The following is a 54,754-nucleotide window of genomic DNA, read 5'->3' as shown; positions in this document are numbered from 1 at the left end:
TAGCGCACAAAGATTGATTAAACAACATCAGCAACGATGAGACGCGAAGTGTCGCGTCTCTACACCGTTCACGAAACGGCAGTAGGCCCTAAACCAGAACCAAACCTAATACTTTCACAACTTCTCTATTGCCATGCCACTTCATGAAGTGTTAGACAAAAAACTCAGTAAAGTTTACGAGCCTAAGTCTCGTATCGATGATGTTTTCAAGGGCTACGACATCACCTTCCTGACCAACGAGCACGGTGAGCCCGTCACCTTGTTTTTCGGCAAGCGCCGCCCCGACGGCACCATTTCCGGCGAGCGGTACACCCGTACCATCAAGCGGGTGCCCGGAAGCCTGGAAGTCAAATCCAGCCATTGGGACAACCAGGGCAAGATTATGAACCGCTAGTTTTCAGCCAGTTCACCTCAATAAAACAGCCTGCCCCATGCTTGGGGCAGGCTGTTTTATTGGTAATGGCAAGAACGATAAGGACAACGTAGTGTAGCAGCCACACCAACCAGCTACGGAGCCATCAACTGCCCGATGAAGAGAATCACATTCGATGACTTCTCCCGGATCAGGAACACGAAGGGCCGGTCGGCGGTGATACTCGATGGGAGGGAAGTAGTGATGATGCCCACCGAAGTTGCAGCGGCCGCTTCGGTGCCTTCTTCGTTTACGTCGAGGTAGGTTTTATGCAGCACTTTGCTGATTTGCAATCCGCTCTTGGTGCCTTGTATCATCTGGCTGAAGTTGGCTTGATCGGAAAAAGCGATGCCCATGCCAAGCTGCGTCAAGGCTTCCTTCAGCTCCTTCTTATACTCCATCTTGAACTTAGGCAAACGCAGCTCTAAGCTGCTCGTGTGAGCACCAGCCAACCAGGTGCTCAGGTTCGCGCTGTTCAGCTCCGGCGTGATGTCGGCTACGGTTTTCGAGGCAGCTGGCAAAATCAGCGTCATACTGAACTGCTGGTTGCCGTACGGCAAGTCGATTACCTGCTTGGTGGCGTCGGCGTAATAGGCGTACTGACCGTTTTTCAGGGTCATGAAGTCCGTGGAAACGGAGGTGCCGTCTTCTTTATGGAAGTCGGCGCGGCGGGTGAGCTGCTTGTCGAACTGATAGGTCCAGGTGCCTTTGAAATAAATGGCATTCACCAGATACATAACGTCGTCGGCGTTTGTGCTCTCGATAAGACTTTCAATCTTGCCGTTGGTTTTGTTCTTCACCCAATTGTTGATAACGTCTTTAGAGCCCGTCGAGCTGAAATCCAGGCCTTTCACCATCGCATCGAAGTAGGTGACATTCTTCGACACAAAAGGCGCCTGTAGCTGATATTGCTGACCGTGCCAGATGGAATTGGCGGTGGTAAACTTCACGTTCTTGTCGATGTTGGGTAACAGCTCGGCAAGCATCTTGAACGACTCGTTGATTTCGGTGTCGGTTTGGGGTGCGAAGCCTAGGGTCTCCTTGATGGCTTGTTTGGTGGTGCCGTCGGTGCCGTTGTAGGTCATGGTGATGGCCGACGAAATACTCAGTGGCGAGATAAACAGGTTAGTGGCCGCTTCCTTGGCCCGGAGCGTGGAGAAGGCGCGGAAGGCAAAGTCGTTGGAACTGGCTACCGTTTTCACTTCGGCGGCCGTTAAGGGCCGCAGGTTCGGGGTATTGTCGCCGCCGGGCGCCGCGGCATCTTTCTGGCAGGCAGAAAGCAATAAAGCGGCTCCGGCCACTCCTAGCCAGGCAGCTCGGGTAAGTATTTGTTGCATTACATGAAACGTAAGGGTGAATGAATACAGAATACCGCTTGCTCAGTACAGTGCCCAGAGGTGGCCTGCACAAGTAGAAGAGCCAGCAGCGGGGACGGAGGTTGCATGCGGGTTCTCAGATGTATTCGTTGCCTGGTCCTGCCAAAACGGCGGCCCCCGCACTCCGGTCCGATGGTTGCCGTAAGCAGAGCTTATGTCTTGGATATCATCTGTTTTAAGTAAAGTTTCCGCCAAAGCGCCCCGTCCCGATGGCAAGCCGGCGCTTACCGTGCGCGAACGATTTTCGGCGCTCAGAAACCTGCCCGAATTCCTGCGCCTCATCTGGCAGACCAGCCCCACCCTAACTCTAAGCAACGTGGGCTTGCGCCTGCTTCGGGCCGCGTTGCCGGTGGCTATGCTTTATGTGGGCCAGCTTATTCTCGATACCGTGGTGCAGCTTAGTCGCCAGCCCGCCGCCGAGCGGCTCCTGACGCCCGTTCTCACCCTGGTAGCGCTGGAATTCGGCTTAGCTATCCTCTCCGATGCCCTCGGCCGCGGCGTGGCCCTGCTCGACTCTTTGCTCGGCGACCTGTTTGCCAACCGCACCTCGGTGCGCCTTATGCAACACGCCGCCGAACTAGACCTCGATCAGTTCGAGGACAGCACGTTCTACGACAAGCTGGAGCGGGCCCGCCGCCAAACCTTGTCACGCACCGTGCTTATGGCCCAGGTGCTCAGCCAGGCCCAGGATGCCATTACCATGGCTTTTCTGTCGGTGGGGCTGGTGGCCTTCAACCCCTGGCTGCTGCTGCTGTTGCTGATTGCCGTGATTCCGGCCTTCCTGGGCGAGTCGCACTTCAACGAGCGCAGCTACTCGCTGGTCCACGGCTGGACGCCCGAGCGGCGCGAGCTGGACTATCTGCGCCAAACCGGTGCTTCCGACGAAACGGCCAAGGAAGTGAAGATTTTCGGTTTGTCGGAGTTTCTGATTGAGCGGTTCAAGCTGCTCTCCAATGAGTTCTACCAGAAGAACAAGGACCTCGTCATCCGGCGGGCCAGTTGGGGTACGTTCTTTGCGGGCGTGGGCGCGGCCGGTTACTACGCGGCCTACGTCTATATCATCAGCCAGGCCGTGCGCGGCCAGATTTCCATTGGCCAGCTAACCTTTCTGGCGGGTTCGTTTGGGCGGATGCGGGGCTTGCTGGAAGGCATCCTGAGCCGCTTCAGCAGCGTGGCCGACGGAGCCCTGTACCTCCAGGATTTCTTCGACTTCTTCCACCTCAAGCCCCAGATTGTGCGGCCCACTGCCACGCAGTTCGTGCGCCCGTTTCCGCAACCAATCCAAGAAGGCTTCATATTCGAGAATGTGGGTTTCAAGTACCGTAACGCCGAGAAATGGGCCCTGCGCCATCTTGACTTCGAGTTAAAGGCCGGCGAAAAGCTGGCACTGGTAGGCGAAAACGGCGCCGGCAAAACCACGCTCGTCAAGCTACTCTCGCGCCTCTACGACCCCACCGAAGGCCGCATCCTGCTCGACGGCCACGACCTGCGCGAATACGATCCTGCCGAGCTACGCCGGGAAATCGGCGTGATTTTCCAGGACTTCGTGCGCTTCCAACTGCCGGCCGGCCAGAACCTGGCCGTAGGCCGCATCGAGGAAAAAGAAAACCGCCCCCGCATCGAGCTAGCCGCCGCCCAGAGCCTCGCCGACTCCGTCATTGCCAAGCTGCCCCAGGGCTACGACCAAATGATAGGCCGCCGCTTCAACGGCGGCGTAGACCTAAGCGGCGGCGAATGGCAGAAAATTGCGCTAGGCCGCGCCTACATGCGCGACGCCCAGCTGCTCATCCTCGATGAGCCCACCGCCGCCCTCGACGCCCGCGCCGAGTACGAAGTGTTCCAACGCTTCAACGAACTCACCCGCGGCAAAACCGCCGTGCTTATCTCGCACCGTTTCAGCACCGTCCGCATGGCCGACCGGATTCTGGTAATTGAGCACGGCAAGAGCGTGGAAATAGGGAGTCACGAAGAGCTGCTGGCCCGTGGCGGGCGCTACGCCGAGCTGTTTCAGCTGCAAGCCGCCGGGTACCGGTAGCAGGCAAGGGCAACGCGGGAAAATAATATCTTAAAACCTGAGCGCTCCATATTTCCCGCGCTGCCCTTAGCTTGCAGTGTCAGTTACCTCTGGTATATATCGTGTGCCCTGCGTTATGAAGAATATAGTGTGTCTGCTGCTGATGGGCGTGGGTCTGTGGGCTTTTAGGTTGGCTGCCGCAGACCCCGTCGAAACGAAAGTATATGTCATTTCTATAACGGGAGCGGAGGTGCACGAGAAGCCATCGTGCCAATCCAAAGTGCTACGGAAAATTCCGATTGGCGCGGCCGTGAATGCGCAGCAAACCATCGCCTCGAAAGAGGTGAAGCAGGTCGGCGCTGGCTTCGCACTTCAGGGCGACTGGATAAAGGTGACAGCCCCAGCGTATACCGGGTACGTCTTCAGTTCCGACGTAACGAAGCACAAGCCGAAAATCGAGAGCCGCGACGGATTGACTTTCGTGGATTTGCTAGGAACCAAAAAAAGTGCCCGCACAGAAAACGAAAAAGTAGCAGCCGCCAACAAGAACAGCGCCCCTGAGTATGCCGTCCATGAAACTACGGAGTACGCAAGCGGCACGTATACCATGACGACCCATGACGGCTGTTTCGATCATGTGTACTCGTTCAGGCGCCTTACGCTGCCCGAGGTGTATCACCATATGATAAGCAGCTACTCCGGATATTCCAGCTTCAACCCCAAGAAGTTAATGCAGCCCAAGCTGATATCCAGGAAAGGTAATGTGTACACGTTCACCTGCGGGTTTGGAGACAGCGACGCCGCGCAGGATTTAAAGCTCACGGTCAAGGATAATGGGGTTATTACCATCTCTTCCAACGACTGCACCTGAGCGCACGCAGCCGCCCGGACATAGCGGCATTCATTAGCAGGTAATAAATGCTTGAGTACACTTTCACTGAATCTTTATCTCCCGTTGGCGCAGGCACCGAAGCTGTTGTGCGCCTGCTGGCAGCAACGCTGGAAAGCCCCGTTGATGAACTAAACGCAGACCTGAATTATCAGCAGACCCGCCAGCCGGTGCAGGCGTGGCTAACCCTGGCCGGTGGGCAGCTGATAGGCTGTAAGCTCGGCTATGAGCGTAAGCCAGGACAATACTACAGCTGGTTGGGCGGCGTGCAGCCCGACTTTCGCGGCCAGGGTATTGCAGGGGAACTGATGCGCCAGCAACATGCGTGGTGCCAGCAGCAAGGCTACCAGCGCATCCGGACCCAGACCTACAACCGCTGGCGCCCCATGCTGCTCCTGAACCTGCGGGCCGGCTTTGATATTGTGGGCACAGTGCAGGGCCCGCGCGGCTTGATTATCGTGCTTGAAAAAGAACTGGCCGCCTAGCCAGACTGCTTGTTTTTGCCACCAGCAACATCGCAGCTTACGGGCGGTTGTATAGCAGAAAACCGGGTGCGGCTCCGCCGGATTAGCAACTTGGAAATCCGGGTTTCAGTGGCTGGCAGCGGCCTTTCTATCCCCTAGTAGGTTCGTTTTGTTGTTGATAAAAGTGCGATTAAAACGAGGTAGCCAAGTTGTAGGAGCGACGATAAAATTGTGGGGTTTGCCGGAAAGGGCTGGTTGAGGCACAAGAAATTTTGCCTTTTTAGGTCTGAACATCAGCATCTAACCTTTAAATAGTTTCGTAACTTGATGCCTGTGATTCCCCTCATATCTGCCACGTTATGAAATTGTTTTCTACTCTTTTTGTGGGCTCTAGCTTAGCCTTGGCCTTATCGGGTTGTTTTGCCGCCCGCGAAGCGCGCGTCGAATCCGATTACAGCTACGCCGGCGCGTTCCGTCGCTACCGCACCTATGAGTTCGTGACCGGTGAAGGATTGGCTGCTGATACCAGTAAACTGGGCGAAGTACTGCGCGACGCCATCCGAACGCGCATGAAAGTGCAGGGCTACCGGCCCAACAAGCGCCGGCCCGATTTGCTGGTCAACTTTCGGGTGTACGAAGGCGACATGCGCTTCCGGGGCTACGCCCAGGAAGATATATCCCGCTGGGTAAACGAAGAAAGGATAGAGGACGATGAGACGCCTGCCGAGCAGCGCACCGGTTACCAGCCCGTGCGGATGCTGCTCGCCGAAGGCACCCTGCTCATCACCCTGATCGACAATAAAACCAACCGGGCCGTCTGGAATGGCTATGCCTCCGGCGTGACCGTGCCGACTGGGGTTCAGGGCGAAGTGGTACTGCGCCGCTCCGTGCGCTCGATATTCGACCAGTACCGGGTGTTCACCGCCGGCTACCTGGAGGGCGGCAATCGAGAGCAAACAGAAGAATAACCTGTTCACAATAGCAAGCCCGGCTTCGTTGCCTTCGAGCATTTTATTGCTTTGAAGCAGTGAAGCCGGGCTTGGCATTTACAATGTTTACTACAAGAGCCCGTTAGCGCCGGCTCGACGGAATCCGAAATTGCAGACCGATGCTCGGCACGATGGTCAGGCCACTGAGGCTGGCGCTTTTGTTGTTGAGCAGCTGGTAGGTGCCGTAATTCTGGTAGTAGATACCAACTGAGGGAATAACATAGGCGTAGCGGTAGCCGATTTTCGCATTCACAAAGCCCCCGAAAGAAGGAAAGTTGGTTTTCTGCTCTAGCAGCGCCGGCACCTTTGCGCTGCCGTTGAAAACCTTGCTGGGCTCGAAGCCATAGCGCAAAAACGTGTGGGTGTACACCACGCCGTAGGAAACAGCCCCAATTTCTTCTTCGGCCCCAAACGAATGACTAAATACCAGCGGCACAATAATATCGTGCCGGGTGGCCCGGAAACCCAGAACATCATTGATGTTGTCGAGGAACGGTAAGCTTGGCAGGCTGGCGCGCTGCGTGGCAAACTGCAAACCGATGCTGGCGTAAGTAGCGCCGGCCGGGCCGCCCGGACGCTCTACGGTGCCGGTGGGCCCCAGGAACTGGTAAGCGGCATCGAATACATGCGAGCCAAACGCGTATTTATAGCCAACATCAAGCCGGTCGAGCGCGCCGTAGCGCACATATAGGTCGGAAGAGGGGCGTACCGGGTCGAGCACGTAGGCCAGGGCCGCCACTTGCAGCCGGTCGATGGTGCCGGAGTAACCCACCGTATCCTTGTTCACGGTTGCCGCCGCTGCCGATTTCAAGGCTGAGCCAGTTTTACTGATGGTTTCGGTGGCTACGTTGAAGGCCAGGTTGCCGCCCACCCGGAACTCGCCTTTGGGCGTGACCTTGCCCGTACTTACAATGGTGCGTGGGGCGGTGCAAGATTCAACCAGCAAACTAGCGGCGGCCAGAACCAGAAGGGCCGGCCGGCTGAAGTGAAAAAACGAAATCATAGGGCGAAGCGCAAAAGGCAAGAAAAAGCGGTACGAGTAAAGTTTTACCAAAACCGGGCCGAAAGTACTCAAAGCCGGCCCACAACTTAGTGTCGGCTGCCGGATTGCTTTATTTTGAATGGTTGCGTGGTGGAGGTTGAGTTTCGTGCTGAAGTTGTTATTTCACACCTCAACTATTAAGTAGTCACCAATCAGCATCCAACCAATGAACATCCTATACGGAGTGCCGGGGGAGGGCATGGGGCACGCCACGCGCAGCAAAGTGGTTATTCAACACTTGTTAGAAGCCGGGCACGAGGTGTTCGTGGTGAGTAGCTCGCGGGCGTATCAGCTGCTGGAGCGCACGTTTCCGGGGCGGGTGCACGAAATACGTGGGTTTCACCTGGCCTACAAGAGCCTGACCGTGTCGAAGTCCCGCACGGCGGCTCTTACGTTGCGCACGGCTCCGGAAAACCTGCTCGTCAACTTCCGCAAGTACCGGGAGATGCTGCGCGGCCTGGATTTCGACGTTGTGGTATCCGACTTCGAATCGTTCAGTTACCTTTTTGCCCGGCTGAAGCGCCTGCCCATCGTCAGCGTCGACAACATGCAGATCATCAGCCGGGCGCGGCTGGATGTGGCGGTGCCAGCCGCTGAGCGCGACAATCAGGAGCTAGCGCGCCAAATAGTGCGGGCCAAGCTGCCGCGCAGCCAGCACTACTTCGTGACCACCTTTTTCCCACTGCCCGTCATCAAGCCCAATACCACGCTGGTGCCGCCCATTATTCGCCCCGAAATTCTGGCTGCGCAGCCCACCACCGGCGCGCATGTGTTGGTGTATCAGTCGGCTACCACGCAAAGCAACTTGGTGCCGCTGCTGCAAGGCCTGCCCAACCAGGAGTTTCGGGTGTATGGCTTCAACAAAGAGGAAAGCCACGGCAACGTGCAGCTGAAAGCGTTCAGCGAGCAAGGCTTCATCAACGATTTGGCCAGCGCCCGCGCCGTGGTAACCAACGGGGGCTTCTCGCTGATCAGCGAGGCTGTTTATTTGCGCAAGCCCATCTGCGCCATCCCCATTCCTGCCCAATTCGAACAGTTTCTCAACGCCGCCGAAGTCGATAAGCTCGGCTACGGCCGCCACTTCGAAAGCCTGACTGCCGATAACATCAAGGCGTTTTTGTACGACTTAAGCGGCTTTGAAACGGCCCTGGCCGGCTACAGCCAAAGCGGCAACTACGAGTTGTTTCAGCAGCTAGCCGGCGTTTTGAATGGCTTGAGGAAGCAGTGAGGTACCGTTTCTTGTGCCGAAAGGTTAAGAGAGGACTTGCGCCGGAACCGATTCTCGCTCTGCTTGAGCTGGTTTCCACTTGTAAAACCAGCTCATACTGCCGTTGCAATGCTAATCGTTCTGCAGAGGCGCAGCCAAAGCATCTCGCGTGCTGACACAGGAGTGGTATTCCAACCTCAGCACGCGAGATGCTGCGGCTGCGCCTCTGCATGACGGTTGCTTTGGCAACGTGAGCTTGTCTCAAACTATGTTTATAAGACCAACATGATACATGGGCCTAAAACTGCTTAAGAAGCAGCTTTAGGCCCTTGTATAGTCACAAGTAGTATCAGAACTACTTGGCGGCGGTTTGTTCCAGGAGTAGGTAGCGGGCGCGGTTTTGCTCGGGTTCGGCGCGGGTAGTCACGTCGATATGCATCACTTGAACGCCGTTGCTGCCATTGGCGGCGGGCCAGGTTGGTAAGCCGGTGCCGTTGGGGTTGCTGGTCTTGATGAAGTTGGCGAAGTAGCTCTGCATGGTTTCCGACACCTTTTGGTCGTCCGGGGTCCAGGCGTACACCTTGTTGGTAGCCAAGTTGCCCATGGCGTACTCGATTTCGGCGGAGTGGACGGCGCCACGGGCCGGTGGGGCTTTGGGGGCGGCCGGGTCGGCGGGTTTCACTACGCCGCCAGCCAGGCCAGCGGTGGCGTTGCCCATTTCGGGCGTCATGGCCGGGCGGGGCCGAGCGTAGAGGTAGCGGTAAACCGGCTTGCCACCAGTTTTGCCATGCACGTCGGCCCATCGCCAGGTACCGTAGGCAATAAACCGGTCGCTGGCGAGGTCGGTGGCAGCTTGCTCGGCTTCGGCTTCGGTAGTGGCCGGGTAGGCCTTCAGCACGTCGTTGGCGCGGGCACCGTAGAGCTTTTGAACGGCCTGCGCGAAGGTTTCGGGAGTAGGTTTTTCTTTGCCCAGGACGGCACCCGCGTTCATCTCCTGCGAGTTCCAGCCCACCAGCAACGGTACGTGCGCCTGCTCGCCCGCAGTAAAGATTTCAACCGGAGACTTCGGGAAGAAATAGCCATCGACGACGGTGGAAAAACGTTTGGCGTCAGGCTTGCCAGTAGCTTCCAGCAGCTGCGTGGCCGGCATTGCTCGGAGCGCCGCTAACGAACTAGCCCCAACAGTCGAGGCAAAAGCCACTCCGTTTTGCTCGGCCTGCGCCAGCGGCATAGGCGGCGTCAACGACAACAACGAGCCACTTTCCCCGATGGCGCCGGCAATCAGGGCCTTCGACAAGGGAGAGGCCATTTGGGCACTAACCGAATAAGACCCCGCCGATTCGCCCGCAATGGTTACCTTTTTTGGGTCGCCGCCGAAGGCCGCAATATTCTGCTGTACCCACCGCAGGGCCGCGCTCTGGTCGAGCAAGCCGTAGTTGCCGGAGGCGTGCTGCGGCGACTCTTTGGTAAGCTCGGGGTGGGCCATAAAGCCGAAAACGCCGAGCCGGTAGTTCACCGTTATGGCTACTATGCCGCGCCGGGCCATGCTTTCGCCGTCGTAGCGCGGCTCGGAGCCGTCGCCGGCCACGAAGCCGCCGCCGTAGAAATACACCAGCACCGGCAGGCGCTCCTTGCCCGTTTTAGCGGGCGTCCAGACGTTCAGGTAGAGGCAGTCTTCGCTCACGCCGTTGGAGCGAAAGTTCATGTCGCCGAACAGCGGCAGCTGCATGGCACGGGGACCAAACTGCTTGGCCTGGCGCACTGCCGTCCAGTTTTTCACTGGCTGCGGCGCTTTCCACCGTAGCTCTCCAACGGGCGGAGCCGCGTACGGCACTCCTTTGAACATGCGAATGCCATTCGGGGCCGTAGTGCCTTCAAGTGGTCCATTGGCGGTTTGCACGCGGTCGGCAGTGGAAGATGCGGCCGCCGGTTTTGAAGTTTGGGCCATAGCCATTGGCGCCAGCTGCAAGGCGAGAAAAGAAACGATAAGTAGTGTTTTCATAAGCAGTGAATAGCTGAAGCTGTGTGGAATGCAGCGCGGAACGGAAGTGGCCGGATTTCCGTGCTGTGGTGCAAAGAAGGGTGGTTTGGGAGTACAGACGCAATTTTCTGCGTCTTGTTGTCTTGGTAAGAGCGTCGGCTTCTGTTTGCCCTTTGCGGGGCGCAGCTACGTTATTTCCGAGCCGACTTCATTTCCTCAAATTTCTCTTGCGGCGCGAGCAACTTACGGCTTTTCTCTGCTGCTTCTTTAGGCACCTTGAAAGAAGCGGTCTGTTTGATAGCGGAAGAGGAGCTGCCGGCCTTGAGCTGGTAGGTGCCGGCATCGGTAACCCATGCCGAGGTGGCCGTGTCGAACGAAGCTAAATCGGCGGCAGCTAGCGTGAATGTGAGGGTCTGGGACTGGCCAGGCTGCAAGAGGTTGGTTTTGGCAAAAGCTTTCAACTCACTTTCCGGCTTATCGAGCTTGCCTGCTGGGGCTCCCACGTAGAGCTGCACCACTTCCTTGCCGGCCACCGCACCGTTGTTGGTTACGCTGATGGTGGCTGTCATTTTATCGGTTAAGGAAGTGGTACTTAGCTTCAGCGGCCCGAACGAAAAGCTAGTATACGACAAGCCGTAGCCAAACTCATAAGCGGGCTTCACCTTGAAGGAGTTGTAGTAGCGGTAGCCGACGTAGATGCCTTCCTCATAAGTGTTTTCCGACGGGCGGCCCATCATAGGGTTGCCCCCGGCTCCTGCTGCTGCCAGCTCTTTGCCGGGGAAGCTGCTGGCATAAGGTACATCCTGGTAGGCCACTGGAAAGGTAGTGGCCAGCTTGCCCGAGGGCGGTACGCTGCCGCTCAGAATATCGGCCACGGCGTGGCCCCCTTCCTGCCCGGGCTGCCAGGCCAGCAGAATGGCATCGGCTTGCCCGCGCCAGCTGGCTACTTCCGTCACGCCGCCTACGTTGAGCACTACCACTACTTTTTTGCCTTTAGCGTGGAAGGCCGTGGAAATTTGCTTGAGCAGGGCTTGCTCGGTGGCCGTAAGAGTGAAGTCGTTTTCCACTTTCCGGTCGCCGCCTTCGCCTGCACTGCGCCCGATGGTAAACAGGGCCACATCGGCCTGCTCGGCCTGCTGTTGCAGCACGGTCGCCTCAACCGGCATTTCCGCAATTACAGGTGCCGGATCGAGCAAGCCTTTAGTTTTGGGTAGTTTCGCTTTCTCAACCTGCAAGTACTTCCTGTAAAGCGCACTCAGGGGCGCTGCTACCGTAAAGCCCGCGCTGGTTAGGCCCTGCGTTATCGACACCACGTAGGCCTTGTTTACGTCGCCGCTGCCGGTGCCGCCCGCTACCAGGTTGTAGGAAGTGTTGCCGAACGCGGCCACTTTCTGACCTTTGGCCAAGGGGAGCGTTTTCGTTTTGTTTTCCAGCAGTACCATGCCCTCGGCGGCCGCGGCGCGGGCAACGGCCGCGTGTTGCTTCAGGTTGGGCTTGCTAGTGTACTTGAGGCCTTTGAAGGTGGGCGACAGCAGCACCAGGTTCAAGACCCGGGTGGCGTTGGCATCCAGCTCCTGTGAGGTCAGGGAGTTATCTTTCAGGGCGGCTAGTATGGCCTGCGTTTGGGCCAGGGTGCCGGGCATCAGCAGGTCGTTGCCGGCTTTGAGCTGCGCCACCGGGTTCTTGCCGCCGTACCAGTCACTCATCACCAGCCCCTTGAAACCCCACTCCTGACGCAAAAGCGCATTAAGCAGGTCGGGGCTTTGGGAGGTGTAGGTGCCATTTACCAGGTTGTACGACGTCATGACCGTCCAGGGCTGCGCTTCCTTCACTGCTATCTGAAAGCCCTTCAGGTAAATTTCCCGCAGGGCCCGCTCGCTCACTTTCGAGTTGAGCTGCATTCGGTTGAACTCCTGGTTGTTGACCGCAAAATGCTTAATAGACGTGCCCACCCCGTTGGATTCCACCCCGTTCACCAGCGCCGCGGCAATGTGGCCCGTTACCACGGGGTCTTCGGAGTAGTACTCGAAGTTGCGGCCTCCCAACGGATTGCGGTGAATGTTCATGCCCGGTGCCAGCAGCACATCAATACCAAAGTCGCGGACTTCCTCGCCAAACGCCACGCCTACTTTCCGCACCAGCGCCACATCCCAGCTAGAGGCCAGCAGAGTAGCCACCGGAAACGCCGTGGCGTAGTAGGTTTTGGTGCTGTCGCCGCCCCGAATCGGGTCGATCCGCACGCCGGCCGGGCCATCCGACAAGGTCAGGGACGGGATGCCTAGGCGGGGAATGGCGTGGGTGCGACCTGCCGCGCCCGGTACCTTTTCCGGCACTTCCCGGTCGCCGGGGTTGCCGGGCGGCAGCATGCCCGGCGGGAAGCCGGAAGGGTAAAAGCCCATGCCCACCACCAGCAGGACCTTTTCTTCGGGAGTAAGAGCCGCCACTACTTCTTTCAAAGTAGCCTTGCCTAGCTGGGGCGCGCCGGCCGTCTGGGCCGCTGCCGCGAAACTACCGCTCAGCAGCAAGCACACTGCGGCGGGCTTGCCAAGATAAGCGGTTCGGGCAGCCAGGGCTGCGAAAGAAAATGGGTGTGTTTTCATAGGTGGGAATTGGGACAATGAGGGAGCAAAAATTAAATTGACAGTAGGTGCTGCCAGGGGATAACCGCATTACTGTTAACACATACGCCGGGAAAAGCAACGTCCGTGGCCGGTCGTCACCTTTCGGCGGCGTGTGTCAGCTGTATTAAAAAAGTGAAATCGAGACTTACAAATTCAATGTACCACTCGCGTAGCAAGTACGGCTAAAGCATCAAATTCGCTGGCTCCATCTTCTCTAGTAACCCTGATTCTGCACCAGATTAGGATTGACGTTGATTTCCGACTGCGGAATGGGCAGCACGATGTTGAAAGGCTTAACCCCTTTCGCAATCAGAGCAGGAGAAGTTAAGAGTTTGCCCGTGCGCTTCAGATCATACCACCGCTCGTCCTCGAAGGCTAACTCGTACCGACGCTCCCGAATAACGGCATCTTTGAAATTAGGCGTAGCGGCGGTCAGATCTTTAGAGGATGCCGTAGTGATCGGCAGCCCGAAGGCCCGGCGCCGCACCCGGTTGATGGCATCCAGCCCTTCAGTGGTTGGGCCGACAGCTTCTGCCAGCATCAGGTACACATCAGCCAGGCGCAAGACGGGAATATTCAACCCCGAGTCCCACACGTTGGTGTTGACCGTGCCGATAAAAAACTTCTTTACGTTGAAGCCGAACGGGGAGCCAGGCAGCGACGCAGGCTGCTCGGGAGCTACCGTGAAGCCGGCAGGAATAGGATACTTGTCGCCGGGCACAAACACGGTTACTGTTTTCCGCAGGTCGCCGGCCTCGTAGCCGTCCACAAATTCCTTTTCCGGAATATTGAATCCGTACCCTCCCCCGGACACCACGTAGGGGTAAGCGGAAGTAGGACCACCAAAGAACCGGGCGCCCCAGAACTCGTTGACAATGGAACCCGGGCCGTCGGTAGAGTACGTGTTCAGGCCAGACTTGAACTGCACTTCGAAAATAGACTCCTGCCCGTTCTCGTTTTCGATCTTGAAGTTGTCGCCATAGTTAGGCCACAGCGTTTTGCCGGAGCCCGCAATAACCAGCCGGGCTTGCTCGGCCGCTTTGGTCATGTCGCCCTGCGTCAGATACACTTTGGCCAGCAAGGCGGTAGCAGCCCATTTGGTAGCCCGGCCTGTGTTGTCACCGGTGTAGGAAGCCGGCAGCTTGGTGATGGCGTCGGTCAGGTCTTTGACGATCTGGGCGTACACTTCGGCGGCCGGCGAGCGGGTGATGTTGGCTACTTCCGCGGGGCTTTGCGCCGGCGTGAGCACCAGTGGCACGTCGCCGTAGCCGCGCACCAAGTAGAAGTAATACAGCGCCCGCAGGAACTCGGCTTCACCCAGGTAGCGGCTTTTCACGGCCTCATCCATCTGAATGGCTGGCACGCGGGTCAGCACCTGGTTGGCCTGGCCGATACCCAAATAAGCCCGTTGCCAATGCGCCGTGATTACCGGGTTGGTGGTTGGAATAGAGAACACATCGAGCTGTTGAAACTCGATGCCATCGGCACCGCCGCCGCCAAGCGAAGAGTTGTCCGACATTACGTCGCCAATTCCCCACAGGGCCGAATTGAACATACCGCTCTGGTTTAGCTGCGAGTACACGGCATTGGTGGCTTGCAGCGCGTCGGTGGCCGTTTGGTAGAAGTTCTCCGTCGGTACGGCGTCGCGGGGCTGGAGGTCCAGGTAATCTTTTGTGCAGCCCGCTGTTAAAGCCAGCATCAGTAAAGCTGCACCAGCGGTTTTCTTATGTGTCATGATGGTAGTCGTTGTAAGAGGTAGGGCTTGCGGCAACTCGCAGGAACTGCCACCGCATCCAAATTTTTTTAGAACCCGATATTGACGCCAGCCAAGAAGGAGCGGGCCTGCGGGTAAATGCCCCGGTCGATGCCTAAGCTACCGCCTTGGTTGCCAAGTTCAGGGTCGAAGCCCTTGTAGTTGGTGACGGTAATCAGGTTTTGGCTGGTTACATAGAACCGGACGCGTTGCGCATGCAGAATTCCGAGCACAGATTTAGGCAGCGTCTACCCCAGCGTAATCAGCTTTACGCGCATGTACGACCCGTCTTCAACGTAGTGACTGGAAATGCGTAGGTTCTGGTTGGGGCCGTTAGCTACTGCCCGCGGAATATAATTGCTTGTGCCCGGCCCCGTCCACCGCTCCAGCGCCAGGGTGCTCGCGTTGGCCGAGGTGTAGAGTCCGCCTTCGGTGTAGTAGCGGTTCAGGTTATAGACATCGTTGCCCTGCGAGCCTTGCAGGAACACGTTCAAATCAAAGCCTTTAAACGAGAAGGTATTGTTCAGTCCGTACGTGAAATCCGGGTTAGGATTACCAATGTAGGTTTGGTCGGCGGAGGTGATGGCTCCGTCGCCGTTCAAATCCCGGAACTTGATGTCGCCGGGGGCCGTACCCGAGGTCTGATAAACGCCCGAGCTGGCACCCGCATTCAAGGCATCCAGCTCTCCTTTGGTTTGGATGAGGCCATCGGCTACGTAACCGTAAAACGAGCCAAACGGCACGCCGGCGGCGTAGCGTACCAAGCTGCTACCGCCCCGGGTGGTCTGTCCGAAGTAGGGCCGACCAGTGCCGAGCGAGGTGAGCTTGTTGCGGTAAGTAGTGAAGTTGAACGTGGTGCTCCAAGTGAAGCCGCTGCCTTCGCTCACAAAATTGTTGGTAGTTATCGAGAGGTCCAGGCCGCGGTTGCGCGATGCGGCGGCGTTGGTGTTCACCGCGTCGCCGGTACCGCCGACGTAGAGGGCGGGCACGGGTGCAATCAGGTCGGGCGAGCTGCGGGTATAGAGGTCGAGGGTGGCCGCCACGCGATTTTGGAACAACCCTAAGTCAATACCCACGTTGGTTTGCTCGTTGTTTTCCCATTGCAGATCAGGATTGGGCAGGCGGGTAGGCGCCGCGCCGGTTGCAATGTTCTGGGTGCCCGTACCGAACACATATTGCGTGCTCGTGCTGGAATTGACCGTGGCCAGGTACTGGAAGGTGCCCGCGTTGATGGGGTTGCCCACGCGGCCGTAGCCCACCCGTAGCTTCAGGTTACTAACGCTGCTGACGTCCTTAAGAAAGCCTTCTTCGGAAATGCGCCAGCCCGCCGATACGCCGGGAAAGAAGCCGATATTGTTTTCCCGGCTGAAAGCCGAGGTGCCGTCGAAGCGGGCCGTAGCCGAGAAAAGGTACTTGCCGGCAAACTCGTAGTTCACCCGCGAAAAGTAGCTTAACAACCGGCTCTGGCTGTTGCCACCGAAGTTGGTTTGCCCCGCGGTTGGCCCCCGGGCGATAATTTGCAGGTCGTTGCGGCTGTAAGCCAGGTGGTTGGCGCCCAGGTAGTTGCCTTCAAATTGCTGCGCCGACTGCCCAGCCAGCAGCGTTACTTGATGGTGGTAACGCCCGAGTTTCTGGTGGATGAATACTGCTGGCGCGACGTCAGCGACATTCCCACCCTGCTCTTCGACCACCAGGAAATCATTGAAACGGCATTGCTCACGCTACGCGGCCAGATTTACCAGCAGCCCATCGGCTACAACCTACTGCCCGAAAAATTCACGCTGCCCGAAATCCACGCCCTCTACGAAACCATCCTCGGCCGCCCGGTCGACCGCCGCAACTTCCGCAAGAAGCTGCTGACGCTAGGCTTGATCCGGCAGCTTGCCGAGTTGAAAAAATCGGCCCGCACCGGTCGCCCTTCCTCTATGAATTCGACACGGAAACTTATCATAAGGCCCTGGAGGAAGGCGCCACTCTAGGGTTTTGAAGTCGGTAGCCTCCAAGCAGTAAGTCAGCTTTTTGCCTTCCGAATGACGTTGCGGGTGAAGTCCGACAAGACCAGCGTGCCGCTAATGGCCGCCCGCTCCAGGAGCAGCGTGTCCCAGTGCTCGGTGCCTTCCCAGAAAACCTGTTTCATGGCTTGCAATGCCGCCGGTGCGTAGGCCGCCAGCTTTACGGCAAAAGCCTGCACCGCCGCATCCAATGCCTCCTGATCCTCGGACAGCTCGGCGTACAGGCCTTTCGCATGGGCCCAGGCGGCCGGGCGAAACTCGGTGGCATCTAAGGCCAGCTGCTGATACGCGGCCGTGCCAATCTTCCGCTCCACTACCGGGCCAACCACAAACGGACCGATGCCCACTGCCAACTCGCTGAGCTTGATAGCTGCCTGCGTGGTGGCAAAGCAATAATCGGTGGCCGCCGCCACGCCCACGCCACCGCCTACCGCCTTGCCCTGCACGCGCCCGATGATGATTTTAGACGACGTGCGGCAGGCATTTATCACTTTCGCGAAGCCGGAAAAGAATTCCAGTCCCTGCTCTTTGGTTGCGATGGTTTGCAGCTCATCGAAGCTGGCGCCGGCGCAAAAGGTCCGGTTGCCTTCGCTCTTGAGGACGATAACCTTGGTTTGCTCGTCTTGCCCGAACCGCCGGATGGTATCAGCCAAATCCGTCAGTACCCGGCTCGGCAGGGAGTTATGGGAAGGGTGGAAGAAGGTGATGGTGGTGATGCCGTGCGCGTCGGTGGCGGCAGTTACGGTGCCGGCAGTTAGGTTGTTCATGTGGTATTTCACGCAGTGTATCGCAGTGGTTTCCGCAGTGTTTCGCAGTGAACGGCCACCGCGAAACACTGCGTGAAACTACGCTTGGTTTTTCTTCTTCACCATCGTCAGAATCGTGGCTATGGCTACGGTTTCGCCGGTTTCATCGGTCACGTCGACCAGCCAGCGCACGATGCCTTTGGCTACGTCGGTTTCGTCGCGCTTTTCCTGGTCTACTTTCTCTTTCACCGTGAGCTTCACGCCAATGGTAGTGCCGGGGTACACGGGCTTGGTGAAGCGGCACTCCTCGAGTCCGTAGTTGAGTAGCACGGGCCCTTTGCGCGGGTCCACGAACATGCCGGCCGCCTTGCTCAGGATGTAGTAGCCGTGGGCTACGCGGCCCGTGAACAGCGTGCCTTCCAGCGAGGTAGCGTCGACGTGGGCGTAGAAATTGTCGCCTGATACGTTGGCGAAATTGCTAATGTCAGCCTCCGTGACGGTGTGCTTATGGGTAACGTAGGTTTCACCGATTTCCAGCTCCTCGAAATAGTGCTGGAACGGGTGCTTGTCTTTCTCTATCTGCCGGGCATTCTGCTGGTACACTTCCGTGATGGCCGTAATCATGCTTGGCGAGCCTTGAATGGCTACCCGCTGCATGAAGTGCTCGACGCCGCGCATCCCGCCCATTTCCTGCCCGCCGCCCGCCCGGCCGGGGCCGCCGTGAATAAGCAAGGGCAGGGGGGAGCCATGGCCGGTACTTTCCTTGGCTACTTCCTGGTTGAGCACCAGAATCCGGCCGTGGTGGGTGGCCGCACCGAGCACAAATTCTTGCGCCGTGCGCGGGTCAGCGGTGGCAACCGAGCACACCAAGGAGCCTTTACCAAGGTTGGCCAGCGCCACGGCTTCGTCTACATCGTGGTAGGGCATCAGGGTCGCTACCGGCCCGAAGGCTTCCACCTCGTGGGTATCGGTGAAGCGGAACGGGTCGGAGTTGAGCAGCACAATCGGCGACATAAACGCGCCTACTTTGCAGTCGCCCCCGATTACCTGCACGTTGTCTAGGTCGCCGTACACGATGGGGGTGTTTTTGGCGAGCTGCAACACTTGCTGCCGTACTTTCTGCACCTGCGCCATGCCCGCCAGCGCCCCCATGCGGACTCCTTCGGCCAATGGGTGCCCCACGGTGGTTTGGGCCAGGGCTTTGCCCAAGGCAATCTGCACGTCTTCCAGCAGGGTTGCGGGCACGATGATGCGGCGGATGGCCGTGCATTTCTGCCCGGCTTTGGCGGTCATTTCCTTGCGTACTTCCTTGATAAACAAGTCGAATTCCACGGTGCCCGGCACCGCATCCGGACCCAGCACGGCCGAGTTCAGCGAATCGGCTTCCATGTTGAACGGCACGGCTTCGGCCAGAATGCGCGGGTGTGCCTTCAGCTTGCGGCCCGTTTCCGCCGACCCCGTGAACGTGACGACATCCTGGTACGTGACATGGTCGAGAATCCCTTGGCCCGAGCCGCACACCAATTGCAAAGCACCTTCGGGCAGAATCTTGGAAGCAATGATTTCGCGCACTACGGCTTCGGTGAGGTAAGCCGTGGGCACGGCCGGCTTCACAATGGCCGGCATACCGGCCAGTAAATTCACGGCAATCTTCTCCAGCATGCCCCAGATGGGGAAGTTGTAGGCGTTGATGTGCACGGCGACGCCTTCCTTCGGCACCATAATATGATGCCCAATGAAGTTGCCGCCCTTCGACAAGGCAATCGGGTCGCCATCAACGTAAAACGGCTTATCCGGGAACTTGCGGCGCAAAGAGGCATTAGCGAACAGGTTGCCAATGCCGCCTTCAATGTCGATCCAGGAATCGGCGCGGGTGGCGCCGCTGCGGTAGCTGAGGGTATAGAAGTCTTCCTTTTTGCTGTCGAGGTGCAGGGCCAGGGCTTTAATCATACGGCCTCGCTCGTGGAAAGTCATCTTGCGCAGCGCCTTGTTGCCCTTGGTGCGGGCGTAGTGCATCATTTCGGCGTAGTCGAGGCCGTCGCTGCTGGCCGTCGCAATTACGTCGCCGGTGCTTGCATCGTACAGCTCTTGCTGCTGGCCCGTACCGGCAACCCAGCGGCCGAGGGCGTAATTTTCTAGTGCGGGAGTCATAGGTGGAATGTAGAACTGAGACGTAAAAGCCTAGCTTTAGATAGACTTAATTATTCTGGAACGATGTAGAGACGCCACACTTGGCGTCTCGGCGTTGCTGAGGTTGTTTAGATGATGCGTATCCGGTTGTTCAACGCCGAGACGCGAACCGAAGGTCGGCGCAGCCAAGTGTCGCGTCTCTACCTCGTTCATTCACTGATCAACCTTTATGACCTTCTTTTAGGCTCTACATAAAGAAGTGTTGCCGTTCCCGGACCATGCGGCGCAGCAGGGGGCTGGCGCGGTACCGGTCTTCGTGGTACTCGGCGTAGAGATGGTCGAGCGTGTCGAGTACATCGGCGATGCCTAGCTCGTCGGCCCAGGCCAGCAAACCCTTGGGGTAGTTGACGCCCTTGGTCATGGCTAGCTCCAGGTCGTCGCGGGAAGCGACGTTCAGGGCCAGCGCGTCGGCGGCTTCGTTGATGAGCAGGGCCAGCACGCGGCTAACAATCACGTTGCCCAGGGCTTCGTCGCGGTTGGGCACGGGCGGCACAGCTTCGGGGGCGTAGCTGTAGAAGCCGCGGCCCGTTTTGCGGCCGTAGTAGCCGGCTTCGAACAGCCGTTTTTGCGTGAACGAGGGCTTGTAGCGCGGGTCGTAGAAGAAGGCCGTGAACACCGATTCCGTGACCCGGTAGTTGACGTCGTGGCCGATGAAGTCCATGAGGGCAAACGGGCCCATGCGGAAGCCGCCGAGCTCGGTCAGGGCCCAGTCGATGGTGGCAATGTCAGCGAAGCCTTCTTCCAGAATACGGATGGCCTCGCCGTAAAACGGCCGCGCTACCCGGTTCACAATGAAGCCCGGCGTGTCTTTGGCCAGCACCGGCAGCTTGCCCCAGCTCTCAACCAAGTTCCGGATTTCCGCTGCTAGCCCGGACCGGGTCTGGATGGCAGGAATCACCTCCACCAGCTGCATTACCGGTGCCGGGTTGAAAAAGTGGATGCCGATAAACCGCTCGGGCCGTTGGCAGGCCGCCGCAATAGAGGTGATAGACAACGACGAGGTGTTGCTGGCCAGCACGCAATCGACGGAAACAATGCCTTCCAGCTGCCGAAATAGCTGCTGCTTCACCATCAAATCTTCTATCACGGCCTCTATCACCAGCGCGCAATCGGTGAATTGCTGGATGTCGTTGGTTGGGTGCAGCCGAGCCCGCGTCGCGTTGGCGGCCTCAGTGGTCAGCTTGCCCTTCTCCGCCAGTTTGCGCAGGTTCGCTTCGATGGAGTGGCTGGCCCGTTGCAGTGCCTCGGCGTTCTGGTCGAGTAGGCGGACGGTGTGGCCCGCCGTGGCTACCACCTGCGCAATGCCTGCCCCCATGGCGCCGCTGCCAATAATGCCGATAATCATTCGCCGGTGAAGGTTGGTTTGCGTTTCTCCATGAAGGCCGATACGCCCTCGCGGTAGTCGGCGGTGTGGCCGGCGCGGTATTGGTAGTCGGCTTCGCAACGCAGCTGCTGCTCTAAGGTGTTCTGGAACGAGGCATTGAGCAGCTGCTTGGTGTAGGCGAGGCCCTTGGTAGGCATGGCCGCCAGCTTTACCACCAGTGCTACTACTTCGCTGTCGAAAGTCTCGTCGGGAATGGCCTTGTAAATCATGCCCATCTGCACGGCTTCCGTGGCGCTTACCTTGTCGCCCGTCATCATCAGGGCCGTAGCGCGCTGCATCCCAATCAGCCGGGGCAGAAAATACGTGCCGCCGCTGTCCGGAATCAGGCCAATCTTGCTGAACGCCTGAATAAAGGAAGCCGATTCTTTGGCCACCACCAGGTCGCAGGCCAGGGCAATGTTGGCGCCCGCACCCGCTGCAACGCCGTTTACGGCCGCCACCACCGGTTTATCAAGCTCCCGAATCAGCTGCACCACCGGGTTGTAGTGCTGCTCCACTATTTCCGATACGCCGGGGCTGCTCGGGTTGGTAATTTCGGCCAGGTCCTGACCCGCGCAGAACGCCTTGCCCGTCCCCGTTAGTAGCACTGCCCGCACCGTAGCGTCTTCCTTACACTCGCGTAAGCGCTGCTGCAATGCCAGCGCCAGCGGCTTGTTGATGCTGTTGAATACGTCGGGCCGGTTGAGCCGAATAGTGGCTATACCAGCTTCCAGGGAGAAAACAAGAGAGGCGGAATCAGGCATTGGGTGGGAGGAGCTAGGAAAGGGAAGTAGTTAGGAGACAGATGTTAGGAGCTAGGAGCTAGAAGCTAGGAGGCAGGAGCTAGGAAGTAAGAGAATAGAATGAGCGAGCAATTAGAGTACGGGTAACCCTCTGAATTCTTTGCTCCTAGCTCCTGCCTCCTGCCTCCTAGCTCCTTCCAAAATCAACTATGGCACTTAAAGTAATCGAACGGCTCGTGGCAGTCGTCGCACTGGTAGAAGGCTTTGCAGGCGGTGGAACCGAACTGGCTTACCAAGTGCGTGTTTGCGGATTTGCAGAGCGGGCAGCGCACGACGGTGTCCTGGCCGAAAAGGTTGAGCAGATGGCCGGTAGCCGTGCCGTCCACGGGCGGGGCAATACCGTAGGCTTCCAGCTTTTCGCGGCCCGCTTGCGACATCCAATCGGTGGTCCAGGCGGGGCTGAGCTGGTTGTGGATGGTGACTTGGGTGATACCTTCGGCCAAGAGGCGCAGCCGGATATCGGTGGCAATGGTGTTCATGGCCGGGCAGCCCGAGTAGGTGGGCGTGATGGTTACCGCCACGGCTTGGTCCAGCACCTGCACGCCGCGTACAATGCCTAGGTCCAGAATGCTGAGTACGGGTACTTCCGGATCGGAAACCTCTTCCAGCAGCTGCCAGATACGCTCCTCGGTGGGCGCCTGCGTTGCTACCATGTCATGCCGGGGTACGTGCGCTGCATGTACTGCAACTCGGTCAGGATATAGCCCAGGTGCTCGGAGTGCCGGCCTTCTTTGCCGCCGCGCTGCATGTACGTTTCCTGCGGAACAGGCACGGTAGCTTCGGCAAATACCTTAGCCACGTGCGCCTTCATGCTGTCCTGCAATACTGCGTAATCAGGAATAATACCCAAAGCTTGTAGGGCCTGCTCGTTGGCCGTAGGCGTGGTAAGCTCGCCGGAGTAGCGCCACAAGCTGGCCAGCGCTTTGTCGAGGCGCTGACGGCTTTCTTCGGTACCATCGCCCAGGCGTATCATCCATTCAGAGCTCCACTTAAGATGGTAAGCCGCTTCCTTCCACGACTTTTCCGCAATGGCCGCCAGCCGTTCGTCGGGGCTGGTTTGCAGTTGTTGCAGGAAATGAAAGTGAAAGTTATCGAACAGAAACTGCCGCGTTACGGTGTCGGCAAAGTCGCCGTTGGGCTGCTCCACCAGCAAAGGATTGCGGTATTCAGTGGCTATGCGCAGAAACGCGAGGCTGTCTTCAGTGCGGTCTTTGCCTTCTAGCTCGGCAGCGTATTGGTAGAGGCTGCGGGTTTCGCCCAGCAAATCCAGCGCAATATTGGCCATGGCTAGGTCCTGCTCCAGAATAGGGCCGTGCCCGCACCACTCCGAGAGGCGGTGACCCAGAATCAGGCTAGTATCAGCTAGCTGCAACACGTACTGAAACAGCTGTTGCCGTACTTCAGGTGCATAACCGCTCAAGGCAGAAGTGTCGGATGGGGCGACTTGCATGCGGATAAGAGTTACATGTGCTTGATGGAGTCCGGCACTTCGTAAAAAGTGGGGTGCCGATACACTTTGTCGTTGGCCGGATCGAAGAACGCCCCGGAGTCATCGGGGTTGGAAGCATGCATGTGCATAGACTCCACCACCCAGATGCTGACGCCTTCCAGCCGGCGCGTGTACACGTCGCGCGCGTTCTGGATAGCCATGGTAGCGTCGGCGGCGTGCAAGCTGCCCACATGCTTGTGGTCGAGGCCTTGTTTGCTGCGAATAAATACCTCCCACAGAGGCCATTCTGATTGATTCATATTCTTGCGGCGGACCTCCCCCCCTAGCCCCCTTTCCAAAAGAGAGGGGGACTAGTTCTAGACTTTTAGAACTAGTTTAAGGAAAGGCAAATAGTGAAAACTAGAAGTTTGTTTTAGAATGCTAGAGCTAGTGCCCCCTCTCTTTTGGAGAGGGGGCTAGGGGGGGAGGTCCCCCGTTAGGCGGCTTCGCGCTGTTTGCGTTTGGCAGCGTGAACCAAGGCGGCTTCACGCACCCAAGCGCCGTCCTCGTGGGCTTTGACGCGGGCACCAAGCCGGTCTTTGTTGCACATGCCGTTGCCCTTCACCACGTTCCAGAATTCCTCCCAGTCCACGTCGCCAAAGTCGTAGCCGTTCTTCACTTCGTTCCACTTCAGGGCGGGGTCGGGGACGGTCAGGCCCAGGTATTCGGCTTGCGGCACCATCATGTCCACGAACTTCTGGCGTAGCTCGTCGTTGGTGAAGCGCTTGATGCGCCAGTTCATTGATTGAGCGGTGTTCGGAGAGTCAGCGTCTTTCGGGCCGAACATCATGAGCGTCGGCCACCACCAGCGGTTGAGGGCTTCCTGCGCCATTTCCTTTTGCACCGGCGTGCCTTCGCACAGCGTCTGCATAATCTCGAAGCCCTGGCGCTGGTGGAAGCTTTCTTCCTTGCACACCCGCACCATAGCGCGGGCGTAAGGGCCGTAGGAAGTCCGGCAGAGTGGTACCTGGTTGAGAATGGCTGCCCCATCAACCAGCCAGCCCACGCAGCCCATGTCAGCCCAGGAGAGGGTAGGGTAGTTGAAAATGCTGGAATACTTGGCTTTGCCCGAGTGCAGATCAGCCAACATCTGGTCACGCGAAGCGCCTAAGGTTTCGGCGGCGCTATAGAGGTAGAGGCCATGACCCGCTTCGTCCTGCACCTTGGCCAGCAAAATCGACTTACGCTTCAACGACGGGGCCCGCGTAATCCAGTTGCCTTCCGGCAGCATACCTACCAGCTCGGAGTGTGCGTGCTGCGAAATCTGCCGGATCAGCGTCTTGCGGTACGCGTCGGGCATCCAGTCCTTGGGCTCAATACGGATATCCGCGTCAATGCGGGCCTGAAACTGCTCTTCGAGGTTGATTTCTACCGTTTCCATGCGCCGTTAACAAAGTTAAACTAACAATCGTTAGTTAAAAGTAAGGAAATCTCTGTTGGTTCAATAGGGACCTTATCCCTAGTTCCTCCTTCCCCCGAGAAGTGGAGCCAGGGCGTGAGGTCCCAACTACTGATCGAAATCAACCGTGACCGTCTCCGATAGTGGGCGGGCCTGGCAGGTTAGTACGTAGCCTTTCACTACTTCGGCGTCTGATAAGGAGTAATTGACGTCCATTTCCACTTTGCCGTCGGTTACGCGGGCGCGGCAGGTGCTGCACATGCCGTTTTTGCAGGAGTAAGGCGCGTCGGCTCCGGTTTCTAGCATGGCATCCAGAATGGTGTTGCCGTAGTACGACATCTGGAGCAGGTGGGTGCTGCCGTCGAGTTTCACCGCGACCTGGCTCTTTTTGTCGTCCTCGCCCGTGGGGTGCACTTTCGTGGGGCCGGCTTGCAACTTACTGCTGCCGGCCGAGGTGAACATCTCGAAATGAATCTTTTCGGGGGCTATGCCGGCCGTAGTTAAGGCGGCGCGTACGCCGTTTATCATTTCCTCGGGCCCGCAGATAAAACACTCGTCTATCTGGCCGGGCGGCAAAAGCTTGTCGAGAAACTGTTGGGCTTTTGCCTCATCAATGCGGCCGAAAAGCAAGTCGGTGTCGCCTCGCTCGCGACTGAGGATGTGGTAGACGCTCAGGCGTTGCAGAAACTTGTTTTTCAGACCCTCAATGGCCTCTTTGAAAATAATAGAGTTGCGGCCCCGGTTGCCGTAGATAAGCGTAACCTGACTTTGGGGCTCAGTCAGCAGCACGGTTTTGATAATGGAAAACACCGGCGTAATGCCGCTGCCCGCCGCAAAGGCTACGTAATGCTTGGCGTTGTCGGGGTGCAGGTCGGTGTAGAAGCGGCCGGCGGGCGGCATCACCTCCAGCTCTTCTCCCACGCGCAGCGTTTCTACCGCCAACGACGAAAACCGCCCCTCCGGCACCTTTTTGATGGCCACTTGCCATTCGCCATCCAGCGGGCTGCTGCAAATAGAGTAGGAGCGGCGCAATTCCTCGCCGTTATGCTCCCGCCGAAACGTGAGATACTGCCCTTGCGTGAACTTGAACGTGTCGCGTAGCGCAGCCGGTACGTCGAGTGCCAGTGTAATGCAATCGGGCGTTTCCCGCTGAATACGCTTGATTTTGACTTTATGAAAACGACTCATGGATTATCAGTTGCCAGGTGTGAGTTGCCAGTTGCCAGATTGTGGAATAACTCACAACTGGCAACTGATAACTCACAACTGATCCTATTTCGCTAAGCCATTCAGCAGAATGGTCATGATATTTTGCTCTAGGTCTTCGGGGGAAATGCCGCGGCCGGGGCGGTACCAAAGCTCCACCCACCGCACCGCCGACAGCATCGTGAACAAAGCCACCGATACGTTGACGGGTTGTAGCTCGCCGGCCGCAATGCCCAACTCAATCAGGGTGGCAAAGCCCTGCTCGTAGCGTTTGCGGGCATCTTTAAACTCGGTGAGTTTCTCGCCGGTGAGGTATTTCCAATCGTTGTTGGCGACTGATACGGCCGCGCCATCTTCCAGCATCAGGTACACATGGAGTCGGAGTAGGGTTTCCACCTTTTTGGTGTAGGGCGCCTCCATTTTCTCTACCTCGGCTAGCTGCGAGATGTACGTGTTGGATATATAGAAGCAAATGCTCTCCAGTATCTCGTCCTTGGACTTGATGTGGTTGTACATGCTGGCAGCTTCCATGCCTACTTCGCCGCCTAAATCGCGCATAGACGTACCTGCAAAGCCTTTTTCCTTGAAAAGCTTAGCCGCTTCGTCTAGTATGCGCTGCCGCTGATTGACTTTGCTCCGTTTGGCCATCGATGCTGTATGCTGTGCCGGTTCTTGGGTTTCACTTCTGCCCTTGCTGTACGTGCCTTGGTCAGGAAAAGGAAAAACAGTGTCGGCCCAACAAAACTAGCTTTTAAAAACTAATAGCTGTTAGTTTTTAATATTGCTTTCTAAACGAAGCGCAGTTCAAGTAAGCCGTGTACGCGGGATGTAAAGAGACGCGACACTTCGGGTCGTGTCGTTGCTGAGGTCGTTTACCTGGACTGTGCTAGGTTGGTCGTTCAACGAAGAGACGCGAACCGAAGGTTGGCGCAGCCAAGTGTCGCGTCTCTACTCTACACGGTTCGCCCAAGCGCTACAAGGACAAAACGTCTATAGCCCGTCACGCCGAGAATACCGCCTCATCACCGAAAATGCCCCGCCAGAACCAAGTTCCGACGGGGCATTCAATTACGGTGCGAAGCTGTACTGCTTAGAATATTTTACCCGGATTCAAGATTCCTGCCGGGTCAAACACGCGCTTGATGCCGCGCATTAGCTCCAGGTTGGCTTCGGGTAGGGCAATGCCGATGTAGCCTTTCTGCACCAGCCCGATGCCGTGCTCGCCTGAGATGGTGCCGCCGAGCTTCACGCACAGCTGGAAAATCTCGGAAATAGGTTGGCGCAAGCCTACGTTCCACTGTTCGTCGTTGAGGTCGCCGCGGATGATGTTGACGTGCAGGTTGCCGTCGCCGGCGTGGCCGTAGCACACACTCTTGAAGCCGTAGCGCGCCCCAATTTCCTTGACACCCTTCAACAAGGTGGGCAGTTCGGCGCGGGGTACGACGGTGTCTTCTTCTTTATACACGGAATTGTAACGCACCGAATTGCCGATGTTGCGACGAATGCGCCACAGGTCGTCTTTCTGACCAGCCGTGTCGGCCAGCAGGATTTCGCCGACCTCGTAGTTCTCGAGCACACCGTATACCTGCTCGGCTTCCTTGTAGAGCTGGTCCAGGTCCTGGCCGTCGAGCTCGATCAGCAAGTGGGCGTGAATGTCTTCGGGCAGCGTAAGCGGAATCTTGAGGTAGTCGGACGACCAAGCAATGGCTTCGCGCTCCATAAACTCCATGCCCGAGGGAATAATGCCGGCCCGAAACACCGCCGAAACGGCCTCGGCGGCCTGCTCCACTTGCCGGAAGGGCACCAGCATCAGGATGTTCTGCTGTGGATAGGGCAGCAGCCGGAACACCACCTTGGTGATGATGCCCAAGGTGCCTTCCGAGCCCACCATAAGCTGCGTGAGGTTGTAGCCGGTGGAGTTTTTTAGCGTGTTGGCCGCCGTCCAGATAACGTCGCCGGTGGGCAGCACCACTTGCAGGTTGAGCACGTAGTCGCGGGTGGTGCCGTATTTCACGGCTTTGGGGCCGCCACTGCTGTGGGCCAGGTTGCCGCCGAGCGTGCAGCTGCCTTTGCTGGCCGGGTCAGGCGGATAGAACAAGCCGACTTCCTTCACCGCGTTCTGAAACACCTCGTTTATTACCCCGGGTTCGACGGTGGCTTGCAGGTTGCGCTCGTCTATTTCAACGATGCGGTTGAGCCGCTCGGTGCTCAGCACCACCCCGTGGTGCACGGGCAGCGCCCCGCCGCTGAGGCCGGTGCCGGCGCCACGTGGGGTTACCGGAATGCGGTTTTCGTAGCACAGGCGCATAATTTCGCCTATCTCCTCAGCGTTACCGGGGCGCAACACTACATCCGGGGCGAAGTGCAGGTCCTCGGTGTGGTCGCGGCCGTAGTCGGCGTAGGCATCGGCGGTGGCAGCGGCCTCGGCGCGTTGCGCAGTCAGAACGTGGGTTGGTCCAACAATAGCCTCAAAGGCTACTACCAACTCGGGCGTGAGGGATTGGAAATTCATAATTCGAAGAGCTTATGGCTGATTCGCGTACCTTTGGCTTGATGCAGGAATACACAACGAATGTACATCATTCGGCGCACAGACGTAATTGGTGGCCGATATTGATGCTAATTCTACTGAGTGGATTAGCAAGTTGCAGCGGCTCAAAGAAAGTTAATTACCGCAACGGCCGCTACTATTCGGCCCGCGACATGGCCCGCATAAAAGCCGCCGAGCGCAACCGCCGGGGCCGGGCGCCGGTTGCCAAATCAAAATCCAGAACTACCACGGCCAGCGGTACCGCCAAGATTGTAACCAAACGCCGCAGCACCCCGCTCAACGCCAGCCGTGAGATGGTCGCGGTTATTGAAACGGCCCGCTCGTATCAGGGCACTCCTTATAAGTATGGTGGCACCACGCGCCTAGGCATGGATTGCTCGGGCTTGCTGTGCGCTTCCTTCGCCGCCATTGAGGTGGCCATTCCGCGTTCCAGCAACGAGCAGGCACTATGGGGCGACCCGGTGAAGCCGCAGGATTTGAAAGTTGGGGATTTATTGTTTTTCGGCGCCTCGCCGGGCAGCAACTCGATAACCCACGTGGGCATGGTCACGGAAGCCACCCCGGAAGGAGTGCAGTTTATTCATTCCTCTAGCTCATTAGGAGTAGTAGAGAACAGTCTGGAAACCGATTATTACCTGAGCCGCTTTATCAAAGCCGTGCGGCCTCCTTTGTAATATATCCAGATATAGTAGGCCTTTGTTGAGCTTGTAAAGACGAGGTAGGGGAGCCTGCATTCTTAACTATTCTGTAATAATCCGCGTTAAAGCGTTGACTATCTTTGTGTAGCAGCTGAAAGCAGCGACTGTTTTTTTTTTACATGAAACAGCCGAGTTTACGCTACCTCCTTTTCTTACTGTGGCTATTGCTGTCGGCGCGGGCGGGCTGGAGCCAGGGCGCCACTACTTCCGCCATGAACGGCGCCATCACCGACCAGACCGGAGCCGCCCTGCCCGGCGCTACCGTCATTGCCATTCATACCCCCACCAACACCCAATATGTGGCTCCCACCAATGCGGAGGGCCGCTACAACATCCAGAACATGCGCGTGGGCGGCCCCTATACCGTTCGGGCCACGTTTATTGGCTACCAGGATGCCACGCGGGAAGGGGTTTTCCTGACCCTGGGCCAGAACCTGCGGCTCGACATCAATATGAGCGAGGCCACGCAGCAGCTCTCGGAAGTGATAGTGAGCGGCCGTCCCGACCCGGTAATCAGTGCGGGCCGGACCGGCGCTGCTACCACCGTGCAGCGCGAGCAGATCGAGCGCCTGCCCACGCTCAACCGCAGCTTGCAGGACTTCATCCGCATATCACCGCAAGCCACTGGTGGGGGCAGCAGTTCTCTTGGTGGCGCCAACAACCGCTACAACAACATCACCATCGACGGCGCCGTGAATAACGACGTGTTCGGGTTGTCGGGCACCGGTACACCGGGTGGCCAAGCCGGCACCGGACCGATTTCGTTGGACGCCATTCAGGAGCTGCAAATTGTGATAGCGCCGTATGACGTGACGCTTGGCAACTTCACCGGCGGCGGCGTCAATGCCGTGACGCGCTCCGGCACCAACAACTTGTCGGCGTCGATTTACGGGTTTGGCCGCAATCAGAGCATCGTGGGCCGCAGCGTGACGGAGCCCCGCACTAGAGCAGCCGATTTCTACAACTACCAAACCGGATTCCGGGTGGGCGGCCCCGTGGTGAAAGACAAGGTGTTCTTCTTTCTGAACGGGGAAATCAACCGCCGCAGCGAACCGCTGTCTTTTGTGCCGGGCACCTCCACTTCGCGCCTCGACCTGAATGTCATCAACCAGATTGCCAGCACGGCCCTGGAGCGCTACGGCTACGAGGTAGGGGAAGCCGGCGACATCACCCGGCGTACCCAAAGCAACCGAATATTCGGCCGCCTGGATTTCAACCTGTCCGACAAGCACCAGCTGACGGTGCGCCACAACTACGTAGATGCCTTCGACGACAACATTACCCGCACCTCAACGGCTCTGCGTTTCGGCAGCAATGCCTACGTATTCAACAACACCACCAACAGCAGCGTTGTCGAGCTCAACAGCAACTTAGGAACCATCTCCAACAAGCTGCTGCTCAGCTACACCCGCATCCGCGACACGCGGGATGTGCCGGGTTCGCTGTTTCCAACCTTTGAAATCAACGAAGCCGGCAACCGCTACACCTTCGGTACCGAGCGCAGCTCGGGATTCAACGAGCTGGATCAGGACATTTTCGAACTGACTGACAACGTGACGAAGTCGTTCGGCAAGCACAACATCACCGTGGGCACTCACAACGAGCTGTTCAAATTTCGCAACCTGTTTATCAACAACGGGGTTGGTTACTACCAGTTCAGATCGTTGGCAGATTTCATCAACCAACGTCCTAACCGCTTGCAGGCTGCTTTCGCCACTGCGAACAATGGCGAAGCCGAATTCAGTGCTATGCAGGTTGGCGTATATGCTCAGGACGAGTACTCACCCCTCGAAAACCTGCGCCTCACCTTGGGCGTGCGCCTGGATGTGCCTTTCTTCTTCGATAAACCCACTTATAATCCGGGGGTGACCGAGCAATTTGGCAGCAACATCAACACGCAGAACGTGCCCAACGGCCAATTACTATGGGCGCCCCGCCTCGGCTTTAACTGGGATGTAAACAACGACGCCAAAGTTCAGGTGCGCGGTGGTACGGGTATTTTTACCGGACGTGTCCCTTTTGTTTGGGCTTCCAACAGCTTCACCAACAACGGCCTGATTCAGGGGGCTATTGATATAACCAATCCTACAACAATACAAACTGACGTTTCGCAGATTCCGGCTACGTATAGGGCACTCAATACTACCGAAATCAACGTATTAGGCGAGGACTTCAAACTGCCGCAGGTATGGCGCACCAACGTAGCAGTTGACTTCCGCCTTCCCGGCGACATTGTAGCTACTCTGGAAGGTATCTACTCGAAGACAGTAAACGATATCTACTACCAGAATATCAACCTTACGGCTCCCGTGGGCCGACTAGCAGGCCCGGACCAGCGGCCGGTATACGCAGCTACCACTGCGGGACGCCGAATCAACCCGAACTACACCAATGTGCTGCTGCTCAACAACACCAACCAAGGCTACCGCTACAACGCCACGGCACAGTTGCAAAAGCAATTCACCAACGGCCTCAATACTACGGTGGCCTATACCTATGGAAGGTCGCGGGAAATAAACAGTGGCACCAGTAGCACAGCCTTGTCGAACTGGCAGTTCAACCAAGTGCAGTTCGACCCCAACAATCCGGAGTTAGGGTATTCTGTTAATGACCGTCGGCACCGCATTCTGGTCACTGGGGGCTATACCATCCACTACGCCAACAACAGAACGGCTACCAACATATCTCTTATCTATGAAGGGTTGGCCGGCTCGCCTATTTCCTATGTATATGGTCAGTTTGGCACCGACGTAAATAACGATGGCGCTTTCTCAAACGACCTCATCTACATTCCCCGCAACGCCCGCGACCCCAACGAAATTGCGCTGGTAACCAGCGGCTCGTCGGACACGCGCACGTTGGCCCAGGTACAAGACCAGCTGGAGGCCTTCATCCAGAACGACCCGTACCTGCGTACCCACCGCGGGCAGTACGCCGAGCGCTTCGCCGCCCGCACCCCCTGGACGCATCAAATAGATATTCGCGTGGCGCAGGATTTCAATTTTCAGGCAGGCGGCAAGAAGAATACTCTCCAAGTGAGCTTCGACATTCAGAACGTTGGCAACTTGCTGAACAATAACTGGGGCAATCAGTACTCCGTTCTCAACAATGCCATCGAGCTGCTTCGCCCGGAAACGGTTACTGGCCCCAACGTTCGCCCCACCTTCTCCTTCCCGGCAACATTTGCTACCAACGGCAACCGGGGCTATGATATAGCTCCCTTCAACTCGCGCTGGCAAGGTCAGCTGGGCCTTCGGTATACGTTCAACTAGGTTTTTAACTTAGTTAACAAAAAGCGAGCGGAGATTATCTCCGCTCGCTTTTTGTTTATGCTCTTGTCGTTATAGGTGACGAAATTAATTTTTAAAGGTATTGCAAAATATAAATTCCTGTATAATGAATGTTAAGAATCTCAAATTAATAACTGTTTAATAATGTGTTTTAAACTGACGGGCTGGGTACTTTTGTACCCAGTTTTCATCAATCCTCTTTTTCATGAGAAACACCTATTATCGTCATCTTCTCTTACTGCTTCTGGCGGTCTTGTCGATACAGCAGGGCTGGTCGCAGGGTGCCACAACATCAGCCATGAACGGCGTGATTACCGATAAAGATGGTGCTGGCTTGCCAGGTGCCACGATTATTGCGGTGCACACGCCTACCAATACTCAGTATGTAGCGCCTACCAACTCAGAGGGGCGTTTCAACATTCAGAACATGCGCGTTGGTGGCCCTTACACGGTTCGTATCACCTTCGTGGGCTATCAGGATGTTACCCGTGAAAACATCTTCTTAACGCTCGGTCAAAACCAGCGCTTAGACATCAACCTGAGCGAATCTACCCAGCAACTGAACGAAGTAGTAGTAGCAGGCCGCCGTGACCCGGTTATCAACTCGGGCCGTACAGGTGCTGCTACCAACGTGCAGCGCGAACAAATTGAGCGTTTGCCCTCACTGAGCCGCTCGTTTCAGGATTTTACTCGTCTTACGCCGCAAGCCTCAGGAAATGGCACAAGCTTCGGTGGCCGCAACGGTAACTTCAACAACGTTACTATCGACGGCGCCATCTTCAACAACTCCTTCGGTTTGAGCGGCACAGTAGGCGGTCAGGCCAACGCACAGCCTATCTCTTTGGACGCCATTCAGGAAATACAAGTGAGCATAGCGCCTTTCGACGTTCGTCAGGGTTCGTTCACTGGGGCTGGTATTAACGCTATTACCCGTTCGGGTACCAACGATGTCTCGGCTTCCGTATATGGCTTTCGTCGTTCCAATAACCTAGTAGGCGACAAAGTGCGCGACATCAACCAGCCATTCCCCGAGTTTAAGCTTAACCAGCTTGGAGCCCGGGTGGGTGGTCCTATTATCAAAGACAAGCTGTTCTATTTCGTAAGTGTGGAAGGCGAGCGTCGCGACGATCCGCCGGGCACTTTCGTAGCTAACCGTCCGGGCTTGCCCGTACCTGGTCCGGGTAGTAATACCTCGGCTGCCAGCGCCGCTGAACTCGATGTTTTGTCGAACTTCCTGCAAACAACTTACGGGTACAATCCTGGCCCTTACGAAGGCTACCAGCTGAAGCAGAACTCCGATAAGATCACGGCCAAGATCGACTGGAACATCAATGCTTCCAATACCTTTGCCATCAAGTACAACTACCTCAAGTCGTACCGCGACGTAGCGCCGTCTGGCTCTGGAGCGCCAACTGTAACCGGTGGCCGGGGTTTGTCTACCAACACGCTGCCGTTTCTAGCATCGTATTACCGCATCAACAACAACCTCAATTCGATCATCGGTGAATTGAACTCCACCATCAAGGGTGGACTATCCAACCAGTTGCAAGCTGGCTACACGGCTCAGCGTGACTTCCGTTCGTCGCTCGGCGGTTCGCCTTTCCCATTTGTTGATATTCTCTACAATGCCAACGGTCCAGGCGCACTCAACAACGAATTCACTTCGTTTGGTTACGAATTGTTTACGCCCATCAACGTACTGAATTCGGATATCTATCAATTGTCGGATAACATCAGCAAAACGGTAGGCAACCATATTCTTACGCTCGGCACCTACAACGAGTACTACAAATTCGCTAACGGCTTCGCGCCAGATCTGTACGGCCGGTATCGTTTCAACTCCCTAACGGATTTCTACAACTCGGCAGGCTACAACTACGATCTTAATACGTTAGCTATTACTCCCCGTGACAACGGTCCTTTGGCTTCGGCCACGAACAACTACACGGTTCGTTATGCACTCAACGTGAACGAGGCCAATCCGAGCTTGAATTTCCCGCTTGCTGAAACGAAAGCAGCTCAGCTCGGCTTTTATGCGCAGGACGAATGGAACGTTAAGCCGAACCTGAAAGTAACCACCGGTTTGCGCATCGATGTTCCGATCATTCTGAGCGACTTACAGCGCAACGAAGATGCCGCAAGCATCAGCTTCCGCAATGGCTACCAGATCCTAACCGATGAGGTGCAGAAAACGTCAGTAATGTTCTCGCCCCGTATTGGCTTGAACTGGGATGTGAACAACGACGGCAAAACGCAGTTGCGTGGTGGTAGCGGTATCTTCACGGGTCGCGTACCGTTTGTTTGGATTTCCAACCAGGCCAGCAATAACGGCTTGCTAGGTGGGGTATATAGCAACTCAGGTATTCCGTTTAATACGACGCCAGGGTTCCTGCCAACAACCGTTATCAACAACGTACCGGTTCCTAACCCAACCGTAACGCCGGCTAACTACAACCTGGCCGTAACGGAGCGTGGCTTCAAGTTTCCACAGGTTTGGCGTACCAACATTGGTATCGACCAGCGCCTGCCCGGCGACATCGTTTTCACGATTGATGCTATCTTCACGAAGGACATCAACGCCGTGTATTTCGACAACGTGAACTTGCCTAATCCGCAGGCTCGTGCCGCTGGTGCCGATAACCGTCCGCTCTACCGCAACCCCGCCGCTTTGAACCGGACTGCCAACGCTGCAAGCCCGACCTATCAGGTTAGTCCAAAAATCGTGTTCAACGATGGTGCTATCGTTATGCGTAACACCAACAAAGGTTACTCTTACAGCGCTACCGGACAGTTGCAGAAGTCGTTTAACAGCGGCGTTTTCGCTAGCCTGGCTTACACTTATACCGACTCGCGCGACGTAAGCGTTGGTGGCTCGACTCCTTTCTCGCTGTGGTCGGCCCGTGCCATCTCCAGCGACCCGAACGCCAACGTGCTTGGTTACTCGGAATTCTTGCGCCAGCACCGGGTTATTGCTTCGCTGTCTTATCGGAAAGAATACCTCGGGCATTTAGCTACCACTATTTCGGGCTTCCTCGACCTTGGTCCGAACGGTCGTTTCTCTTATGTGTATAACGGTGATTTGAATGGTGACAACGTAGGTAACAACGACCTGATCTACATTCCGCGCACCCAGAGTGAAATCAACCTCACCAACCTCACTCTATTCAACAATACGCCTCAGCAGACCATTTACACCGCAGCTCAGCAGTGGACAGATCTTGATAACTACATCAATCAAGATAAGTATCTGAGCGCCCACCGGGGCCAGATTGCTGAACGCAACGGCGCTGTAAACCCTTGGGTTGCTTTTGTTGACGCTCGCTTGCTGCAAGATGTGTTTACTAACATCGGCAAAAACCGCAATTCGCTGCAGTTTAGCCTCGACGTATTCAACATCGGTAACCTAATCAACTCCAACTGGGGTGTAGGACAGACGCAGCAGCGTAACACGCCTATCTCGTTTGTTGATTTCGACCAAGCTTCTGGCCAGCCACGCTTCAACTTCAACCCAATCACGAACGCCCGTACGGTATTCCCGGACGGTTCGGTTACCACCAACGTGCAGACGCTGAACGTAACCAACCGCTACATTACTACGGAGTCGTCCCGCTACCGTATCCAGCTTGGCCTGCGCTACACCTTCAACTAATCGATAAGCTGTTTGGTTGATTCCGCAAAGAGCGGGCGGGCACTTAGCCCGCCCGCTCTTTTGTTTGCTACGATATGGGCAGGGTAGGCTTGGAGTTGTGTTACTGTCTTGCGGAATAGCATTGGTAGATGCTGACAACTGTGCTAGCAGCCAGGCATACCGTCTTCACCGCTGCCCTTGAATTAATCGGCTCACTGCGCCGAGTGCCTATAACGAAAACGCCCACTGTCATTGATGGCAGTGGGCGTTTTCGTTATAGGCACTCGGCGTACCAGTACGACAACAGTCGTTTGCTTTGCCTGGCCTAGAAGGTGTAAGCGGCAACGTTAGTATCCAGCGTTACACTGTAACGGCCTGCCACAGGTGCTGCTGTACGCGTGAAGCTTGACCCTTGAAGTGTGAGAGGTGTAGGTGTTTTGCTTACACCGTTAACCAATAAATTGGCAGTTAGGCGCTGCGAGTTGGCGCGGCGGCCCGGACGGTTGGTAGAACTCAACACCAAGCGAATACCTGTGCTCGGGGTATTTTCAGAAACGGTCAGGTTGGTGGCAACAGTATAGGACTGTGCAGCACTTGTGAATTCAGTACCTCTGATCGTCTTGACTGGTGTAGCACCGGTCAAAGTCGGATAGCTCAGCGTACCATCAGTATTAACAGTGGGCGTTAGTACATATATATCCAAGCGAGGATCAACCAACAGCGTATCACTTGCAATGGTACTAGCAGTACGAGCGTAATTGATAGTGACCGTTTGAGCGGTGCGCGTTACGCGGACAGGAGCTGGGTCAGTGCTAATCTCGGAGCAAGAAACTAACGCAAGACCACTCAGCAAAGTAAAGAAAACGTGTTTCATTGATTGAAGTGAAGTTGGGAATATAAAGGTAAGTCAGAAACTTGTTCCCCGTTAAGGAAAATTGTCGAATTGCTAGGGAGATAATGATAATGTAATCTGTGCGCTCAACTTTTTTTCTTGAAGATGAAGGGCTTAGGTAAAAAAAGCGTCCTTGAACTTGCTAAACCAAAAACCAGCTGTACTTTTGTTGCACTCAAACGCAATTGGCGGATGAGAAACCTAAAATGGGGGATTAGCTCAGCTGGCTAGAGCGCTTGCATGGCATGCAAGAGGTCATCGGTTCGACTCCGATATTCTCCACTTTTTAAAAAGCCTAACCTTACCCGGTTAGGCTTTTTCTTTTTAAGGCTCAAGCCATCGGCTACCATTCGCAAAGTCACCCCCACACGACTGCCAATAAAAAAGACGCATCAAGTGGTGCGTCTTTTTTATTGGCAAAGGAATCGTCACCAGAATCCGTGTAATCTCATTTAATCCGCCAAATCTGCGATTCAGACAAATAAGCCTTCTACTGACAAGTACCGTTCACCGGTATCATAGCAGAAAGTAAGGACGCGGCCGCCCTGGGGCACTTCGTCCAGCTTTTTGGCTACGGCGGCCAACGAAGCGCCCGATGAGACGCCCATGAAGATGCCTTCTTCGCGGGCAGCGCGCCGGGCCATATCAAATGCCTCTTGCTGGCTTACCTGAATGGTGCCATCGAGAATCTCGCGGTGCAGGTTGGCGGGAATAAAGCCAGCCCCGATGCCTTGGATAGGGTGGGGGCCAGGAGCACCGCCGCTGATAACGGGCGAGAGTTCCGGCTCCACGGCGAAGGTTTTCATGTTAGGGAAAAGCGGCTTCAGTACTTCCGTGACGGCTGTAATGTGGCCACCCGTCCCTACGCCAGTGATGTGATAATCGAAGCCTTCGGGTGCGTCGCGCAGAATCTCCTGGGCCGTAGTTTCGGCGTGTACTTTGATGTTGGCCGGGTTTTCAAACTGCATGGGCATCCAGGCGCCGGGCGTATCCCGTACGATTTCGTGGGCTTTTTCGATGGCGCCTTTCATGCCCTTTTCGCGCGGCGTCAGCTCTAAGTTGGCTCCGTAGGCGGCCATCAGGCGGCGCCGCTCAATCGACATAGACTCAGGCATGACCAAGGTCAGCTTGTAGCCTTTCACGGCCGCTACCATGGCTAGGCCTACGCCGGTGTTGCCGGAAGTAGGCTCCACGATTAGGCTATCGGGCGTCAAAATGCCGTCTTGCTCGGCCTGCTCTATCATGCTTAAGGCAATCCGGTCTTTGATGCTACCGCCGGGGTTGGCGCGTTCCAGCTTCACCCACACTTCTACGTCGGGGCGCTGGGCAAAAAGCTTGTTGAGACGTAGCAGAGGCGTGTTGCCAATGGTATCCAAAATGGAGTGGGCTTTCATGTTTTGGAAGTTGGTTGTTGATTGTTAGTTGTTGATTGTTGAAGGCTGATTGCTAGTTGCTGAACTATTGCTTTACTGAGTGCTCCAATAACTTTTTGTTAGCAATCAGCTTCCAACAATCAACAATTAACAATCAAATTGAAAAAGTTAAGTCGGCTGTAGGATCTTCGCTACGAGTGACGTGAATTTGGGCTCGGTGGTACACCCGCGAGTGAGAGGGTACACTTTCCGTAAGCCAAACGTTGCCGCCGATGATGCTGTGGCTGCCAATCACGGTATTGCCGCCCAAAATAGTAGCGCCGGCGTACAGCACCACATCATCTTCAATGGTAGGATGGCGCTTGATGCCCTGCAATTCCTTGCTGACGCTCAGCGCCCCGAGCGTTACGCCCTGAAATATCTTCACGTAAGCGCCAATAACCGTCGTTTCGCCAATCACGATACCGGTACCATGGTCGATGCAGAACGAAGGACCGATACGGGCCCCGGGGTGAATGTCGACGCCCGTTAGCTGATGGGCGTGCTCACTGATGAGGCGCGGCACGCGGGGCACGTGCAGCAGGTGCAGGGCATGGGCCACGCGATGCATAGCCGTAGCGTAGAAACCCGGATAAGTGGCAATAACTTCTTCGGTGCCCTGAGCAGCAGGGTCAGCAGCCAGAATAGCGGCGGCATCGCGCAGGAGCTGCTCGCGCAACGAAGGCAAGCGGGCCATGAAGGCGGCAGCCACGGCGGCCGGCGCGTCGGACAGCGGTACGCGGGCAAGGAGAGCTGCCAAATCGGTTTGATACTGGCTCAGGGTGGCCGCTATGGCATCCGGACGGAGCAGCGGCCGGCTGGCTCGCTCCGGGAAAAGCAGTTCAAGCAGTGACTCAGCAAGCTGGCAAAAAGCGGGGCCCGGCAGCGGTGTAGCTACTTGTTGGTGCGCCCGCGCCAGCGCCCGTACAAAAGGAGTATCGGAAGAAAAGGACATAAAAAACGGGCAGAACCCGTAATCAGATTGGGTGCGTGTGCTAGAGAAACAAGCCGGAAAGCGCATTGCGCTTCCGCAACAGCTCTCAACTAGCAGAAGGGCGGAAAGTTCAGGCCGCGTAACCAGGTAACCGCAACCGAGGAGTCTGCGTTAGGTAGACAGTCTTCCCCGGAAGACGTTGCATCTCATTCGTACACTCATCTACGCTAAATAACCATGGCCGATACCACCATTACGAAAATAGATTCCACGCATTCACCTAAAGGTGTAGAAGGCGAAAAGTACCTGGCGTCTGGCATTCACGTAGCCATGCGCCTGTGGGAAGACGAGGAACCCGGCGAGTCGAAAGAGCCAGTTAGTCGCCCCTACGAAACGGTTGGGTATGTGCTAAAAGGACGGGCTGAACTGCACTCAGAAGGCCAAATGGTTTTGCTGGAACCCGGCAATTCGTGGGTGGTGCCCAAAGGCGCGGCTCATACCTACAAGATTTTAGAAACTTTCTCGGCTGTTGAGGCCACTACGCCACCTGCCCAAGCGCACGGTCGCGACGGGCATTAAGTGAACTGGGGCTGTGGACAGTAGCGCGGAAATCCGTTCCGCGGCGAGTAACGCGAGTTCCTACGCGTATGGCACAGTACCAAATACTCGCTCTGCTCGTCGCGGAACGGATTTCCGCGCTACAAAGCTTGGCACATATTATCCAAAAAGGGCACTGAACCAGCATTGTGTTTACAACGCTGGTTCAGTGCCCTTCTTTATTTTACTAGCTCCACGCGTACTATTTTATCACCAATGTCGAGGCGGTGGACCACTTCCATGCCTTTGATGACTTGCGCAAAAATGGTGTACCGGCCGTCTAAGTGCGGGGTGGACGTATGGGTGATAAACCACTGACAGCTTTCGGTGTCTTTGCCGGCTGAGGCCAGTCCTACTGCGCCTTCTCCGTAGCGCAGGTCGCCGAATTCTGAGCGTAGATTATAGTCGGTGCTGCCCGAGCCGTCGCCGCGCGGGCAGCCACCCTGCGCTACAAAGTTGGGTACTACCCGGTGAAAGGTTTTGCCATTGTAAAATCCTTGGCGCACCAGCTCAACAAAGCTAGCCACCGAGCCGGGGGCATCGGCTACGTGCAGTTGCATTAGTATCTCGCCCTTGGTGGTGTTTAGCAATACGCGCTGCTGCGCTGGAATAGCGCGCACTACCGCCCAATTGATGGGGTGACTAGCGGCAGTTGCCACGGGAGTTGGCGTTGCTGGCTTGTTCTGAAGGTAGTCGAGGGTTTGTTGCAAGGCCAGCCAGGCTTCCAGGTCACGGGGCAGAATCAGCTTGTTGCGGGCGGCTACGATAAAAGTTGTGTCGGGCAGCAGCTGCCGCAGGTTCAGCTTGGGGTCGCGCAAGGCCTCAGCGGCAGTGCTCATGATGGTGACGTCGCCGTTGCCCATGGCCCGGCGCATGGTGAGGGCGAAGGCGGCCTGTTGAGCTTCCGGAAAATCGGGTAGCCGGCGCATGGCTACCAGGGCTTCCATGCCATACGACCCGACAACCAGCGGCTGGCCACTAGCAAAGGTGGCTTGCTCTACAAACTCGTAGGCGGCCGGATCTTCGCCCAATGCTTTCAGTAAATAGGCTTTTTCATACGGATTGGTGGCGGCGGTGTAGCGCTGTTGCACCGCCGTTCGAATAGCTCCTCGTTCAGTACCGCCTAGCTTTAGCGCTGCCGCCAGCAAGGTGGCCCGCACGCGCCAATTATCGAGCTTGTTAGCTTTCTCCAGAAACAATACGCCTGGTTCGCCGCTGGCGTGGGTCAGGAAAAACTCTGCGGCGGTTAAGGCTACTTGGCGGCTAGGATCAGAAACGGCTTCCCAAGCAGTTTCTTTCACCGGAGCATACATCGTGGCATTCATGGCCCGCAAGGCACTTACCCGCACCCGGTAGTCAGTGTCACGACGAACCAAATTCACCAGCGTAGGCGCTATAGTAGGGCTCTTTACTTTGCCTAAAGCGGTGGTTGCCGCTGCTCGGACCAGCGCATCAGGATCGGTAGTGGCAGTGGTTAGCGCCGCTTGGTAGGCCGTAAGGTCGAGGCGTGGCGTACGAGCCAGGGTGAAAGCGGCGCCCTGCCGAGCAGCTAGTGGCTGTTGTTGATCAAGCAGGGCTACGGCTCGGGCTACGGCCGCTTCAGAAGTGATGCCCCGATTACCAGCGCGAAGCAAGGCCCACGCCTGTCCCGACACCGTGGCCGTATCGGAGCCAGCAAAGCCGCGAACCAGTTGCCGCAACGAAGTAGCAGTCACGCAGCGACCCAATGCCTCAAATAAATACCGTTGATTAGCAGAGGGCGCCGAGGTAAGCCGTGCAAGCAGTGGTGCTACCGCCGCCGAGTCGCCAGTTTGGCCTAGCGCATAAGCGGCAGCCCGTCGTACGTCCTGATCGGGGTCATCGAGCAAGGGTTGTAAGCGGGCGGAGGCAGCTTTGTCTTGTACAGAAGCCAAGGCCAAGGCGGCGGCTTGTCGGTAGCGCGCAGTTGCGTTGGTTAGGTAGGGGAGTAGTGCGGTTGTATTACGCTCGTCTTGAGCAGTTGCAATGGCCCGCCGAATGGCATCATCAAACGGATTGGATGCGGGAAACACAACTGACGCAGTAGATTGGGGCGAGGAAGTAGTGCAGGCGGTTGCCAACGCGGCCAGCAAGCCAGCCCAACAAAACAAGTTGGCTAACCTAATCGAACAAGTAGATGGAATCATAGCTCGCCCAAAATAGCCAAAATTCATCAGCCAATAATGACATAGCCCTTCAGCAGCGTCCAGCTAAATTTTCAACCAAATCGACAGTGGAGCCTCGGAGCCTATCCGAAAAACAACGACATTCTCAGACACAGGAAATCACGCGTGCCAGAGTAATTCAACCGTCAGGGTTAACCCCTGCACGCGAGATTCCTCGTGCCTCGGAATGACGCCCTTCTTTTTCGGAGTGGGAACCAGCGTAAGGCTTTCGGCTGGAACAACTCATGCATACAACTCGGCCCGCCCCATCACAAGATGAGGCGGGCCGAGTTACATATACAACAAGCATCTTAATTTTGCTCGTCTTTCAAATGGTCTTCGCCCCCGTACGGAGCCCCAGCGGTGATATCACCGCGCAAGCCACCCTGCGACACGCCCGGACCCGTATTGGGTTGCTGCGCCAAGGTGCTGTTTTCTTCGGTTATGTTTACCTGAGAGGTGGTGGCAGGCTGACCGTTGCCCGTGATAACCGAAGTAGCTTCGCCGACGGGACCAGCTAACTCGTTTACTTTCTGAACGTACTCCCGGCGGGCTTCGTCTTCGCTCATGCCTTTGAACTTGCTCCACGAGTCCCATTGCGCCTGCGACATCCCCTTGGGCCCACTAGGATTTGAGGGCGTATCGTCACCTACCACATCTTTCTCCGTGTCGTGGTCCCCTTCCGTCGCTTGCTTGTAGAGGCCATATAACTCGTTCATATGCGCGGCGGCTTTATCGCCGGGGAGGTTATCAACGCGCGATACAGCCGCTTCAAACTGCTGTTGCAGATTTAGATTATCCTGAAGATTCATAGTATGTGAATATGTGAGTGGGCTGAAGAGTGAAAGTATCTTGTGTACTAAGCTGGCACGGCTTTGGTTGCAAGGCCGCGGCTGCTACTTTTTCGCTCGACAAGTCTTCAGACTTCGTACTTTTGCCCATCCTATGTGTGGAATAACCGGACTATTCGCTTTCACTGATACAGGCCGTAATGCGTTGGCCTCACTGCCCGCCTCTACCGACGCCATTATTAGCCGGGGCCCTGATTCGCAAGGACACTTCGTGTACGACCGTTGTGGCCTTGGTTTCCGGCGACTCGCTATTCTCGACTTATCAGCCGATGGCAACCAGCCCATGACCGACGAGTCGGGCCGGTATACCATTGTGTTCAACGGTGAGATTTTCAACTTTCGGGAGCTGCGGCAGCGGCTCATCAACAAAGGCTATCAGTTTCATTCGCAAACCGATACCGAGGTTATTCTGCGACTCTACATCACCGAAGGCCGTGGTTTCCTGAAAAAGCTGAACGGCTTCTTCGGCTTAGCTATCTACGACAAAGAGGAAGACTCGCTCTTCATTGCCCGCGACCGAATGGGGGAGAAGCCCGTGCTCGTGTACCGCGACGAGGACCGGTTGATGTTTGCCTCCGAGATGAAGTCGCTGCTGGCCCTGGGCATTCCGCGGAAGCTCGATTACGTGGCGCTCAGCCACTATTTGCAGCTCAACTACATTCCGGGGCCGGCTACTATCTTCAAGGGCGTGAAAAAGCTGCTGCCCGGCCACTACCTCTACATCAAGGGGACGAAGGTGGTCCGCAAGCGGTGGTATAAGATTCCTTACGACCCCAAAAAGGTTGAGAAGAACAAGCTCAGCTACGAGCAGCAGCAAACCAAGCTGGTTAATCTACTAGATGACGCTACGGCCCGCCGCCTGGTGGCCGATGTTCCCGTAGGCGCCTTCCTTAGTGGTGGTATCGACTCCAGCGTGATTGTCGCCCTGGCTTCGCGCCATACCGAGCACCTGAACACGTTCAGCATCGGCTACCGCGACGAGCCTTTCTTCGACGAAACCAAGTACGCCAAGCTGGTTGCCGACAAGTACAAGACCAACCATACCGTCTTCTCGCTTTCCAACCAAGACCTCTACGACCACATTTTCGAGGTCCTAGACTATATCGATGAGCCTTTTGCCGATTCGTCGGCGCTGGCCGTGTACATTCTCAGCAAGCATACCCGCGAAAAGGCCACCGTTGCCCTCTCCGGCGACGGTGCCGACGAAATGTTTGCCGGCTACAACAAGCACATGGGCGAGTTTCAGGTGCGCAAAGGCGGCTTCAAAGCCGAAGCCGTTACGGGCCTAAATCTGCTGTGGGACATCCTGCCCAAGTCGCGCAACTCGTTTTTCGGCAACCGGGTGCGGCAGTTTCAGCGGTTTTCGCGCGGCATGATGAGCGGCCCCAAAGACCGGTATTGGGATTGGGCTACCTTCGCTTCGGCTGCCGATGCCCGCAACCTGCTTAGCGCCTCCGCCCGGCGCAAAGTAGGGAAGAAGCTAGCCGAGAAGCGTCGCAAAGACATCCTCGAAAACCTGCACGCGCAAGGCGACTTAAACGAGGTGCTGCTAACCGATATGCAGTTGGTGCTGCCCTACGACATGCTGGCCAAGGTAGACCTGATGAGCATGGCCAACTCGCTGGAAGTCCGCCCTCCTTTCCTTGACCCCAATGTGGTGCGTTTTGCCTTCTCACTGCCCGTAGAAAGCAAAATTGACGCGCAGATGAAGAAGCGCATTGTGCAGGACGCTTTTCGGCCGCTGCTGCCGGAAGAGCTCTACAAGCGCCCTAAACACGGGTTCGAGGTGCCGCTGCTGAAGTGGTTCCGTGGTGAGCTACGGTCCCTCATCGAAGACGACCTGCTGTCCGACACCTTTGTTGAGGCGCAGGGAATATTCGACGTCAGTGCCGTTAGGGCTCTGAAAACACAGCTTTTCTCCCGCAGTCCCGGCGATGTACATGCTCGCATATGGGCTCTGATTGTATTTCAACACTGGTGGAAGCGCTACATGATGGCACCCGTACCACAAGCAGCCAGCTCCGCCCTATAAGTAATCCTCCCGCTTTTCACACGCCTTATGAAAATTGCAGTAGTCGGCACCGGATACGTCGGTCTGGTAACAGGTACTTGTTTTGCCGAAGTCGGCATGAATGTTACCTGCATTGACATCGACCAAAAGAAGATCGACAACCTCAAGCAAGGTATTTTGCCTATCTATGAGCCTGGTCTGGAAGAAATGGTGACTCGCAACGTAACCGCGAATCGCTTGCAGTTCACTACCAGCCTAGGCGAGGGTATCAAGGATTGCGACGTGGCCTTTATTGCCGTAGGAACTCCTCCCGGCGAAGATGGCTCGGCTGATTTGAAATACGTACTGGCGGTGGCGCGTGGCATTGGCGAGCACATGACCAGCTATGGGGTTATCGTAACCAAGAGCACCGTCCCGGTTGGTACGGCGGCCAAAGTGCATCGTGAACTGACCCAAGCGCTAGAAAAGCGCGGGGCCAACATCGAGTTTGATGTAGCTTCCAACCCGGAGTTCTTGAAAGAAGGCGCGGCCATCGACGATTTCCTGAAGCCCGACCGCATTGTGGTGGGCGTTTCGTCGGAGCGTGCTGAGGAGGTAATGAGCAAGCTTTATAAGCCCTTCCTGCTCAACGGCCACCCCATCATCTTCATGGATATTCCGTCGGCCGAAATGACGAAATACGCTGCCAATTCCATGCTGGCAACCAAGATTTCGTTTATGAACGACATTGCCAACCTATGCGAAATCATGGGGGCCGATGTAAACATGGTGCGGAAGGGCATCGGGTCTGATGCTCGGATCGGTACCAAGTTCATTTATCCGGGCATTGGGTACGGCGGCTCCTGCTTCCCCAAAGATGTAAAGGCCTTGATTAAAACGGCCGCTGAGAATGGCTACCAGATGCAGGTGCTGCAAGCCGTGGAAAGCGTAAACGAAGCGCAAAAAGAAGTGCTGTTTGACAAAGTAAAAAAGCATTTCGGCGGCGAGCTGGAAGGCCGAAAAATAGCCCTATGGGGTTTGTCGTTTAAGCCCAAAACCGACGATATGCGCGAAGCTCCTTCGTTGGTTATCATTGAAAAGCTGCTGGCGCACGGCTGCACAGTGTCGGTATATGACCCGGTAGCCATACCAGAAGCCAAGCACTCCCTCGGCGACACGGTGAAGTACGCGAAAGATCAGTTCGAAGCCCTGGTTGATGCCGACGCACTGCTGGTTGTAACGGAGTGGCCTGAGTTCCGTTCCCCAAGCTTCGAGGTAGTAGGCAAGCTCCTCAAGCAAAAAGTTATTTTCGACGGCCGCAATATCTACGACCCGCAGGAAATGAAGGAACTTGGTTTTGCCTACCATTGCATCGGCATCCGCACCGCCCACAAAGAACCCGCAATAGCAGCGGCAAGCCATAAGCTGTAAGCCACAAGCTTTTCTTTTTACCTTAAAAAAAGCTTGCGGCTTACAGCTTGCAGCTCAAAACAATATGTCTGACAAGAAACGCGTACTTATTACCGGCGGCGCTGGCTTCCTAGGGTCTCACTTGTGCGACCGGTTTCTGGCCGAGGGGTACCATGTAATTGCCATGGACAACCTCATCACCGGCGACCTGTCCAACATCGAGCATTTATTTGGCCGCGAGGATTTCGAGTTTCATCATGCCGATGTATCGAAGTTTGTGTTCGTACCTGGCAAGCTGGATTACATTCTGCACTTTGCCTCGCCCGCTTCCCCCATCGACTACCTCAAGATTCCGATTCAAACCCTGAAAGTAGGCTCGCTCGGGACGCACAACTTGTTGGGCCTGGCCCGTGTAAAAGGTGCCCGGGTGCTAATTGCCAGTACTTCGGAAGTATATGGCGACCCCGAAATTCACCCGCAGGTAGAAGAGTACTTCGGCAACGTAAACCCGGTAGGCCCGCGTGGTTGCTACGACGAAGCCAAGCGCTTCCAGGAGGCCATCACTATGGCTTACCACAACCACCACGGTTTGGAAACGCGCATCATCCGCATCTTCAACACCTACGGCCCCCGTATGCGCCTCAACGACGGCCGCGTGCTGCCCGCTTTCCTTTCCCAGGCCCTGCGCGGCGAGAACCTGACCGTATTCGGCGATGGCTCACAGACCCGTTCCTTCTGCTACGTCGATGACCTAGTTGAAGGCATTTACCGGCTGCTGCTCAGCGATTATCACTTGCCCGTGAACATCGGCAACCCGGCAGAAATCACCATCAAGGAGTTTGGCGAAGAAATTGCCCGTCTCACCGGTGTCGAGTTCAAACCCGATTACCGCCCCCTGCCCGAAAACGACCCAATGAAGCGCAAGCCGGACATTACCAAGGCCAAGGAAATTCTTGGTTGGGAGCCTAAAGTAGACCGGGCCGAAGGCCTGCGTCGCACGCTAGAGTATTTTAAGGCACACGTAAAATAAGGCAAATGAAAGGCCCCTACCTGATCGAGTTTCCCAAGGTGGGGGCTTCTGACATTGGCTTTATCTCCATTGCGGAATACCCAAAGCAGATTCCATTCGATGTTAAACGGGTTTTCTGGACGTATTATACGCCAGAGAGCGTTCTACGCGGCCGGCATGCGCACCACCTCACCGAACAGGTGCTGGTGGCCGTGGCCGGCCGCATTATTGTTACGGCCGAGCAAGCGGATGGCACAGTAGAGCTGTTCCGACTTGAAGACCCCTATATGGGGCTTTATATTCCGCCGAATGTGTGGCATACCATGCAGTATTCGCATTCCGCGGTGCAACTAGTCTTAGCCTCGACCTTATACGACGAGCAGGACTACATTCGGCAGCATGAGCAATTCCGGCAGATATGGCAGGCGTAAATGTCGGTTTGTTATCCGAACGAGCGCCTGTACTGCCGTTTTACTCTCCTTATAACTTTCTACGGGATATACCTGCCGATCAGCAAGCAGAGTGGTTTGGGCCAGGACGCTTTGCTCGATTTCCAGCTAGCCCGCACGAGCAGGTATTTACTTTCCAGCAGCAGGGGCAGCAAGTACAGCTGTTGTATACTGCGCTGCCCTGGGATTCCGAGTACTTTGGTGTGCCGACTTTCAAACTGCTAACTGCGCTTTTTGATCTGGTGGCCCCAATGGCCGACCGAGTAGCTGCCCTCCAGGCGTGGCAGCAAGAACTAGCAAACAGGGGCGGGTTCTATTGCTTCGGGGAAATTCCTGTCGAGGATACTGCTTTGCTACAAACCTTGACAGCTAGTGGCTGGCGGCTAGTGGAAACTCGGCTACAATTCTACCACAGCCAGATAAGCGAGTTCAACCAGCCACGTTATGCTGTGCGAGCAGCCCGCCCCGACGAAGCCACGCATATCGGACAGATTGCGGCAGCGGCCCGTAACCCATACGACCGGTTTCATGCGGATCCTTGGTTTGGAGAAGCTCGCGCCGACGCCTTCCTGGCTCGCTATGCCAGCGCCGCCGTGCAAGGCTACTGCGACACCGTACTCATTCCCAATGAGTCTGGCCTTCCCGTTGATTCCTTCCTGGCTATTAGCGACCTTACGGCCGATGCTACAAAGCTCGGTGTGGGCTTGTCGAGAGTGGTGCTGACTGCAGCAGGACCGCAAAACAGAGGCTGGCACCAGCGGCTGGTATCTGAAACAGTGCATCGGGCTCGTGAGCGAGACGCACGCTATGTGCTCATGACCACCCAAGCAACGAATCGGGCTGTATTTCGCACCTGCGAAAAGCTTGGCTTTCAACTGGGAGGTAGTACACACGTACTGGTCTGCCATCAATAAAATATTGCCTGATTCAGCGCTGTTGCCTCTCTCTTCGTGATCTTAAGTGTATGCCCAAGCTTTCTGTCATCATACCTTGCTACTTCAATCAAGACAACATTCCCGTAACAGTACGGGAACTGATTGCCAATGAAAGCCGCTTTCCCCCGGAGGTGACGTTCGAGTATGTCTTTGTAGATGACGGTTCCCGCGACCATACTCTGCGGGCACTGTTAGCGGCCCGCGAACAACACCCCGACCGCATTCAAGTGGTGGAGTTAGTTGGAAATGTTGGGTCGTACAATGCTATTGTAGCGGGTATGGCACAAGCTACCGGAAACTGCATGGCCATCATTACGGCCGATATGCAGGACCCGCCTGAGCTAATGGTACAGATGTACCAGCACTGGCAGCAGGGCTTCAAACTTGTTATTGGCAACCGGCAAGACCGGCAGGAAACCGGCCTATCGAAAACACTAGCCGAACTGTTTCACTGGCTGATGAAGCACCTCGCTTTGCGCAATATTCCTGACGGGGGCTTTGATTTTGTGTTCTTCGATCGGCAGGTGCGGGATGACATTGTGCGTATGCAAGAGCGCAACAGCAACATCTTTTACCTGATGGTATGGCTCGGCTACTCCTACGTCAACATTCCCTACGTGCGCCGCAAGCGGGAAATCGGGAAGTCTCGCTGGACTCTACAGAAGAAGCTTAAGCTGTTCATCGATTCCCTGCTTTCCTTTTCCTTTTTTCCTATCCGGGCTATTTCGGTGGTTGGGTTACTGCTCGGGGTGGTGGCGCTGCTATTTGGGCTTTACGTTATAGGGCTGCGGATTTTCGCCCCGCAGGGGCCGGCGGGCTGGACTACGCTCATGGTGGTGGTGCTGTTCGTATCGGCTTTCCAGATGATTGCACTCGGTATTATTGGCGAGTATGTATGGCGAGGTATGGACGCTGCGCGTAACAGGCCGCTCTATGTTGTTAAAAACGTATACAACGTCGACAAAGTAGACTCTCAGTAACCTCACTACACCTGACCTAATAGTATTGATTGAGTGTGATGTATGTGGCAAAGCACTAAGGAAGGGCTAGCTCCTGCTAGGATTAGCAGTCCGGATAGGGCCAAAAGCAGTTCTGCTTTAAGGCTCTGCTGATGTTTGTTGGAAGCTAAAGCCAGTCAGCATTGATTGATAAAACGTTACTTTTTCCTTGGTGATTTAATCTGACTATGCGCATTCCCTTTCTGTCTTTTACGCCTCAGCATGGTCCGTTGCGAGAAGAAATTCTGGCGGCTATAGCAGAGGTGTACGACAAGCAGTGGTATGTTCTAGGCGACCAGGTTCGGGAATTTGAGGCCGCTTATGCCCGCTACAACCAAGTAAATTATTGCGTGGGCGTAGCTAATGGGCTTGACGCCTTGCACCTGGCGCTCAAAGCGTTGCGAGTAGGTCCCGGCGACGAAGTGCTGGTTCCTAGCAATACGTACATTGCCACTTGGCTAGCCATATCGTTTGTGGAAGCTACGCCAGTACCCGTAGAGCCTGATGCGGCTACCTACAATTTAGATCCTGCCCGCCTAGAAGCTGCCATCACGCCACGCACGAAGGGCATCATGCCCGTGCATCTTTACGGCCAGGCATGCGCAATGGGACCTATTATGGCTATAGCCGAACGCCACGGATTGTGGGTGGTGGAAGATAACGCTCAGGCCCAGGGAGCCGCGTGGGAGGGAGGGTTGACGGGTAGTTTCGGCGCTGTAAATGGAACTAGCTTCTATCCTGGTAAAAACTTAGGGGCCTTAGGTGATGCCGGTGCTGTTACCACAAACAGCAGCGAGCTAGCTGCCCAAATTCAAACTTTGCGCAACTATGGCTCGCAGCAGAAATATTACAACGAGGTAATCGGGTACAACTCCCGTCTCGATGAGCTACAAGCTGCTGTGCTAAATGTAAAGTTGCCTCATTTAGCAGCTTGGAGCCAACAACGCCAGGAAATAGCTGGCTTGTATAAGCAGCATTTAACCGGCCTTGGTGACTTAGTGCTACCTGCAGTAGCCACTGGAGCAACGCATGTGTATCATCTGTATGTGGTTCGCACTCAATTCCGTGGTGCGCTGCAAAAGCATCTTGCTGAACAAGGTATAGGCACCTTGATTCACTATCCGGTACCGCCGCACCTACAGCAGGCTTACGTACATCTGGACATGAAAAATGGCGCATTTCCTATTGCGGAGGAGTTAGCGGCTACCAGCCTGAGCCTTCCTATGTGGCCGGGTATGCAGCCAGAACATATAAGTGCCGTGGCAAGCGCCATAAACCTTTTTTTCGCTGAATTTATAAAGTGATTAAGTAAGGCATGCTCCAGTTTGTATCACTTAATTGTCGTGTTGATTAGAAACTGGGCTTTTAGATATAATGACTTTTCTGCCTACGTGACCTGTAAATAGGAACACGCGCATATGTGCTGCCGATATAATTTTATTGGTTAATAATTGTCTAAAAATTAAACTGATAACGATTCATAGGTTGAGTGTATGACAATTAATTGCAAACCTTTTCCATTATACCAAAGCATGTTATACCAAAGCATGTTATACCAAAGCATGAACGATGCGCCTAATTATATGATTACAAGCAGGCTAGCTATATGAACGGATAGAAATAATAGCGGCTAGTAGATTCAGGAAATCAAGAATAATAAATGCCTTTCACTACACTTAATTTAGCTATGGTGTAGTTGTTCATGTAACTGTTGCTTCAGGTCAAATCCAAACAGGTAGCAAATCCGCTTGGCGAAAAACATCTACCTTTGCGTCGCTAAAGCATTTTCAGCTCTTCCAGACTGGGTTTGCTAGATTGCCTTAATTGTTGCACCGCCGGAATTGCCGGATTGCTTATCCCATTTCACAGTTGCATGAGTACCAGAACCAGCATCGTCATTACCTCCATCTTCGCCCCCACCAAGGCCGTTACCAAGTTTGCTGGCCTTGCTGATTATCAATTGGTTGTGGCCGGGGACAAGAAGTCGCCGGCTACCTGGAGTGAGCCGAACGTGGTGTATTTGTCGGTGCCTGATCAGGAGGCCATGGGCTTTCAAATGGCGGCCAAGCTGCCCTTCAACCACTACGGCCGCAAGATGATGGGCTACCTGCATGCCATCCAGAACGGGGCGCAGGTGATCGTGGATACCGACGACGACAACATCCCTTACGACGACTGGACCTTCCCTTCCATGGAAGGGAAGTTTGCTACCTCGCCGGCTAATAAGGGCTTCGTCAACATCTATAAGAACTTCACCAGCCACCATATCTGGCCCCGGGGCTACCCGCTCGACCTAATCCTCAACCAGAACCACAACCTGAAAGAAGAGGAGCTAACGACGCAGCCGGCCAAAATTGGGATCTGGCAGGGCTTGGCTGACAGCGACCCGGACGTGGACGCCATCTACCGCCTGATCGACAACACGGAAGTTTTCTTCGATAAGCGGGCGCCCATTGTGCTGGCCGAGGGGACCCTTTGCCCCTTCAACTCGCAAAACACCGCCGTACGCCGCGAGCTGTTCCCGCTGCTCTACCTGCCGGCCTACGTTACATTCCGCTTCACCGACATTCTGCGCGGGCTGGTGGCACAGCCCATCCTGTGGGCCCATGGCTACCGCTTAGGTTTCACGGAAGCTACCGTACTACAGGAGCGGAATCCGCACGATTACGTGAAAGACTTCGAGTCGGAGATTCCTTGCTACCTGCACCCCAACCGGGTAATTGCTGCTGTTACGCGTGCCATCGACAAAACAGTAAGTGTAAGCGAAAATCTACGGCGGGCCTATGCCGAGCTAGCCAAGGAGAACATTGTGACAGCCCAGGAAATCGAGCTGCTTGACCTGTGGCTGGCTGATGTGCAGGCCCTGACCAACTAGAGGCCGTTCTTAACTTATGCAGGCTTTTCCCTCCCTTTCCGTCATTATCCCTTCCTGGAACCAGGGCCGCTTTATCGAGCGGACGTTACTTAGCATCTTGCGCCAAGATTATCCGGGTCAGGTGCAGGTTATCGTTTCCGATGGGGGCTCTACCGACGAGACAGTTGAGATACTAAAGAAGTACGACAACCAGCTTACGTGGTGGTCGGCGCGCGACAAAGGTTTTGTGGACGCGGTAACGAAAGGACTGGCGGCGGCCACCGGAGAAATCCTGGCCATTCAAAGCAGCGACGACTTTTACCTGCCAGGTGCTTTCCGGCGCATGGCCGAAGCTTTTCAAAACCACCCCGACGCCAGCTTTATTTCCGGTGGCGAGTACGGCATCGACCTACACGATAAGGTAGAATATGCCAACTCTTTCACCGGACCTATTACGCCGCATTCTATTCTGTTCCGATTTGTGCCGGCTCAGCACGCTACCTTTGTGCGTCGGCAGGTATTAGAAAAAACAGGGGGCATGCGGGTGGAAGTAGATATGTGCGCCGATATCGACCTGTGGTACCGGGTTGCTCACTTCGCGCCTGGTTTTGCTATTCCTGACATGCTGGCGGCCTATCAGCTGCACCCCGACCAGCGCACGGCTACTTCGCCCAAGTGGTATCCTAATCTGGTGAAAATGGTGGAAAGCTGCGAGCAAAACCCAGTTTACGGCTCGCAGTTCAAGCTCACCAACGACGAGCGGCGTAACCTTTATACGTATTGGGAAATCAACTGGACCGCCAAGCGCGATGCCGCCGCCGCCCGCCCCATTGCCTGGGCTAAGCTGCCAGGCTTGCTGAGCTACAGCCCGCGTACCCGCCGCATGATTCTGGGGAGCTCTGTGACTCAACTCGTCAAAAAAGTGGTTCCGGCCGCTGTGCTCCGTACGCTGCATCCTGCCTCGACAGCCAGCGTCTCGGTAGCTGATTTGAATTGGTGGCAGGCGTAACACTAATCTTGAAGCTTGACGCCATCACGGCGGTAGGGATTAAATAGTGAAGCATGCCTTGTGCTTGGAACTAAATCAGGGACGTTTTGTGATTTCAACTAAATAACAATGAATATTCACAAGGAATGTCTCTTATGTAGTGGTAGCGAATTAGTTGCTCTGCCTGAATTCAACAAAGCGCAATTAGTGCAGTGCAAAGCCTGTGATTTTGTTTTTTGCGGCCCTGTTCCGACTCCAGAGGAACTAAGCATTCATTATTCCTGGTACCCTCGCAATGATGATATATCGCCTATTACCATCAAGCGGTACAACGAATTGTTAGATGGTTTCGAGAAGTACAGAAAAACCGGTAAGATACTGGATGTCGGTTGTGGAAACGGCCATTTTCTGGTTGTTGCCAAGCAGCGGGGCTGGGAGGTTTACGGTACGGAGTTTTCCGAGGAAGCGGTGGCTATTGGGATAGCCAAAGGAATAAATATGCTTGAGGGCCAGTTGGATGTGGCAAACTACCAACCAGAGTCGTTTGATGTGATAACCTCTTTCGAGGTGTTGGAGCATATCAACAATCCGATTGACGAAGTCAACAAGTTCAAAGCACTACTCAGGCCTAGGGGACTACTATACTTAACTACTCCTAATTTCAATTCTGTCCTGCGCTATTATCTAAAAGAGAAATGGAGTGTGATTGAATACCCTGAGCACTTAACCTATTACACAGCCTCAACCTTGAAGAAGTTGATGGCTGGTAACGGCTTTGCTGTAGAAAGAATTTACACTACCGGAATAAGCATTGGCAGACTGAAAGCAGCATCAGCAGCAAATAAGCCTTCCGCAGACAATCAATCAGTGGGAGCTGCGCCTGCGGCACCGGCACCTGGTTTTCGGCAAGTGGATGAGCAGCTGAGAAGCCTGGAGGGAAATCCTTTAGCGGATGTAGCAAAAGTTACGGTAAACTGGTTGTTGAATATTTCCAGAAAAGGGGATGCTTTGAAAGGCTACTTCGTTAAAAAGTAAAAGTAGAGGCGGTTGGTAGAACAGTAGAGCGTAGGTTTGTGCTCTGGTAACCGCAGCTGTGAAAAAAGGCACATCAGCAAAGTAGGAAACCCAA

At 55.8% G+C, this 54,754-nt stretch carries 44 protein-coding genes and 1 tRNA gene; 22 read left to right on the top strand and 23 right to left on the bottom strand.

Translation table 11 applies throughout. The features are described 5' to 3' along the window. Positions 1 to 133: 133 nt before the first annotated feature. Positions 134 to 394, top strand: coding sequence for a hypothetical protein (locus VF639_RS24880; RefSeq protein ID WP_331148668.1), 261 nt, complete (start codon positions 134 to 136; stop codon positions 392 to 394). 113 nt (positions 395 to 507) lie between these two features. Here the strand turns inward: VF639_RS24880 and VF639_RS24875 are convergent, their stop codons facing one another. Beyond that, positions 508 to 1,749 carry a serpin family protein gene (locus VF639_RS24875; protein ID WP_331148667.1) on the bottom strand — a complete coding sequence of 414 codons (1,242 nt, stop codon included), beginning with the start codon at positions 1,747 to 1,749 and terminating at the stop codon, positions 508 to 510. A gap of 193 nt (positions 1,750 to 1,942) precedes the next feature. On the opposite strand from VF639_RS24875, the gene VF639_RS24870 reads away from it, so the two are divergent. The 4 genes from VF639_RS24870 (at position 1,943) to VF639_RS24855 (ending at position 6,123) form a co-directional block, all read left to right on the top strand. After that, complete coding sequence (locus VF639_RS24870; protein WP_331148666.1) at positions 1,943 to 3,823, top strand: ABC transporter ATP-binding protein; 1,881 nt, start codon at positions 1,943 to 1,945, stop codon at positions 3,821 to 3,823. 115 nt (positions 3,824 to 3,938) lie between these two features. After that, on the top strand, positions 3,939 to 4,673 hold the full coding sequence (locus tag VF639_RS24865; protein ID WP_331148665.1) for an SH3 domain-containing protein: 735 nt from the start codon (positions 3,939 to 3,941) through the stop codon (positions 4,671 to 4,673). A gap of 47 nt (positions 4,674 to 4,720) precedes the next feature. Continuing rightward, positions 4,721 to 5,176, top strand: coding sequence for a GNAT family N-acetyltransferase (locus VF639_RS24860; protein ID WP_331148664.1), 456 nt, complete (start codon positions 4,721 to 4,723; stop codon positions 5,174 to 5,176). Between the two features lie 338 nt (positions 5,177 to 5,514). Continuing rightward, a complete protein-coding gene (locus VF639_RS24855) occupies positions 5,515 to 6,123 on the top strand; it encodes a DUF4136 domain-containing protein (RefSeq protein WP_331148663.1) in 609 nt (202 codons plus the stop codon). A 103-nt stretch (positions 6,124 to 6,226) separates the two neighbouring features. Here the strand turns inward: VF639_RS24855 and VF639_RS24850 are convergent, their stop codons facing one another. Further along, on the bottom strand, positions 6,227 to 7,147 hold the full coding sequence (locus VF639_RS24850; RefSeq protein WP_331148662.1) for a hypothetical protein: 921 nt from the start codon (positions 7,145 to 7,147) through the stop codon (positions 6,227 to 6,229). A gap of 205 nt (positions 7,148 to 7,352) precedes the next feature. Here VF639_RS24850 and VF639_RS24845 point away from each other — a divergent pair, with 205 nt between their 5' ends. After that, complete coding sequence (locus tag VF639_RS24845) at positions 7,353 to 8,414, top strand: MJ1255/VC2487 family glycosyltransferase (RefSeq protein ID WP_331148661.1); 1,062 nt, start codon at positions 7,353 to 7,355, stop codon at positions 8,412 to 8,414. Positions 8,415 to 8,748: 334 nt separating this feature from the next. On the opposite strand, the gene VF639_RS24840 is transcribed toward VF639_RS24845, so the two are convergent. The 5 genes from VF639_RS24840 to VF639_RS24820 form a co-directional block, all read right to left on the bottom strand. Then, on the bottom strand, positions 8,749 to 10,395 hold the full coding sequence (locus VF639_RS24840; RefSeq protein WP_331148660.1) for a carboxylesterase/lipase family protein: 1,647 nt from the start codon (positions 10,393 to 10,395) through the stop codon (positions 8,749 to 8,751). Between the two features lie 170 nt (positions 10,396 to 10,565). Beyond that, positions 10,566 to 12,974 (bottom strand): glycoside hydrolase family 3 C-terminal domain-containing protein, encoded by a 2,409-nt coding sequence (locus VF639_RS24835; protein WP_331148659.1) that lies wholly within the window; start codon positions 12,972 to 12,974, stop codon positions 10,566 to 10,568. Positions 12,975 to 13,209: 235 nt separating this feature from the next. After that, positions 13,210 to 14,730: a RagB/SusD family nutrient uptake outer membrane protein gene (locus tag VF639_RS24830; protein WP_331148658.1), complete on the bottom strand. Its 1,521-nt coding sequence runs from the start codon at positions 14,728 to 14,730 to the stop codon at positions 13,210 to 13,212. A gap of 68 nt (positions 14,731 to 14,798) precedes the next feature. Further along, complete coding sequence (locus VF639_RS24825) at positions 14,799 to 14,981, bottom strand: hypothetical protein (RefSeq protein ID WP_331148657.1); 183 nt, start codon at positions 14,979 to 14,981, stop codon at positions 14,799 to 14,801. 15 nt (positions 14,982 to 14,996) lie between these two features. Further along, positions 14,997 to 16,439 carry a TonB-dependent receptor domain-containing protein gene (locus VF639_RS24820; RefSeq protein WP_331148656.1) on the bottom strand — a complete coding sequence of 481 codons (1,443 nt, stop codon included), beginning with the start codon at positions 16,437 to 16,439 and terminating at the stop codon, positions 14,997 to 14,999. On the opposite strand from VF639_RS24820, the gene VF639_RS24815 reads away from it, so the two are divergent. Next, positions 16,383 to 16,727 (top strand): NUDIX hydrolase, encoded by a 345-nt coding sequence (locus tag VF639_RS24815; RefSeq protein ID WP_331148655.1) that lies wholly within the window; start codon positions 16,383 to 16,385, stop codon positions 16,725 to 16,727. The genes VF639_RS24820 and VF639_RS24815 overlap by 57 nt on opposite strands. 32 nt (positions 16,728 to 16,759) lie before the next feature. On the opposite strand, the gene VF639_RS24810 is transcribed toward VF639_RS24815, so the two are convergent. From VF639_RS24810 to VF639_RS24760, 11 genes are all read right to left on the bottom strand, one after another. After that, on the bottom strand, positions 16,760 to 17,527 hold the full coding sequence (locus VF639_RS24810; RefSeq protein ID WP_331148654.1) for an enoyl-CoA hydratase/isomerase family protein: 768 nt from the start codon (positions 17,525 to 17,527) through the stop codon (positions 16,760 to 16,762). Between the two features lie 78 nt (positions 17,528 to 17,605). Further along, a complete protein-coding gene (gene paaZ, locus VF639_RS24805; RefSeq protein WP_331148653.1) occupies positions 17,606 to 19,657 on the bottom strand; it encodes a phenylacetic acid degradation bifunctional protein PaaZ in 2,052 nt (683 codons plus the stop codon). A 226-nt stretch (positions 19,658 to 19,883) separates the two neighbouring features. Then, positions 19,884 to 21,041: a 3-hydroxyacyl-CoA dehydrogenase NAD-binding domain-containing protein gene (locus VF639_RS24800; protein ID WP_331148652.1), complete on the bottom strand. Its 1,158-nt coding sequence runs from the start codon at positions 21,039 to 21,041 to the stop codon at positions 19,884 to 19,886. Further along, entirely contained in the window at positions 21,038 to 21,823 is a 786-nt protein-coding gene (locus VF639_RS24795) for an enoyl-CoA hydratase-related protein (RefSeq protein ID WP_331148651.1), read from the bottom strand. The genes VF639_RS24800 and VF639_RS24795 overlap by 4 nt, the downstream gene beginning before the upstream one ends. Before the next feature lie 182 nt (positions 21,824 to 22,005). After that, complete coding sequence (gene paaD, locus VF639_RS24790) at positions 22,006 to 22,515, bottom strand: 1,2-phenylacetyl-CoA epoxidase subunit PaaD (protein WP_331148650.1); 510 nt, start codon at positions 22,513 to 22,515, stop codon at positions 22,006 to 22,008. Then, positions 22,509 to 23,312: a 1,2-phenylacetyl-CoA epoxidase subunit PaaC gene (gene paaC, locus VF639_RS24785; RefSeq protein ID WP_331148649.1), complete on the bottom strand. Its 804-nt coding sequence runs from the start codon at positions 23,310 to 23,312 to the stop codon at positions 22,509 to 22,511. Before paaC ends, paaD begins: the two co-directional genes overlap by 7 nt. An 11-nt stretch (positions 23,313 to 23,323) precedes the next feature. Continuing rightward, complete coding sequence (paaB, locus tag VF639_RS24780) at positions 23,324 to 23,611, bottom strand: 1,2-phenylacetyl-CoA epoxidase subunit PaaB (RefSeq protein ID WP_331148648.1); 288 nt, start codon at positions 23,609 to 23,611, stop codon at positions 23,324 to 23,326. Between the two features lie 176 nt (positions 23,612 to 23,787). Continuing rightward, positions 23,788 to 24,732 (bottom strand): 1,2-phenylacetyl-CoA epoxidase subunit PaaA, encoded by a 945-nt coding sequence (gene paaA / locus VF639_RS24775; RefSeq protein ID WP_331148647.1) that lies wholly within the window; start codon positions 24,730 to 24,732, stop codon positions 23,788 to 23,790. A gap of 126 nt (positions 24,733 to 24,858) precedes the next feature. Continuing rightward, positions 24,859 to 25,938, bottom strand: coding sequence for a 1,2-phenylacetyl-CoA epoxidase subunit PaaE (gene paaE / locus VF639_RS24770; RefSeq protein ID WP_331148646.1), 1,080 nt, complete (start codon positions 25,936 to 25,938; stop codon positions 24,859 to 24,861). 84 nt (positions 25,939 to 26,022) lie between these two features. Further along, a complete protein-coding gene (locus VF639_RS24765) occupies positions 26,023 to 26,604 on the bottom strand; it encodes a TetR/AcrR family transcriptional regulator (RefSeq protein WP_331148645.1) in 582 nt (193 codons plus the stop codon). 442 nt (positions 26,605 to 27,046) lie between these two features. Continuing rightward, positions 27,047 to 28,468 carry an FAD-binding oxidoreductase gene (locus tag VF639_RS24760; RefSeq protein ID WP_331148644.1) on the bottom strand — a complete coding sequence of 474 codons (1,422 nt, stop codon included), beginning with the start codon at positions 28,466 to 28,468 and terminating at the stop codon, positions 27,047 to 27,049. Positions 28,469 to 28,659: 191 nt separating this feature from the next. Between VF639_RS24760 and VF639_RS24755 the strand changes: the two genes are divergently transcribed. From VF639_RS24755 to VF639_RS24745, 3 genes are all read left to right on the top strand, one after another. Further along, a complete protein-coding gene (locus VF639_RS24755; RefSeq protein WP_331148643.1) occupies positions 28,660 to 29,181 on the top strand; it encodes a C40 family peptidase in 522 nt (173 codons plus the stop codon). 143 nt (positions 29,182 to 29,324) lie between these two features. Further along, positions 29,325 to 32,477: a TonB-dependent receptor gene (locus tag VF639_RS24750; protein ID WP_331148642.1), complete on the top strand. Its 3,153-nt coding sequence runs from the start codon at positions 29,325 to 29,327 to the stop codon at positions 32,475 to 32,477. 223 nt (positions 32,478 to 32,700) lie between these two features. After that, complete coding sequence (locus VF639_RS24745) at positions 32,701 to 36,144, top strand: TonB-dependent receptor (RefSeq protein WP_331148641.1); 3,444 nt, start codon at positions 32,701 to 32,703, stop codon at positions 36,142 to 36,144. 304 nt (positions 36,145 to 36,448) lie between these two features. Here VF639_RS24745 and VF639_RS24740 read toward each other — a convergent pair whose 3' ends face one another. After that, positions 36,449 to 36,997, bottom strand: coding sequence for a hypothetical protein (locus VF639_RS24740; RefSeq protein ID WP_331148640.1), 549 nt, complete (start codon positions 36,995 to 36,997; stop codon positions 36,449 to 36,451). Between the two features lie 226 nt (positions 36,998 to 37,223). Here VF639_RS24740 and VF639_RS24735 point away from each other — a divergent pair. After that, positions 37,224 to 37,297: transfer RNA gene (locus VF639_RS24735), tRNA-Ala, on the top strand. A 191-nt stretch (positions 37,298 to 37,488) separates the two neighbouring features. Here the strand turns inward: VF639_RS24735 and cysK are convergent. Further along, complete coding sequence (gene cysK, locus VF639_RS24730; protein ID WP_331148639.1) at positions 37,489 to 38,409, bottom strand: cysteine synthase A; 921 nt, start codon at positions 38,407 to 38,409, stop codon at positions 37,489 to 37,491. A gap of 133 nt (positions 38,410 to 38,542) precedes the next feature. Further along, positions 38,543 to 39,382 (bottom strand): serine O-acetyltransferase, encoded by an 840-nt coding sequence (locus tag VF639_RS24725; RefSeq protein WP_331148638.1) that lies wholly within the window; start codon positions 39,380 to 39,382, stop codon positions 38,543 to 38,545. Between the two features lie 216 nt (positions 39,383 to 39,598). Here VF639_RS24725 and VF639_RS24720 point away from each other — a divergent pair, with 216 nt between their 5' ends. Further along, positions 39,599 to 39,940, top strand: coding sequence for a cupin domain-containing protein (locus tag VF639_RS24720; protein ID WP_331148637.1), 342 nt, complete (start codon positions 39,599 to 39,601; stop codon positions 39,938 to 39,940). A gap of 197 nt (positions 39,941 to 40,137) precedes the next feature. Here the strand turns inward: VF639_RS24720 and VF639_RS24715 are convergent, their stop codons facing one another. Continuing rightward, the gene (locus tag VF639_RS24715) at positions 40,138 to 42,009 is read right to left on the bottom strand and encodes a peptidylprolyl isomerase (RefSeq protein WP_331148636.1); all 1,872 of its coding nucleotides are present in this window, start codon (positions 42,007 to 42,009) and stop codon (positions 40,138 to 40,140) included. Positions 42,010 to 42,452: 443 nt separating this feature from the next. Beyond that, positions 42,453 to 42,953, bottom strand: a complete 501-nt coding sequence (locus VF639_RS24710) for an acyl-CoA-binding protein (protein WP_331148635.1) — start codon at positions 42,951 to 42,953, stop codon at positions 42,453 to 42,455. A gap of 133 nt (positions 42,954 to 43,086) precedes the next feature. Between VF639_RS24710 and asnB the strand changes: the two genes are divergently transcribed. The 10 genes from asnB to VF639_RS24660 all read left to right on the top strand — a co-directional run bounded on the left by asnB (position 43,087) and on the right by VF639_RS24660 (position 54,660). Beyond that, positions 43,087 to 45,024 (top strand): asparagine synthase (glutamine-hydrolyzing), encoded by a 1,938-nt coding sequence (gene asnB / locus VF639_RS24705; protein WP_331148634.1) that lies wholly within the window; start codon positions 43,087 to 43,089, stop codon positions 45,022 to 45,024. 27 nt (positions 45,025 to 45,051) lie between these two features. Further along, positions 45,052 to 46,413 carry a UDP-glucose dehydrogenase family protein gene (locus tag VF639_RS24700; protein WP_331148633.1) on the top strand — a complete coding sequence of 454 codons (1,362 nt, stop codon included), beginning with the start codon at positions 45,052 to 45,054 and terminating at the stop codon, positions 46,411 to 46,413. 64 nt (positions 46,414 to 46,477) lie between these two features. Beyond that, positions 46,478 to 47,422 carry a UDP-glucuronic acid decarboxylase family protein gene (locus tag VF639_RS24695; protein ID WP_331148632.1) on the top strand — a complete coding sequence of 315 codons (945 nt, stop codon included), beginning with the start codon at positions 46,478 to 46,480 and terminating at the stop codon, positions 47,420 to 47,422. Between the two features lie 5 nt (positions 47,423 to 47,427). Next, positions 47,428 to 47,832: a sugar 3,4-ketoisomerase gene (locus VF639_RS24690; protein ID WP_331148631.1), complete on the top strand. Its 405-nt coding sequence runs from the start codon at positions 47,428 to 47,430 to the stop codon at positions 47,830 to 47,832. Positions 47,833 to 47,840: 8 nt separating this feature from the next. Then, positions 47,841 to 48,764 carry a GNAT family protein gene (locus VF639_RS24685; protein ID WP_331148630.1) on the top strand — a complete coding sequence of 308 codons (924 nt, stop codon included), beginning with the start codon at positions 47,841 to 47,843 and terminating at the stop codon, positions 48,762 to 48,764. Positions 48,765 to 48,814: 50 nt separating this feature from the next. Continuing rightward, positions 48,815 to 49,765: a glycosyltransferase family 2 protein gene (locus tag VF639_RS24680; protein ID WP_331148629.1), complete on the top strand. Its 951-nt coding sequence runs from the start codon at positions 48,815 to 48,817 to the stop codon at positions 49,763 to 49,765. A 206-nt stretch (positions 49,766 to 49,971) separates the two neighbouring features. Further along, a complete protein-coding gene (locus tag VF639_RS24675) occupies positions 49,972 to 51,087 on the top strand; it encodes a DegT/DnrJ/EryC1/StrS family aminotransferase (protein ID WP_331148628.1) in 1,116 nt (371 codons plus the stop codon). 569 nt (positions 51,088 to 51,656) lie between these two features. Beyond that, positions 51,657 to 52,658, top strand: a complete 1,002-nt coding sequence (locus tag VF639_RS24670) for an STELLO glycosyltransferase family protein (RefSeq protein ID WP_331148627.1) — start codon at positions 51,657 to 51,659, stop codon at positions 52,656 to 52,658. A gap of 16 nt (positions 52,659 to 52,674) precedes the next feature. After that, a complete protein-coding gene (locus VF639_RS24665) occupies positions 52,675 to 53,646 on the top strand; it encodes a glycosyltransferase family 2 protein (protein WP_331148626.1) in 972 nt (323 codons plus the stop codon). Positions 53,647 to 53,754: 108 nt separating this feature from the next. Further along, entirely contained in the window at positions 53,755 to 54,660 is a 906-nt protein-coding gene (locus tag VF639_RS24660; RefSeq protein WP_331148625.1) for a class I SAM-dependent methyltransferase, read from the top strand. Positions 54,661 to 54,754 lie beyond the last annotated feature (94 nt).

This window comes from Hymenobacter sp. (genome assembly GCF_036387835.1).
Taxonomy (GTDB): Bacteria; Bacteroidota; Bacteroidia; order Cytophagales; family Hymenobacteraceae; genus Hymenobacter.
The sequence above is the reverse complement of the archived record's forward strand: the minus strand, read 5'-3'. Positions and strand labels throughout refer to the sequence as shown.

Excerpts from the sequence above, each read along its gene's own strand:
- VF639_RS24880 (WP_331148668.1), top strand. The coding sequence starts at position 134 with ATGCCACTTCATGAAGTGTTAGACAAAAAACTCAGTAAAGTTTACGAG.
- VF639_RS24875 (WP_331148667.1), bottom strand. The coding sequence starts at position 1,749 with ATGCAACAAATACTTACCCGAGCTGCCTGGCTAGGAGTGGCCGGAGCC.
- VF639_RS24870 (WP_331148666.1), top strand. The coding sequence starts at position 1,943 with ATGTCTTGGATATCATCTGTTTTAAGTAAAGTTTCCGCCAAAGCGCCC.
- VF639_RS24865 (WP_331148665.1), top strand. The coding sequence starts at position 3,939 with ATGAAGAATATAGTGTGTCTGCTGCTGATGGGCGTGGGTCTGTGGGCT.
- VF639_RS24860 (WP_331148664.1), top strand. The coding sequence starts at position 4,721 with ATGCTTGAGTACACTTTCACTGAATCTTTATCTCCCGTTGGCGCAGGC.
- VF639_RS24855 (WP_331148663.1), top strand. The coding sequence starts at position 5,515 with ATGAAATTGTTTTCTACTCTTTTTGTGGGCTCTAGCTTAGCCTTGGCC.
- VF639_RS24850 (WP_331148662.1), bottom strand. The coding sequence starts at position 7,147 with ATGATTTCGTTTTTTCACTTCAGCCGGCCGGCCCTTCTGGTTCTGGCC.
- VF639_RS24845 (WP_331148661.1), top strand. The coding sequence starts at position 7,353 with ATGAACATCCTATACGGAGTGCCGGGGGAGGGCATGGGGCACGCCACG.
- VF639_RS24840 (WP_331148660.1), bottom strand. The coding sequence starts at position 10,395 with ATGAAAACACTACTTATCGTTTCTTTTCTCGCCTTGCAGCTGGCGCCA.
- VF639_RS24835 (WP_331148659.1), bottom strand. The coding sequence starts at position 12,974 with ATGAAAACACACCCATTTTCTTTCGCAGCCCTGGCTGCCCGAACCGCT.
- VF639_RS24830 (WP_331148658.1), bottom strand. The coding sequence starts at position 14,730 with ATGACACATAAGAAAACCGCTGGTGCAGCTTTACTGATGCTGGCTTTA.
- VF639_RS24810 (WP_331148654.1), bottom strand. The coding sequence starts at position 17,527 with ATGAACAACCTAACTGCCGGCACCGTAACTGCCGCCACCGACGCGCAC.
- paaZ (WP_331148653.1), bottom strand. The coding sequence starts at position 19,657 with ATGACTCCCGCACTAGAAAATTACGCCCTCGGCCGCTGGGTTGCCGGT.
- VF639_RS24800 (WP_331148652.1), bottom strand. The coding sequence starts at position 21,041 with ATGATTATCGGCATTATTGGCAGCGGCGCCATGGGGGCAGGCATTGCG.
- VF639_RS24795 (WP_331148651.1), bottom strand. The coding sequence starts at position 21,823 with ATGCCTGATTCCGCCTCTCTTGTTTTCTCCCTGGAAGCTGGTATAGCC.
- paaD (WP_331148650.1), bottom strand. The coding sequence starts at position 22,515 with ATGGTAGCAACGCAGGCGCCCACCGAGGAGCGTATCTGGCAGCTGCTG.
- paaC (WP_331148649.1), bottom strand. The coding sequence starts at position 23,312 with ATGCAAGTCGCCCCATCCGACACTTCTGCCTTGAGCGGTTATGCACCT.
- paaB (WP_331148648.1), bottom strand. The coding sequence starts at position 23,611 with ATGAATCAATCAGAATGGCCTCTGTGGGAGGTATTTATTCGCAGCAAA.
- paaA (WP_331148647.1), bottom strand. The coding sequence starts at position 24,732 with ATGGAAACGGTAGAAATCAACCTCGAAGAGCAGTTTCAGGCCCGCATT.
- paaE (WP_331148646.1), bottom strand. The coding sequence starts at position 25,938 with ATGAGTCGTTTTCATAAAGTCAAAATCAAGCGTATTCAGCGGGAAACG.
- VF639_RS24765 (WP_331148645.1), bottom strand. The coding sequence starts at position 26,604 with ATGGCCAAACGGAGCAAAGTCAATCAGCGGCAGCGCATACTAGACGAA.
- VF639_RS24760 (WP_331148644.1), bottom strand. The coding sequence starts at position 28,468 with ATGAATTTCCAATCCCTCACGCCCGAGTTGGTAGTAGCCTTTGAGGCT.
- VF639_RS24755 (WP_331148643.1), top strand. The coding sequence starts at position 28,660 with ATGGCCCGCATAAAAGCCGCCGAGCGCAACCGCCGGGGCCGGGCGCCG.
- VF639_RS24750 (WP_331148642.1), top strand. The coding sequence starts at position 29,325 with ATGAAACAGCCGAGTTTACGCTACCTCCTTTTCTTACTGTGGCTATTG.
- VF639_RS24745 (WP_331148641.1), top strand. The coding sequence starts at position 32,701 with ATGAGAAACACCTATTATCGTCATCTTCTCTTACTGCTTCTGGCGGTC.
- VF639_RS24740 (WP_331148640.1), bottom strand. The coding sequence starts at position 36,997 with ATGAAACACGTTTTCTTTACTTTGCTGAGTGGTCTTGCGTTAGTTTCT.
- cysK (WP_331148639.1), bottom strand. The coding sequence starts at position 38,409 with ATGAAAGCCCACTCCATTTTGGATACCATTGGCAACACGCCTCTGCTA.
- VF639_RS24725 (WP_331148638.1), bottom strand. The coding sequence starts at position 39,382 with ATGTCCTTTTCTTCCGATACTCCTTTTGTACGGGCGCTGGCGCGGGCG.
- VF639_RS24720 (WP_331148637.1), top strand. The coding sequence starts at position 39,599 with ATGGCCGATACCACCATTACGAAAATAGATTCCACGCATTCACCTAAA.
- VF639_RS24710 (WP_331148635.1), bottom strand. The coding sequence starts at position 42,953 with ATGAATCTTCAGGATAATCTAAATCTGCAACAGCAGTTTGAAGCGGCT.
- asnB (WP_331148634.1), top strand. The coding sequence starts at position 43,087 with ATGTGTGGAATAACCGGACTATTCGCTTTCACTGATACAGGCCGTAAT.
- VF639_RS24700 (WP_331148633.1), top strand. The coding sequence starts at position 45,052 with ATGAAAATTGCAGTAGTCGGCACCGGATACGTCGGTCTGGTAACAGGT.
- VF639_RS24695 (WP_331148632.1), top strand. The coding sequence starts at position 46,478 with ATGTCTGACAAGAAACGCGTACTTATTACCGGCGGCGCTGGCTTCCTA.
- VF639_RS24690 (WP_331148631.1), top strand. The coding sequence starts at position 47,428 with ATGAAAGGCCCCTACCTGATCGAGTTTCCCAAGGTGGGGGCTTCTGAC.
- VF639_RS24680 (WP_331148629.1), top strand. The coding sequence starts at position 48,815 with ATGCCCAAGCTTTCTGTCATCATACCTTGCTACTTCAATCAAGACAAC.
- VF639_RS24675 (WP_331148628.1), top strand. The coding sequence starts at position 49,972 with ATGCGCATTCCCTTTCTGTCTTTTACGCCTCAGCATGGTCCGTTGCGA.
- VF639_RS24670 (WP_331148627.1), top strand. The coding sequence starts at position 51,657 with ATGAGTACCAGAACCAGCATCGTCATTACCTCCATCTTCGCCCCCACC.
- VF639_RS24665 (WP_331148626.1), top strand. The coding sequence starts at position 52,675 with ATGCAGGCTTTTCCCTCCCTTTCCGTCATTATCCCTTCCTGGAACCAG.
- VF639_RS24660 (WP_331148625.1), top strand. The coding sequence starts at position 53,755 with ATGAATATTCACAAGGAATGTCTCTTATGTAGTGGTAGCGAATTAGTT.